This is a genomic window from Parasaccharibacter sp. TMW 2.1891 (genome assembly GCF_023337675.1).
In the GTDB taxonomy this organism is placed as follows: Bacteria; Pseudomonadota; Alphaproteobacteria; order Acetobacterales; family Acetobacteraceae; genus Bombella; species Bombella apis.
The window spans coordinates 115,109-171,238 of the sequence record NZ_QORT01000002.1 but is presented as its reverse complement, the minus strand read 5'-3'; the positions used below and the strand labels follow the sequence as shown (position 1 = coordinate 171,238).

58 protein-coding genes and 1 tRNA gene (2 of these 59 only partly in view) are annotated in these 56,130 nt (G+C 58.7%); 23 read left to right on the top strand and 36 right to left on the bottom strand.

Annotated elements, in window-relative coordinates:
* Positions 1-609: the 3' end of a flagellar hook-basal body complex protein gene (locus DTJ15_RS06275; RefSeq protein WP_043558197.1), read on the top strand. The gene continues 1,149 nt to the left of window position 1, outside the view; 609 of the gene's 1,758 nt are visible here — the last part of the coding sequence; its start codon lies off the left edge, out of view; the stop codon is at positions 607-609.
* Between the two features lie 82 nt (positions 610-691).
* Here the strand turns inward: DTJ15_RS06275 and DTJ15_RS06270 are convergent, their stop codons facing one another.
* Positions 692-1,402: a MucR family transcriptional regulator gene (locus DTJ15_RS06270; protein WP_103765243.1), complete on the bottom strand. Its 711-nt coding sequence runs from the start codon at positions 1,400-1,402 to the stop codon at positions 692-694.
* Positions 1,403-1,737: 335 nt separating this feature from the next.
* Complete coding sequence (locus tag DTJ15_RS06265) at positions 1,738-1,950, bottom strand: hypothetical protein (RefSeq protein ID WP_103807252.1); 213 nt, start codon at positions 1,948-1,950, stop codon at positions 1,738-1,740.
* A 380-nt stretch (positions 1,951-2,330) separates the two neighbouring features.
* On the opposite strand from DTJ15_RS06265, the gene DTJ15_RS06260 reads away from it, so the two are divergent.
* Both DTJ15_RS06260 and glf read left to right on the top strand, forming a co-directional pair.
* Positions 2,331-2,753, top strand: coding sequence for a hypothetical protein (locus DTJ15_RS06260; protein WP_043558192.1), 423 nt, complete (start codon positions 2,331-2,333; stop codon positions 2,751-2,753).
* A 12-nt stretch (positions 2,754-2,765) separates the two neighbouring features.
* Positions 2,766-3,920 (top strand): UDP-galactopyranose mutase, encoded by a 1,155-nt coding sequence (gene glf, locus DTJ15_RS06255; protein WP_043558188.1) that lies wholly within the window; start codon positions 2,766-2,768, stop codon positions 3,918-3,920.
* Positions 3,921-3,936: 16 nt separating this feature from the next.
* Here glf and DTJ15_RS06250 read toward each other — a convergent pair whose 3' ends face one another.
* The 9 genes from DTJ15_RS06250 to DTJ15_RS06210 form a co-directional block, all read right to left on the bottom strand.
* Positions 3,937-4,290: a flagellar biosynthesis regulator FlaF gene (locus DTJ15_RS06250; RefSeq protein WP_052348933.1), complete on the bottom strand. Its 354-nt coding sequence runs from the start codon at positions 4,288-4,290 to the stop codon at positions 3,937-3,939.
* Positions 4,291-4,392: 102 nt separating this feature from the next.
* Positions 4,393-5,118 carry a flagellar hook assembly protein FlgD gene (locus DTJ15_RS06245; protein WP_043558182.1) on the bottom strand — a complete coding sequence of 242 codons (726 nt, stop codon included), beginning with the start codon at positions 5,116-5,118 and terminating at the stop codon, positions 4,393-4,395.
* 27 nt (positions 5,119-5,145) lie between these two features.
* Positions 5,146-7,083 carry a hypothetical protein gene (locus tag DTJ15_RS06240; protein WP_249109665.1) on the bottom strand — a complete coding sequence of 646 codons (1,938 nt, stop codon included), beginning with the start codon at positions 7,081-7,083 and terminating at the stop codon, positions 5,146-5,148.
* Between the two features lie 36 nt (positions 7,084-7,119).
* Complete coding sequence (gene motA, locus DTJ15_RS06235; RefSeq protein ID WP_043558177.1) at positions 7,120-7,980, bottom strand: flagellar motor stator protein MotA; 861 nt, start codon at positions 7,978-7,980, stop codon at positions 7,120-7,122.
* Between the two features lie 60 nt (positions 7,981-8,040).
* Complete coding sequence (locus DTJ15_RS06230) at positions 8,041-9,243, bottom strand: flagellar motor protein MotB (protein ID WP_143539865.1); 1,203 nt, start codon at positions 9,241-9,243, stop codon at positions 8,041-8,043.
* 63 nt (positions 9,244-9,306) lie between these two features.
* Positions 9,307-10,089 carry a hypothetical protein gene (locus tag DTJ15_RS06225; protein WP_227449683.1) on the bottom strand — a complete coding sequence of 261 codons (783 nt, stop codon included), beginning with the start codon at positions 10,087-10,089 and terminating at the stop codon, positions 9,307-9,309.
* A 180-nt stretch (positions 10,090-10,269) separates the two neighbouring features.
* On the bottom strand, positions 10,270-10,728 hold the full coding sequence (locus DTJ15_RS06220) for a hypothetical protein (RefSeq protein WP_043558171.1): 459 nt from the start codon (positions 10,726-10,728) through the stop codon (positions 10,270-10,272).
* Between the two features lie 19 nt (positions 10,729-10,747).
* Positions 10,748-12,133, bottom strand: coding sequence for a flagellar protein export ATPase FliI (gene fliI / locus DTJ15_RS06215; RefSeq protein WP_052348932.1), 1,386 nt, complete (start codon positions 12,131-12,133; stop codon positions 10,748-10,750).
* A gap of 101 nt (positions 12,134-12,234) precedes the next feature.
* Entirely contained in the window at positions 12,235-13,047 is an 813-nt protein-coding gene (locus DTJ15_RS06210; RefSeq protein WP_227449684.1) for a DUF1217 domain-containing protein, read from the bottom strand.
* A 217-nt stretch (positions 13,048-13,264) separates the two neighbouring features.
* Between DTJ15_RS06210 and DTJ15_RS06205 the strand changes: the two genes are divergently transcribed.
* Positions 13,265-13,990, top strand: a complete 726-nt coding sequence (locus DTJ15_RS06205; protein ID WP_043558168.1) for a glycosyltransferase family 25 protein — start codon at positions 13,265-13,267, stop codon at positions 13,988-13,990.
* Positions 13,991-13,995: 5 nt separating this feature from the next.
* Entirely contained in the window at positions 13,996-14,484 is a 489-nt protein-coding gene (locus DTJ15_RS06200) for a hypothetical protein (protein ID WP_086431294.1), read from the top strand.
* Positions 14,485-14,514: 30 nt separating this feature from the next.
* On the opposite strand, the gene DTJ15_RS06195 is transcribed toward DTJ15_RS06200, so the two are convergent.
* The 3 genes from DTJ15_RS06195 to DTJ15_RS06185 are packed head-to-tail and all read right to left on the bottom strand — an operon-like array spanning position 14,515 to position 16,537.
* Positions 14,515-14,994 (bottom strand): hypothetical protein, encoded by a 480-nt coding sequence (locus DTJ15_RS06195; protein ID WP_143539866.1) that lies wholly within the window; start codon positions 14,992-14,994, stop codon positions 14,515-14,517.
* Positions 14,991-15,377 carry a rod-binding protein gene (locus DTJ15_RS06190; protein ID WP_081562786.1) on the bottom strand — a complete coding sequence of 129 codons (387 nt, stop codon included), beginning with the start codon at positions 15,375-15,377 and terminating at the stop codon, positions 14,991-14,993. The genes DTJ15_RS06195 and DTJ15_RS06190 overlap by 4 nt, the downstream gene beginning before the upstream one ends.
* Positions 15,378-15,433: 56 nt before the next feature.
* Positions 15,434-16,537, bottom strand: coding sequence for a flagellar basal body P-ring protein FlgI (locus DTJ15_RS06185; RefSeq protein WP_052348903.1), 1,104 nt, complete (start codon positions 16,535-16,537; stop codon positions 15,434-15,436).
* A 186-nt stretch (positions 16,538-16,723) separates the two neighbouring features.
* Between DTJ15_RS06185 and DTJ15_RS06180 the strand changes: the two genes are divergently transcribed.
* The gene (locus tag DTJ15_RS06180; RefSeq protein ID WP_103765246.1) at positions 16,724-17,776 is read left to right on the top strand and encodes a transglycosylase SLT domain-containing protein; all 1,053 of its coding nucleotides are present in this window, start codon (positions 16,724-16,726) and stop codon (positions 17,774-17,776) included.
* Between the two features lie 21 nt (positions 17,777-17,797).
* Here the strand turns inward: DTJ15_RS06180 and DTJ15_RS06175 are convergent, their stop codons facing one another.
* Together DTJ15_RS06175 and DTJ15_RS06170 are read right to left on the bottom strand one after the other, a co-directional pair.
* A complete protein-coding gene (locus DTJ15_RS06175) occupies positions 17,798-18,715 on the bottom strand; it encodes a glycosyltransferase family 2 protein (protein WP_249109664.1) in 918 nt (305 codons plus the stop codon).
* Between the two features lie 3 nt (positions 18,716-18,718).
* On the bottom strand, positions 18,719-20,350 hold the full coding sequence (locus tag DTJ15_RS06170) for a tetratricopeptide repeat protein (RefSeq protein ID WP_249109663.1): 1,632 nt from the start codon (positions 20,348-20,350) through the stop codon (positions 18,719-18,721).
* Between the two features lie 205 nt (positions 20,351-20,555).
* Between DTJ15_RS06170 and flhA the strand changes: the two genes are divergently transcribed.
* Both flhA and DTJ15_RS06160 read left to right on the top strand, forming a co-directional pair.
* The gene (gene flhA / locus DTJ15_RS06165) at positions 20,556-22,757 is read left to right on the top strand and encodes a flagellar biosynthesis protein FlhA (protein WP_081847639.1); all 2,202 of its coding nucleotides are present in this window, start codon (positions 20,556-20,558) and stop codon (positions 22,755-22,757) included.
* Between the two features lie 44 nt (positions 22,758-22,801).
* Positions 22,802-23,614, top strand: a complete 813-nt coding sequence (locus DTJ15_RS06160) for a hypothetical protein (protein WP_249109661.1) — start codon at positions 22,802-22,804, stop codon at positions 23,612-23,614.
* A gap of 12 nt (positions 23,615-23,626) precedes the next feature.
* Here the strand turns inward: DTJ15_RS06160 and fliP are convergent, their stop codons facing one another.
* From fliP to flgG, 12 genes are all read right to left on the bottom strand, one after another.
* On the bottom strand, positions 23,627-24,409 hold the full coding sequence (fliP, locus tag DTJ15_RS06155; RefSeq protein WP_249109726.1) for a flagellar type III secretion system pore protein FliP: 783 nt from the start codon (positions 24,407-24,409) through the stop codon (positions 23,627-23,629).
* A gap of 83 nt (positions 24,410-24,492) precedes the next feature.
* Entirely contained in the window at positions 24,493-24,891 is a 399-nt protein-coding gene (locus DTJ15_RS06150; protein WP_249109659.1) for a hypothetical protein, read from the bottom strand.
* The gene (gene fliN / locus DTJ15_RS06145) at positions 24,888-25,274 is read right to left on the bottom strand and encodes a flagellar motor switch protein FliN (RefSeq protein WP_227431519.1); all 387 of its coding nucleotides are present in this window, start codon (positions 25,272-25,274) and stop codon (positions 24,888-24,890) included. Before fliN ends, DTJ15_RS06150 begins: the two co-directional genes overlap by 4 nt.
* Positions 25,275-25,276: 2 nt before the next feature.
* Complete coding sequence (locus tag DTJ15_RS06140; protein WP_043558152.1) at positions 25,277-26,038, bottom strand: hypothetical protein; 762 nt, start codon at positions 26,036-26,038, stop codon at positions 25,277-25,279.
* A gap of 5 nt (positions 26,039-26,043) precedes the next feature.
* Positions 26,044-27,132, bottom strand: a complete 1,089-nt coding sequence (locus DTJ15_RS06135) for a flagellar motor switch protein FliG (RefSeq protein ID WP_249109658.1) — start codon at positions 27,130-27,132, stop codon at positions 26,044-26,046.
* A gap of 12 nt (positions 27,133-27,144) precedes the next feature.
* Complete coding sequence (gene fliF, locus DTJ15_RS06130; protein ID WP_227449685.1) at positions 27,145-28,779, bottom strand: flagellar basal-body MS-ring/collar protein FliF; 1,635 nt, start codon at positions 28,777-28,779, stop codon at positions 27,145-27,147.
* A 177-nt stretch (positions 28,780-28,956) separates the two neighbouring features.
* Positions 28,957-29,340 carry a hypothetical protein gene (locus DTJ15_RS06125; RefSeq protein ID WP_227449686.1) on the bottom strand — a complete coding sequence of 128 codons (384 nt, stop codon included), beginning with the start codon at positions 29,338-29,340 and terminating at the stop codon, positions 28,957-28,959.
* A gap of 10 nt (positions 29,341-29,350) precedes the next feature.
* Complete coding sequence (locus DTJ15_RS06120) at positions 29,351-29,968, bottom strand: MotE family protein (RefSeq protein WP_052348900.1); 618 nt, start codon at positions 29,966-29,968, stop codon at positions 29,351-29,353.
* Positions 29,968-30,498: a polymer-forming cytoskeletal protein gene (locus DTJ15_RS06115; protein ID WP_043558150.1), complete on the bottom strand. Its 531-nt coding sequence runs from the start codon at positions 30,496-30,498 to the stop codon at positions 29,968-29,970. Before DTJ15_RS06115 ends, DTJ15_RS06120 begins: the two co-directional genes overlap by 1 nt.
* Positions 30,499-30,624: 126 nt before the next feature.
* Entirely contained in the window at positions 30,625-31,341 is a 717-nt protein-coding gene (flgH, locus tag DTJ15_RS06110; protein ID WP_227431522.1) for a flagellar basal body L-ring protein FlgH, read from the bottom strand.
* Between the two features lie 26 nt (positions 31,342-31,367).
* A complete protein-coding gene (gene flgA, locus DTJ15_RS06105; RefSeq protein WP_052348899.1) occupies positions 31,368-32,435 on the bottom strand; it encodes a flagellar basal body P-ring formation chaperone FlgA in 1,068 nt (355 codons plus the stop codon).
* Positions 32,436-32,446: 11 nt separating this feature from the next.
* The gene (gene flgG, locus DTJ15_RS06100; protein WP_043558144.1) at positions 32,447-33,235 is read right to left on the bottom strand and encodes a flagellar basal-body rod protein FlgG; all 789 of its coding nucleotides are present in this window, start codon (positions 33,233-33,235) and stop codon (positions 32,447-32,449) included.
* A 256-nt stretch (positions 33,236-33,491) separates the two neighbouring features.
* Here flgG and flgF point away from each other — a divergent pair, with 256 nt between their 5' ends.
* From flgF to DTJ15_RS06060, 8 genes are all read left to right on the top strand, one after another.
* Positions 33,492-34,247: a flagellar basal-body rod protein FlgF gene (flgF, locus tag DTJ15_RS06095; RefSeq protein WP_043558141.1), complete on the top strand. Its 756-nt coding sequence runs from the start codon at positions 33,492-33,494 to the stop codon at positions 34,245-34,247.
* 162 nt (positions 34,248-34,409) lie between these two features.
* Complete coding sequence (flgK, locus tag DTJ15_RS06090) at positions 34,410-35,957, top strand: flagellar hook-associated protein FlgK (RefSeq protein ID WP_249109657.1); 1,548 nt, start codon at positions 34,410-34,412, stop codon at positions 35,955-35,957.
* A gap of 101 nt (positions 35,958-36,058) precedes the next feature.
* Positions 36,059-37,144, top strand: coding sequence for a hypothetical protein (locus DTJ15_RS06085; protein ID WP_043558137.1), 1,086 nt, complete (start codon positions 36,059-36,061; stop codon positions 37,142-37,144).
* A 225-nt stretch (positions 37,145-37,369) separates the two neighbouring features.
* Positions 37,370-38,344 (top strand): thiamine pyrophosphate-dependent dehydrogenase E1 component subunit alpha, encoded by a 975-nt coding sequence (locus tag DTJ15_RS06080; protein WP_154981149.1) that lies wholly within the window; start codon positions 37,370-37,372, stop codon positions 38,342-38,344.
* Positions 38,345-38,370: 26 nt separating this feature from the next.
* Positions 38,371-39,375: an alpha-ketoacid dehydrogenase subunit beta gene (locus DTJ15_RS06075; protein ID WP_043558134.1), complete on the top strand. Its 1,005-nt coding sequence runs from the start codon at positions 38,371-38,373 to the stop codon at positions 39,373-39,375.
* Positions 39,376-39,414: 39 nt separating this feature from the next.
* A complete protein-coding gene (locus DTJ15_RS06070) occupies positions 39,415-39,846 on the top strand; it encodes a heme-binding protein (RefSeq protein ID WP_249109656.1) in 432 nt (143 codons plus the stop codon).
* Positions 39,847-40,056: 210 nt separating this feature from the next.
* Positions 40,057-40,935, top strand: a complete 879-nt coding sequence (locus DTJ15_RS06065; RefSeq protein WP_249109655.1) for a glycosyltransferase — start codon at positions 40,057-40,059, stop codon at positions 40,933-40,935.
* 51 nt (positions 40,936-40,986) lie between these two features.
* Positions 40,987-41,940 carry a glycosyltransferase gene (locus DTJ15_RS06060; RefSeq protein ID WP_249080132.1) on the top strand — a complete coding sequence of 318 codons (954 nt, stop codon included), beginning with the start codon at positions 40,987-40,989 and terminating at the stop codon, positions 41,938-41,940.
* Between the two features lie 85 nt (positions 41,941-42,025).
* Here DTJ15_RS06060 and DTJ15_RS06055 read toward each other — a convergent pair whose 3' ends face one another.
* From DTJ15_RS06055 to DTJ15_RS06035, 5 genes are all read right to left on the bottom strand, one after another.
* On the bottom strand, positions 42,026-42,988 hold the full coding sequence (locus tag DTJ15_RS06055; RefSeq protein WP_043558127.1) for a flagellin: 963 nt from the start codon (positions 42,986-42,988) through the stop codon (positions 42,026-42,028).
* 130 nt (positions 42,989-43,118) lie between these two features.
* Positions 43,119-43,682 (bottom strand): hypothetical protein, encoded by a 564-nt coding sequence (locus DTJ15_RS06050; protein WP_043558125.1) that lies wholly within the window; start codon positions 43,680-43,682, stop codon positions 43,119-43,121.
* Complete coding sequence (gene fliM, locus DTJ15_RS06045; protein ID WP_103765257.1) at positions 43,666-44,898, bottom strand: flagellar motor switch protein FliM; 1,233 nt, start codon at positions 44,896-44,898, stop codon at positions 43,666-43,668. Before fliM ends, DTJ15_RS06050 begins: the two co-directional genes overlap by 17 nt.
* 16 nt (positions 44,899-44,914) lie before the next feature.
* Positions 44,915-45,439: a flagellar basal body-associated FliL family protein gene (locus tag DTJ15_RS06040; RefSeq protein WP_081562799.1), complete on the bottom strand. Its 525-nt coding sequence runs from the start codon at positions 45,437-45,439 to the stop codon at positions 44,915-44,917.
* A 17-nt stretch (positions 45,440-45,456) separates the two neighbouring features.
* Positions 45,457-46,308, bottom strand: coding sequence for a response regulator transcription factor (locus DTJ15_RS06035; protein WP_166651581.1), 852 nt, complete (start codon positions 46,306-46,308; stop codon positions 45,457-45,459).
* A gap of 257 nt (positions 46,309-46,565) precedes the next feature.
* Between DTJ15_RS06035 and DTJ15_RS06030 the strand changes: the two genes are divergently transcribed.
* From DTJ15_RS06030 to DTJ15_RS06020, 3 genes are all read left to right on the top strand, one after another.
* On the top strand, positions 46,566-47,153 hold the full coding sequence (locus DTJ15_RS06030) for an NAD(P)H-dependent oxidoreductase (protein ID WP_043558122.1): 588 nt from the start codon (positions 46,566-46,568) through the stop codon (positions 47,151-47,153).
* Between the two features lie 46 nt (positions 47,154-47,199).
* Positions 47,200-48,156, top strand: coding sequence for an AraC family transcriptional regulator (locus DTJ15_RS06025; RefSeq protein WP_086431307.1), 957 nt, complete (start codon positions 47,200-47,202; stop codon positions 48,154-48,156).
* Positions 48,157-48,258: 102 nt separating this feature from the next.
* Positions 48,259-49,215 carry an NAD(P)-dependent alcohol dehydrogenase gene (locus DTJ15_RS06020; protein ID WP_249109654.1) on the top strand — a complete coding sequence of 319 codons (957 nt, stop codon included), beginning with the start codon at positions 48,259-48,261 and terminating at the stop codon, positions 49,213-49,215.
* A 43-nt stretch (positions 49,216-49,258) separates the two neighbouring features.
* Here the strand turns inward: DTJ15_RS06020 and DTJ15_RS06015 are convergent, their stop codons facing one another.
* A complete protein-coding gene (locus tag DTJ15_RS06015; RefSeq protein WP_249109653.1) occupies positions 49,259-51,748 on the bottom strand; it encodes an excinuclease ABC subunit UvrA in 2,490 nt (829 codons plus the stop codon).
* Positions 51,749-52,002: 254 nt separating this feature from the next.
* Here DTJ15_RS06015 and DTJ15_RS06010 point away from each other — a divergent pair, with 254 nt between their 5' ends.
* Genes DTJ15_RS06010 through DTJ15_RS06000 form a run of 3 tightly spaced genes read left to right on the top strand, consistent with a single transcriptional unit; the run spans position 52,003 to position 54,933 of the window.
* Entirely contained in the window at positions 52,003-52,884 is an 882-nt protein-coding gene (locus DTJ15_RS06010; RefSeq protein ID WP_249109652.1) for a site-specific DNA-methyltransferase, read from the top strand.
* Between the two features lie 37 nt (positions 52,885-52,921).
* Positions 52,922-53,962, top strand: coding sequence for a DGQHR domain-containing protein (locus DTJ15_RS06005; protein ID WP_249109651.1), 1,041 nt, complete (start codon positions 52,922-52,924; stop codon positions 53,960-53,962).
* Complete coding sequence (locus tag DTJ15_RS06000; RefSeq protein WP_249109650.1) at positions 53,962-54,933, top strand: hypothetical protein; 972 nt, start codon at positions 53,962-53,964, stop codon at positions 54,931-54,933. The genes DTJ15_RS06005 and DTJ15_RS06000 overlap by 1 nt, the downstream gene beginning before the upstream one ends.
* 93 nt (positions 54,934-55,026) lie before the next feature.
* On the opposite strand, the gene DTJ15_RS05995 is transcribed toward DTJ15_RS06000, so the two are convergent.
* Positions 55,027-55,112, bottom strand: a tRNA-Tyr gene (locus DTJ15_RS05995).
* A 75-nt stretch (positions 55,113-55,187) separates the two neighbouring features.
* Between DTJ15_RS05995 and rlmB the strand changes: the two genes are divergently transcribed.
* Positions 55,188-55,991, top strand: a complete 804-nt coding sequence (gene rlmB / locus DTJ15_RS05990; protein WP_081562805.1) for a 23S rRNA (guanosine(2251)-2'-O)-methyltransferase RlmB — start codon at positions 55,188-55,190, stop codon at positions 55,989-55,991.
* Positions 55,992-56,063: 72 nt separating this feature from the next.
* Here the strand turns inward: rlmB and DTJ15_RS05985 are convergent, their stop codons facing one another.
* On the bottom strand, positions 56,064-56,130 hold the 3' end of the coding sequence (locus DTJ15_RS05985) for an alkene reductase (protein WP_182041017.1). It continues 1,019 nt past the right edge of the window; only the last 67 of its 1,086 coding nucleotides appear in the window; the start codon falls outside the window, past its right edge; the stop codon is at positions 56,064-56,066.

The window sequence follows — 56,130 nt, the reverse complement described above, 5'->3', positions numbered from 1 at the left end:
CAGGCTGTAAATCCCTATGACGGCTCCGCCTCCTCTGCCGTGCAGATGGACAAAGCCCATTCCGTCATCTTCAACAAGGATGGCACGATGCAGAGCTTTGATGGCCAGCCTGTCAGCAAGGGCAGCCCGGTCACGGCAAATCTGACCATCAATGGCAGCAGCTACAGCCTGGACCTTTCCAACGCTTCTCTGACAACCGGCACTTCCACCGGAGCCGATACCAGTGCCCTGAGCAACGACAGCATCACCTCCGGGACCTACAAGGGTGCGGAGATTGAAAGCGATGGTTCTGTCATGGCGCAGTTCGACAACGGTTACAGCCAGCTGATCGGCAAGGTGGCTCTGACGAATTTCAACAACGTCAACGGGCTTCAGGCCGTCGATGGTCAGGCCTATCTGGCCACGGCACGGTCTGGCACACCCAAGACCGGTTTTGTTGGCGAAAATGGAACGGGCTCACTCGCCGTCGGGTATGTGGAATCCTCCACAACAAACCTGACAGGCGATCTTTCTGCCCTCATCGTGGCGCAGGAAGCCTACAGCGCCAATACGAAAACCGTCACGACGGCAGACAATCTGCTCCAGCAGACCATCGCCATGAAGCAGTAACATCTGCAAGACTTCACACAGGAAAAGGGCGCAGAGGGTTCATCCCCCTGCGCCCTTTCTGCATGGCCCTGGCGTGGCATCCTCATGCCTTGATGCGGGAGCGGCCTTTCTTCTTGCGGTCATAATGGCCAAGACCGGTCCTGGAGGCCTCCAGCTTCTTCATGGCCGAATAGCTCTCACAGGCCATGGGATAATCCGGGGACAGCCCCCAATAGACACGATAGCCATCCGGACTCTGGCGATGCTGCCGCTCGATATGGCGCTTCAGCATGCTGAAGGCCCCACCACAATGCAGACAGATGATCTCGTCACTGAAAATGGATTCTTCCGGGGCACAGTAAGGTTCATCACGGCTTGCGATCCACTGGCCGGGCTTTTCTTTCACTTCCGGGGACATGCCCTGCACGAAATGACCGCCAAACCCGTTCACACCGTGGCCTTCATGCTGTGCAGCCAGAGCGGAAAAACCGGCAAAAGAATGGCTGCCTTCCCGCTTCTCCGACGCCAGCCCAGCCTCCATCTTGCGGGCAATGATGGCAATCTCATCTGCGGCACTGGCCATGTCATGGATGATACCGACATCTGCAAGGCCAGAAAGGACATGCAGCACGGCACCCGCCCGGTCCGGATAATGGTGGGACAGTTCCAGCAAGGTTTCTGTCATCCCACGCAGACGCTCTGCCTGCCCAACAATATCGCTTAATGTCTGGGAAGGAGAAAACTCCTGCTGAAACCGTGACAGCAGGCGCCCAATCCCTTTTTCAATAAACGTACTGGCTGGTTGTGATGTCATATCCCACTCCCTTCTCCGGCCTATTCCTTAACGCCACATTAAATGATTGTTGCAGCCTTGCCTACAAGACCTTTCATAAGGCCATCACATTAATAAGATCAATACGATCCTATTTCAAACAGACAATGCCCATCAATCGGACAGTCATGACCATACTGCCGGAAAAAGCCAAAAAAATGGCCATATGAACATTTTCCGAAAATGGCCTTTAAAAAAATAAGACCTGCCGGAACAATCCCCCGGCAGGTCTCCCCGTAACAGATTGAAAAAAGTAGCCTCCCATGACCATTCACCCCCAAACAGGGATGATGCCACTCACAAAGGCAAATACAAGGTCATCCCCCCATGCCATCCACACTGAAGGCCACCATGCCTGCCAGCCCCAGCCCAGCATCCAGAGCCCGCTCATAAAGGCCCCTGTCCTGCTCATACCCTGCAACACACATGGCCGGAGGGCCGCAGCGTCTCAGCCTTCTGCCCTGCCGGTCAGCTGAATCCACCATGCTCCCTTCAGCAAGCGCACGTATATCGGCAAGAAAATCCTTCATACGTCCCTCGGTTTCCGCAGGACAGGAAGAACCAGCTATACGAGGCATCAGGTAATCCTTCTCCAAAGTTTTGTCATGGCAGACCTTGTCCTCATATCACGTTGCCAAGAACACGGTACATAGGTCGATCATGTCACAGAAATCAGCAAAACCAGCCAGAAGTCTTTGCGTGCAAAGATAACCGGAGCGCCCATATACATTACTATCGTTAAATATATATTAAACAGCACTCACAGTAAGCATCACATAACCATCACAAAAGGCCAGAACAAAAATAACACCATGATTTCCCAGCATTTAATACTTTCTAAGCTATCATGACATGAGAAGGTCATAGACTGGCTGCCAGCAAAGTGGCCACATGATGCAGGAACCGTGAGATGACCCGTTTGCACTGTCCATCCATTGCCATCATTCTTCTTGCCCTGGCCGGCGGGGGCATCCTGCCTGCCAGAGCCCAGGGATTCTACGGCGGCAGTGAATACCTGCTCAGCCCGCCCCCTCCTCCGCCGCCGCCCACCGGGGAATTCACCCATCTGCCACCGCCCCCACCGCCGCCGCCATCCTTTTCCGGCACATGGCAGCAGGACCAGTACCGCCAGCAGGGCATACCGGCACCGTGGGCAGCGCCGCTCTGGGGAACGTACCAGACACCCCGTTACTCCCGCCAGAATGGCTGGGACGAACCCGGCTTCATGCCATGGAACACCTACATCCAGACCCAGGCCCCCTATCCCGGCCTGCCCTATCCGCCAGCCCCACCAAGCCGGAGCTGCATAGACCAGAACTGTACTGGCCCCTGAGACCAGCCTGCCATGCATTTCTGTATCGTCGGTGCCGGATTCAGCGGGGCGGTCACGGCCCGTCATCTGGCTGAGCGAGGCCACCGCATCACTGTCATTGATGAACGCCCACACAATGGTGGCAACTGCCATACAGCCCGGGACCCGCAGACGGGCATCATGCTTCACCATTATGGGCCCCATATCTTCCATACCGCACAGGAAACGGTCTGGCAGTATGTGCAGCGCTTCGGACGGTTTGCCCCCTACATCAATCGGGTCAAGGCCATCAGCCAGGGGCGGGTTTACACCCTTCCCATCACCCTGCTGACCATCAACCAGTTTTTCGGCAAGACCATGCAGCCCGCAGAAGCCCGGGAATTCATCCGGCAGCAGGCCGTGCAGGACATGGCTTCACCCCGCAATTTCGAGGAGCAGGCCCTGCACATGATCGGCCCTGCCCTCTATGAGGCCTTCTTCAAAGGTTACACGACCAAACAGTGGGGCCTGCCCCCGGCGAACCTTCCCGCCGCCATCCTGAAGAGACTGCCGGTACGCTTCAATTACGATGACAACTATTTCAGTCATCCCTATCAGGGCATTCCGGTGGAAGGCTATACCACCCTGATCGAAACGATTCTCACCCATCCCCGCATCACCGTACGGCTGAACACGTCTTTCGAAACATTCCAGTCCTGCAACAGCATGGACCATACACTCTATACTGGCCCGCTGGACCGCTATTTCAGCTTCTGCCATGGCCGTCTTGGCTATCGCACGCTGAATTTTGAACGAATCGATGCGAAAGGTGACTATCAGGGGACGGCGGTCATCAATTACTGCGACGAATCCATCCCCTATACCCGCATCAGCGAGCACAAGCACTTCGCCCCCTGGGAGGCCGCACGCTTCAGCAGGACAGTCTGCTTCCGTGAATATAGCCGCCTGGCCGGGCCGGAAGATGCCCCCTATTACCCCATAAGGCTGGCAGGCGAGACAGCCATGCTGGACCGCTATGTCCGCACGGCCATGACTGCCCGAAACGTCTCTTTCCTCGGGCGGCTGGGGACCTACCGTTATCTGGACATGGATGTCACCATTGGTGAGGCTCTTGCGGCCTGCCAGATCATGGACGACCATCTCGCCGAGGGCAGGCCACTGCCAGTCTTTTTCACCAATCCGCTCTGAAGGGCGGGAAGGCGTTTCAGCCCTCCTGAATGGCCATTTCCAGCCCGTCCAGCACGTTGCGGGCTGTCTCTATGAGGGGAGCAAGGCTGAGCGTGGGGTCCAGCATGGCCCGTATGCCATACTTCTGAGCCTGATCGGCCATCCGGGCAAAAAGAAGCCTGTCTTCCGTCTCGACCATGCCAGCTTCCACCGCATTGGCACGCTGGATGAGCGACCAGAGACGCTGATTCTTCGCGATGACCTGATTCCGCGTGATGACATCCGTCTCATGGGCCACGCTTTCCAGCATGGCAATCAGCCTGCGGAAACATTCCGCATCCGCTTCCCTGTCCGACAGAGACGAACTGGCCGCCATACGATAAGCATTCATGGCGTTGTTCTGATACATGCTCCCTCACAACCTCCCGTTCCATCCGGCAGGCAGCCAATACGTCGTGGCTGCCTGCCCTGTTCATGCATCATCAGGCGTGGTTCAGCTTGTGGCCTGCACGCTGGAGAGCGGAACCTCAGCCCCACCCATCATGACATTCATGCCCGTGCTGGTCTTCTTCATCCCCGTGACCGTGCCACGCACGGCAAAGGGCACGTCAGCCGTATTGCCCCGGCTGTCCACACTCTTCACCGCCACGCTATAGGCCCCATCACTGAGGGTCGTGCCATTGTCGTCCTTGCCATCCCAGTTCCAGGATGTCTGGCCGCCATCCGCCCGCACCACGTCGTGATAGACCACCTGCCCGGCACTGTTGGCCACGGAAATGCCAACCATCTGGCCCGCTCCTGCCTGGAAGGACAGACCAGCCGAACCGGACTGCAGGGGCAGCGTGGACCCGGAAGCACTGACCTGCCGCCCGACCAGCCCCTTGTCCTGCGTCAACTGGGCTGTCTCATTCAGAGAAATGAGGGTGTTGAGGTTGCTGTTTGTCTGGACCTGCTGCTCCACACTGGAGAACTGCGCCAGCTGGGCTGCCATGTTCTCCGTATTCATCGGGCTACTGGGGTCCTGATGCTTCAGCTGGGCTGTCAGAAGGGTCAGGAAGTTGTTTTCATTCTTTGCCATCGAGGCAAAGGCACCTTCCGTGGTCCCTGCGGATGACCCGCTCTGCCCGGCGCCGGAGAGAGACGCTGCCCCACTGCGGGCGGCGCTGTCTGTCGCCTGCTGCAAGGCCAGAAGATTGTTGGAAGACAGTGAATTCACCATGTGGTTCTCCTTCCGAGATGATGCATGTCAGACTGAAATATTGAGATGGCCCATCCGTGCGGGCCTGACCGTGGCGGGGGTGACGGCGCTCTCCTCTGCCTGAAGAGACGGTTCCTGCCGGGCTGGAGCAGACACATCATCTCCCGAGCGGGAGCGCTGTTCCTGGGAGCTGCCGCCTTCCCCTCCAGAGAAAAAGGCACCGGCCTGCTGCCCTGAAGACTGATGCCCCCCCTGCCACTGATGCTGCGGCATGTTCTGCTCCTGGCCTCCGGCCATATGGCCGGCATCGGCAGGCAGGACATCAATCTTCATCAGGCTGGCATGAAGGCCTGCCTCATCCAGCTCTCTGGCCAGAACATGATGTGTTTTCTGAAGGGCCTCGGTCGTGCCATCATCCTGCCCCTGCAAGGAAAGGGCCGACAGACCTGCTGCGGAGCGGTCCAGCTGCACATGAACCGGCGTTGAATCCGCTGTCATGACGGTCATGGTCAGCGTCCCAGCCTGCCCGGCAGTCGCCCGCCCTGCCAGCACACCAGCTGCGGAACCACCTGTCTGAAGGGCAGAAAGACCTGTTTCTGCAGCGGCCTGCCGTGCTTCATGCGATGTCACGCCCGCTGTCACGCCACGGGTTTCCGGCTGGATGATGTGCCCCTCGGAGGATGTCACAAGGCCAGCGAAGGACGACAGGCTGCCCTGCACCTCCTGCCCGCCATCCCCACCAGAGCCTCCCGTCACCCCGGCACTCTCATGCCCGGGCATGTCCTGCCCCTCACCGGAAGCGCCCTGGTCGCCATGACCAGCAGAAAACGCCTCCGATTCTCCAGACGAAGCCTTCACCATAAGGCTGAACAGACTGTCTGTTGTCTGGCCCTCAGGCCCGCTGCGCAAATCCCCCTGCCGGGAGGCAGTCACCGTGTTTCCTGCCATGGAAGACGGACCGAACAGGACACCCGCCATGCCGGACTGGAAATTCATCGCCTGCACAGCCGACAGTGCCCTGTCTTTCGGGCCCTGTGTGGCGGCATTCACCATTGTGGGAACCTGTGTGGACTGCCGGGCCAGCAGGGCTGCATCCATCATCCGTCCGGCGGCAGCATGACGGGACGACACGTCATCACGCACCCCGGTATCCTGCCCATGAGAAGACGCCGTATCACCGGACCTGCTGACGAGGCGCATCAGATCCGATGTCGAAACCATGGCAGAACTTCCAGCAGTGCCCGCCGCAGCAGAAGCCTGGGAAAGATGCTCCATGGATGAGAAAGAGGAAATGGCTGTGGCACTGGCCGTAGCATGAGCTGACGCCATGGAAGCCTCACCACCAGCCGGAACCGTACCCAGCCCCGCAAGCGCTGCCACTCCGGCATCACTCCGCCCGCCGGTCATCTGCCCAAGGCTGGAAGACGGCATGGCCGTGGCCGTCCCACCACCCGCCGGGCCAGACTGGGGCTGTCCCGCTTCCATCGTGACCATAGACACCTGAGGGGACGCCATGAACGCTGCCAGAGACAGACTCTGCGTGGCCAGCCCCTCTGGCGCTACCCCATTCTGGGACGACTGATCCCCTGTCATCTGCCGGTCAGCATGAGGCGCTGCCTTTGCGGATGTATCGGCCTTCTGCGACCCGTCCGCTCCGTCCCCCCTGTCGGCGGGAGAAGAAGCCGTCTGATCATCGTGAGCCCCGGCGGCCGGAGCAGATGACCTGCCCTGCGACCTGTCTCCACGATCTGTCCCATCCGTCCCGCCTGTATGAGAGGCGGCCGCCTTGGGCTGGTCCTGATCAGAAGACGGCACATCCGCCCCGTCATGATCGGACGGTGTCTGCCCTGCCAGAACTCCGGCAAAGCCTTTCCCGCCCGATGAAGAGCGCACGGCGCCCCTCCCAGCGGACATGGCCGCCGAAGACCGGCTGCCACCAGCAGAAGGCAGGGGAAGGCTGGAGAGTGAAGGACGGGGCATTACCATGGCGTTCTCACATTCATTCAGGCAGCATCATGTCTGTCAGGTCAGCTCACTCAACATGCTGTCGACTTCTGCAAAGCCGGGCATGAATTCTTCCGGGATGTCCTTGCGGCCAATCTCGATGCACACCTGCGGCGGCTGCCCCTGCAGGTACGCCACCAGCACGGTGCGGATCGTTTCATAATAACGGTTGTCCATCTTCACGATGGCCTGCATCCGCGAGGCCAGCGGCCCGACCACACCATAGGCCAGCAGCACCCCGAGAAAGGTTCCCACAAGGGCACCGGCAATCATTTCCCCCAGCACGGCAGGCGGCTTGCTGATGGCAGCCATGGTCTTCACCACACCCAGCACGGCCGCCACAATGCCAAGAGCAGGCAGGGCATCGGAAATGCCGGAAAGTGATTCGGCAACGTGAAGATCCTCATGCAGGTTCTTCTTCAGCTCCCTGCCCATGATCTCGTCCAGCTGGTGGCTTTCATCCAGATTCATGCTGATGAGCCGCAGGTAGTCGCAGATCATGTCACGGGTCTTCTCATCCTGCTTGATGCGTGGAGACGTGGCAAAAATGCTGCTTTCCTGCGGCTCTTCAAAATCGTTTTCCAGAGAGGCGATGCCTTTCATGTTGGCCTGCCGCAGCAGGCGGTACATGAGGGCCAGAAGGTCCATGTAGCTCTGCTGACTGTGCCGGGGGCCTTTCACGACCAGCATCAGGTAGCCGAAAACCGACTTCAGCGCTGCCATGCTGTTGCTCATGACAAACACGCCCACGGCAGCCCCCAGGATGGTCAGCAGCTCAAACGGCATGGATGCCAGAAGCGGGGCCAGTGCCCCGCCCGAAGCCGCAAAGGAACCAAACACGCAGAGCAACGCAAAAATCAGCCCACCGATATACAGCATCCTATTGTTCCCCTCTCAAAACGGCTCTGACATCATGATCCATCATCTCTTCCTGCCTGTTCATCGTGCTGCCCCCTGCGGCGGGGCCTGCTGTGTACCGGCCTGAAAGGATGCCGGCAGCGGATGCAGACGATGGATGAGCAGAACAATCCGCCGGTTCTCCGGTGCCTCCGGGTGGGCGGGGTTAGCCAGACTGCGGTCCGCACGCCCTTCCACGCTCCTGATCCGCCGGTCTGGATAACCCGCCCGGACCAGAAGCTCCCTCACACGGTCGGCCCGCATCTCGGAGAGTGTCCAGTTGGACAGGCCATGTGGATTGACCTGCCGCAGATGGTACGGAACACCATCCGTCTCCCCGATGATGGAGATATCTTCCGGCAGGCTGCCAAGCCAGGAACCGATCTGCCCGAGCAGGGCCATGCCTTCCCTGTTGGGCATGGTCTCGCCATTGTCGAACATCGGCCTGTGGGCCGTATCCTGCACCTCGATGCGGATTTCATCCGCCCCCATCCTGAAGCCGAGATTATCCTTCAGCTCATTCAGTCCGGCCTGATGGGCCAGGCTGGCCTTCAGCCCTTCCACGGTCTGACGGAGATGGGCATCCTCCTGGGCGGCCTGATGCAGACCTGCCGCCACGCCTTCCGTACCAGCTTCATGGCTGCTCTCATGGTCGGCAGAAGCCCCGGTGGACTGAGCAGCAGAGGCTGGTCCCCCGGCACTGCCATCAGCAGCGGCATTGCCCTGGCCAACCTGGCCAACATTCTCTGCCGCCCCACTCTTCGGCCCTCCGAGAGGAATGATCTCGGGACGGCCGACACTGGCTTCATCCTCATCCGGACGGTCCGCCATACCGGGCGGAAGGATGCTGACGCCACTGGCGGTCAGGATACCCTCACTTGCCCGGCCGCCTCTTGAGCCCTGATCCTCTGGATGAGTCTCCGAGGAATCCGGCTTCGGCGGCGGCTCATGATCGGAATTGTGCACCGTACGCAGGGAGGAAGGTGCCGAAAGGGGCGAGGTTTCCAGCAGCGCCTGGTCTGATGTCGCCTTGCCCGTCCTGTCCGCCATCGGATTGAAGAACAGGGCAATGCCACGCTTCTGCTCATCCGTGGTGATGTTCAGCAGCCACATGAGCAGGAAGAATGCCATCATGGCTGTCATGAAGTCGGCATAAGCGACCTTCCAGGCACCGCCATGATGCCCTGCCTCCACAACCTCTTCCCGCTTGATGATGATGGGTCGGGCATTCTTCCGGTCAGCCATGGCAGCACCACCACGCCCCCGGGCCACCCATCACCGGCAGGCCACCAACGGTCCTGGCCATCATCAACGGCCCCTGTTATGGGCGATGCCCACACGTACGGACGGCATGCCGGAGAAAGACGCCGTGCCGGTGTGGGTCAACTCAATGGACGTATCCAGCCAGACCTCTCCACCAATCTCCCGCCAGCGTTTGCAGAACGTGTAATCTTCACTGAGATAGGTACCGCTCTCGGTATCCACGCTGCCCTCGAACAGGGCAAACCGTCGGCCATCCTCACCCTCGGGGGCATCAATGCGCCTGTATTCCAGCTCGGGATAGGCCTTGATCATGCGGCTGACCGCATGACGGCTGATCATCATGAATCCCGTCCCGGCATAGGCGGTCTGCAACAGCGGGCCACGTTCATAGGTCTCATGCATGGCCGCCGTCTCGCCCACATAACGCAAAGAGGCTGTCTGCTGGCGTTCCCCGGCAAGAATGTTGTGTTTTGTTTCTTCGTCCCAGAACCGCTCACGCAGTGGGTACATCCCGGCCACCACATCTTTCCCTGTTTCAAACAGACGTGTCGGGGCATTGGCGGGGAAGCTGATGTCAGCATCGACAAAAAGGATGTGCGAACAGTCTGACCGGAAATAGAAATTGGAAAGCAGTGTATTGCGTGCCCGTGTCACGAGGGCATCATCACCGACATGCATGACCGTCATGGGGATGCTCTGACCGCTGGAGGCATAACCGATGACGGACAGCATGTAGCCTGTCGTCACCATCCCGCCAAAGCAGGGCGTCGCCAGCATGATCTTGCCTGAAGGCGTGGTCCCCATCTGCATCGTTGCGATTCCCTCCATGAAGTATGCCCATGCGAAAAGGACATGAAAAAATAAGTTTAATCATGGAAATACCGCAGCGAATTGTTGAGTCTCAAGGATTTTATAAGGAATAATATTAAATGATTGCCAAAACCACGCCCATGTAATCCTGATGGAACCAGATGGAAGCCTTTTCGTCATGGGAAGGAAATGTTCTGTTTACAGTTCCAGCTCTTCCAACATCTTCTGATGCTGCGCCCGTTCATCAAGAGCCACCTGTTCCTGCTGTCGCAGCCTGTCTGCCTGCTCCAGCCTGTCTTGCCGCAGCAGGCCATCCGTCGCCTCCTGTGCACGCACGCAGTCCATCACCCGGCCACGGGCTGCAGTACTTACCGCCCTGGCATTGTCCAGCGCCTGTTCCAGACGGTCCATCTCTTCCTGTGCGATGGGCAGCCAGTACCGGTATCCGTTCCACAGGGTCAGGTCCTGCGCTTCTTCCTCCCGGGCCTGACTGACAAGAATCCGGTTCTCCTGCATCTGGGCCTTCAGCTCGCTTATGCTGTTCTCAAGGCGTTTTTCCTCGGCCAGACAGTGGGCCAGCTCTGTACGGGCCAAAGTCGTGTTACGCTTCTGGAGGGTAAGCAGAGATGTCAGGGCCTTGAGCCGTGCCGGTTTCATGACGTTCCCTCCTCACACGTCAGGCGGGGTGCGCTTCTACACGCTCACCCTGTGAGAGAAGCTCCCGCAGACCGGCAAAAGAGTCCTCAAGGGAGACACGCTCCGTCTTTTTCTGGATGAGGAATTCTTCCAGCTGCGGGCCAAGCTGTACGGCCAGATCGGCTTCCGGATCATTCCCAGCCTTGTAGGCGCCCAGCCGGACAAGGTCCCGCACCTCATCCCACTGGGACAGAAGACGCCGTGCCCGGACTGTCAGCTCATTTTCACTCTCGCTGTTGCAACCCGGTACGGAACGGGACAATGACCGCAGAACATTGATGGCCGGATACCGGCCCGATTCAGCAATGGAGCGTTCCAGCACCACATGACCATCAAGAATCCCCCGTACCGTGTCCGTCACCGGTTCGTTCTGGTCATCCCCTTCCACGAGAACGGAGAAGAAAGCCGTCATCTGGCCTGCCTGGCCCTGTTCATCCAATGCACCGGGGCCAGCACGCTCCAGCAGGCGAGGCAGAGTTGCAAACACGCTGGGCGGATAACCACGGGTAGCAGGCACCTCTCCGGCTGAAAGACCTATCTCCCGCAGGGCCTGACAGAAGCGGGTCACACTGTCCATCAACAGCAGGACGGACTTGCCCTGATTGCGGAAATGCTCCGCCACGGCCATGGCGCTATAGGCAGCCTCCCGCCGCATGAGGGCGGAACTGTCCGAAGTAGCGACAACAAGCACGGACTTGGCCAACCCCTCCGGCCCCAGGTCATCCTCCATGAACTCCCGGACTTCCCGGCCCCGTTCCCCCACAAGAGAAATGACCGTGACATCGCAGGCCGTCTCCCGGGCCAGCATCCCCATGAGCGTGGATTTGCCCACACCGGAGCCCGCAAAAAGCCCCAGGCGCTGCCCCTGCCGACAGGTCGTGAAGAGGTTCAGGGCCTTGATTCCCAGATCAATCCTTGCCCCCAGCCGGGCCCGTCCGGCGGCTTCCGGCGGGCGGGCATGACGCTGCTGCCGGGCTGCCGATGGCAGAAGAGGCCCTCTACCGTCCAGCGGCTGCCCCATCGGGTCCACAACACGGCCAATCCATGATTCATTGACCGCCAGCCCGCCAGACAGACCCTGCCGCCCCTGGCCGTGAAGCTCATGAAAGACCGGACAGCCGGCCCCGATTCCTTCTATGGATTCGTAGGTCATCGCCAGCGCCTGACCATGGCGGAAGGCAATGATTTCCGCCAGAATGTCCCGGCCATCCAGCGTCCTGATGCGTATCTGGTCCCCTACGGCCGTAAAGGATGCCAGACCATCCACCGTCACGCACAAGCCAGAGACATCCACCACATGCCCGGTCAGCTCCCCTATGGGGGCATCCTCCGCAGCGGGGCGGATGGTCCCTGTCAGGGTCTCCATGAGATCCCTCTGCCGGGCAAGCTGGACGGAGAGCATCACATGGCGTTCCCGCACGGCCCGGCACTGGGTTTCAATATCCGGCAGGGTGAGGGCTCCGGGCATCAGAAGAGACCGGAGGACGAAGTCCCGCCATCACCGCTACCCCCAAACAGGGCGAGGATGCCGTCTCCACCATCATCCCCACCAAAAAGATCGATCATGCTGGCCGGCTTGTCATCACTGTTATAGCTGGGGTGAATCTGCAACTGCGTCAGGTACCGTTCGGCATAGCGCTGGACATTCTCCGGCTGCGAGAAGGTCTTCATGTCAACCTTGTTGCTGATGATGCGCTTCTGCTGGTCGAAATCCAGAGCCCCGAACTGGTCCGGATCATACCCGCTGACAACCTCTGCCACACGCAGCAGGGTCGGGTCCGCCATGAGGTCATCCACCGTCTTGATCTTGCCGGACTGCATCCTCCGGGTGAAATAGAGCGCATCCCCCACGCCATTCTTCTGCTGGGCATCGCTTGTCTCATACTGGCGCTGCTCGTAGGCACTCACCGTCGATGCCATCATGTCTGAAGTAAAAGGTGTTGCACTGGCCGTGCCATGCCCCGCCCCCATGCTGGCGAAGGCATCAGCAAAGGCCAGCCAGCTGGCATTCCGGGAGGTCTGGGCCAGAGAAGAGGAGGAGGTGGGGTCCTGCGTCAGCAGGGCCTTTTCCACAGCCTGCTGCCCGCTGAGGGAACTGAGATTGTAGGCCTTCAGCACCACCTGATTGGCAGAGTAGTTGCTCATGAGCTGCTTGGCCGTGGTGATGGATGGCGCCTTGTCCTGGAAGTCCGACACCATGCGTTTGGCCGTATTGTCGCCCTTCACGCTGTCAGCTGCTGTCTGGACCTCATTTTTCTGGGCCATAAGAAACTGTGCCACGGGTGAAATGCCACCAAGTCCCATAAGCCGCCTCCTCCATAAAACCATAAGGCTGGCACGACATCTGCCAGCATCTGGCCTCACATTAAAACACGAATGATTAATGCAAGGATAAAATGATCATGTTTTAACCATAACAGATATGGCATGACCTGGAAACATGCCATATCTTCGCAACACGACATGAAACAGGCCTGTCATGACAAGAAGGATATTCATGAAACATTACGTCATCAGCCTCGCCCGAACACCAGACCGGCTTGAGAGGTTCCGGCGGGTCAACCGGCATGGCCCTGACATCACTCATGCGCCCGGCATTGATGGCAAAACGCTGGACAAACAGGATGCCATACAGGCCGGCCTTCTGGCACAGGACTGCCACTTCACGGCCGGAGCCATTGGCTCGGGGCTGACCCATGTTGCCCTGTGGGGAACAGTCGCCCAGAGCGGAGAGCCTGCCAACATCTTTGAAGATGACGCTTTTCTCTGCCAGAATTTTGAACAGAAGAGCCAGCAGATCATCCAGCAGCTGCCGGAAGACTGGGAGATCATCCTGTGGGGACAGAATTCGGATGCCCCTCTCCATTATGAGGTTCTGCCGGGGCAGACAGACTGTTTCGCCTATTTCAACCAGGATGATGTTCGCTGCGGCATTGAGGAATTCCGGCACCAGACGGTCGAGACACTTCCTTTCCGCCTGAAGCAGGCCTTTGGCATCTGTGGTTACGCCCTGTCTCCCCGTGGGGCCGTCTCCCTCATGAAACGCTGCCTGCCCATGACCACACTGCCCATCAATTACCCCTCACTGGGCAACAGGACCCTGATGAGCACCAGTGTCGACCATCTCATGAACCGCCATTATGCCGACATGAAGGCCTATTGCTGTGTGCCGCCCCTGGTTCTGACGGACAATCAGACAGCCAAAAGCCTGAACCGGGAGTGACAACCATGGCCCTGACCATCCCCTCACCCTCTGCCATGGCGAGACATGCCTGCACGGCCCTGCTCGGCCTGGCTCTGGCTGGCTGCGTACGACCGGCCGCCCCCTATCTGGAGAAAGGCAGCCTGCTCAGCCATGCCGGATTTGTCGCCCACCCGGCCAACACGACCGCCCGTTTTGCCCTCATGAATAGCCTGCCACCCGGTAGCCTGACCTACCGCATGGCCCCGAGCGGGCAGCGCATCTACCTCTATGCTGACCCACTGGCCTGTGGCTGTGTGTATATGGGGGATGAAACCGCCTATGGCACCCTTCAGGCCCACATGCAGGCCATCATGCAGCGCAAACACGCCCATCATCCACCGCAGGACCCGCCCCTGCCCGCCATGACGGCTGAAAATTACCGGGATACAACCTCATGGGACTGGACCGTCTGGAGCCCGGCCGCAGACCCGGACAACAACCAGCCACGCCACATGATCGGCGGATACTGGTAAAAGAGACGCAACGGGCCTTTGGCCCGTTGCTCAGGCCCGGTCATTCAGTGAAAGTGACCCGCAGGACGTATCAGATCCCACCTCGCCCGTCCGGCCATAGCCATGACGGTTGGCCTCCACCGCACTTTCAATGAGCAGCTTCATCACGGCCTCCTGCGTGACAAGAGCCTGCTGCAACAGCTCCCCATTCTGGGCAGCAATTTCAGTAAAACGCCTCTGCACCTGCCGAAAGGCAGGAGAAAGATTCTCCACCCGTACATCATGCTTCCGTGCCCTGGCCACAAGGGCTGTCAGCTCTTCCATGGTCGCTGTCTTTTCAGGCAGAAGTGCTGCAGCAGCTGACACGTCATTATCCTGAAGAAAGCGGTTTTCCTGCGCCATGATGTCCGCGGCCCGGGCAAAACTGCCCATCAGATGGGGCAGGAAAGAGCCGTCCAGTTCATCCTCGTCCCGTCTGGAAAAATGCCCGGCAAGCCGACGTGCGGCTTTGCCAAGCCTCTGCAATGTCACGGTCTGTATCCTCCTGTCCTGTTGCTGGGATGTATGCTGCTGGCCTGGGCGGCCTGCTCCTGCATGGCCTTCATCCGGCCATAAACCTGATGGGCAATCCCTATCCCCCCGCTACGGGCAACCTCCTTGCCCAGTTCCAGCACCTGCATGGAGCGGAACTGCTTCTCGGCATTGCCTCCCCCAAAGGGCGCTGCGGAATTGTCCACCGTATCGAACATGGGCTGAAGCATTTCTCCCAGCGCCATGGCCTCAAAATCCCGGGCCGTTTTACGGACCCTGTTTTCATCCTGCGGAGACATGGGATGGCTCCGGTCTGCCTGCTTTCCGGCGGACGGGGCCGCCACATGCGCAGACGCCGCATGTGAGACTGACGAAATACTCATGAACCGGTATTTTCTCCTGTAAACGACAGACAGTCAGACTGGATTCATCCCTGCGATCAGCGCACTTCCAGCTCAGCCTGCAAGGCACCGTCCGCCTTGATGGCCTGGAGAATACTGATCATGTCTCTGGGGCCAACCCCAAGGGCATTCAGGCCCGTTACAAGATTGGCCAGGGAGGGGCCATCAGAAAGAATGCCCATCCTGTGTTCACGATCGGTCGTGGCATTGATCTGCGTCCTGGGCACGACAGCAGTCTGCCCTGCACCAAAGGCGTTGGGCTGGACAACTTCAGGGCTGTTGGTCACCTGCACGGTCAGGTTCCCCTGGGCAATGGCCACCGTGGTGATACGGACATTATCCCCGATGACGATGGTCCCAGCGGCTTCATCCACGATGACCTTGGCCATCGTGTCCGGCGTGACGGTCAGATCCCCGATCTCATACAGGGCCTCGGAGACGTTGCGCCCTGCCAGGTTGACGGCCACCGTCCTGGGATCATCCACCCGGGCTGTCCCCCGGCCCATGTGCCGGTTGATGACATCGGCAATGCGAACCGCCGTCGTGTAATTCGAATTCTTGAGAGACAGATGGATCACCCCACCAGCCCCCAGCAGAACGGGCACTTCCCGCTCCACCACGGCACCATTGGCGATGTGCCCACTGGTTGGCACATTACGGGTGGCGACGGCCCCCGGCCCTCTGGCCGTGAAGGCGTTCGTCACCAGCGACCCCTGCGCCACGGCATAAACCTCACCATCTGCAGCCTGAAGAGGCGTCACGATCAGCGTACCACCTGTCAGGCTCTGGGCATCACCCACGGCAGAAACCGTTACGTCAATCCGGCTGCCACCATGCGAGAACGGCGGCAGACTGGCTGTCACCATGACAGCGGCCGTGTTGTGTGTCTGCAGCTGGATGGCCTTGTCCCGGATATTGACACCAAGACGGTTGAGCATGCCGACCAGGGTTTCACGGGTAAAAAGCGTATTGGTCAGCCGGTCCCCGGTGCCGTTCAGACCGACAACAAGCCCATAACCGACGAGCTGGTTGTCCCGGATTCCTTCATAATCCACAATATCCTTGATACGGACCGCAGAGGCATGGGCTGAGCCACCCGAAAACATGCCAGACAGCACGCATCCGAAGATCGCCAGCATCATACAGCGACAGGCAGGCCGAATCCCATCCAGACTTCGGGACAGCCAGGCGCAACAGCTCTTCAAAAACATCAAGCATAGTCTCCTACGCTCCAACTTAACCTTATATATGGATTATACAAGGAAAATTATTTAATGGTATTCCTTGGTTACCCTGAAAGTCCGTCAAAAGAAAGCCTTGAGAGACCCATGACCTCCATCTTTCAGCATGACAAACCCGGGCGCTGGCTCCACCTCGCCCTCTGGCGGGTCCCGGGGCTTCTTCTGGGCATGTTCCTGACCCCGCCTGCCATGGCCCAGATTTCACTCCCCCCCATGGACCCCACCCAGTCCCGCCTCTGCCGCACTGCCACGGAGCAGGTAGAACGGGCCCTGCGACTGCCGGATGGTTTCCTTTCGGCCATCAGCCGGGTGGAAACAGGCCGCCCGGATGGCAATGGCACCCTCACCCCATGGCCATGGAGCATCAATGTTGCCGGGACAGGTCACTATTATGCCTCACGCCAGGAAGCGGTAGAGGCTGTAAAAGCCTTCCAGCAGCGGGGCATACAGTCCATTGATGTCGGCTGCCTTCAGGTCAATCTCCTCCACCATCCAACAGCCTTCCCCTCTCTGGATACAGCCTTCGACCCCTACAGCAATGCCCGCTATGCTGGCCTGTTTCTCCAGAAAATGAAGGACCAGACCGGCAGCTGGCCACGGGCCGCTGCTGCTTATCATTCACAGACAGGCACCCTGGGCACGACCTACCTGCAACAGGTTCTCCAGCAATGGGCCACACCGCTGGACACGCCTCTGCCACACCCCCCTCTTTCCACATCGCCACATCCCGCTGTGGCGGCTGTCATGACTGGCGATCATTCTGGCGCTGGTCAGAACCACCCGGTGCAGACGACCAGGCCGTACCGGCCCTTCGTCATCAGGCCGGCATCAGCCTCCCCATCAGGAACCGGCATAACCCACGCCACTACAGGGCCCGCCAGTTTTCTGGCCGCTCTCCGCCATCAGGAAACAACACGCCCCCTGCCCCCTGTGGCGCAGCCTGCTGCTGCGGCCACACCGGGACAGGCTCCCTCACAGGGGCATCGTCCTTTCCGTCCCTTCCGGGGTTATTTCCGCCCTGCCATGCCCCCACCACCGCACCAGCGAATGAAAAGCTCACAGAATGGCCGGAGTCTTGCCGCCTACCGGGCCATGCCCGTCCACGCTGCCAGCAATGTCCCTTACGCCACGGCCTACTGACCATTCCGACAGGAGTGGCCCTCAGCGTCTGATATGACCAAGCAGCTCCACCATCACCTGTGACAGGCTGGCAAAGCCCTCCTGAAGCTGTGCCACCTGCCGGGACAGCTGCCCAAGCTGGGAACGCCCCAGATGATTCCCCTGGATGAAACCGGCCTGCATCTGTCTCAGGCGGTCTCCCCCCTGCATGGCCTTCCGGATGATGTCGTTCTTGTAGGCCAGCACGTAATCATGGGTCACCTCATGCTGGCTGGCATCATTGGCATCACCGGTCGCAAGACGGTGATGGTATGAACAGAGGAACTCTTCCAGAATCCCGACCTCACCCGCCATCATGACACGCAGGAAGAGATCGTGGTCCTCGACGTAATCCAGCCGCGTTTCCACTCCACCCGCCACCGCCAGGGCCGCCCGGCGGAACAGGAAGGTGATCGGCATGATGACATACATGTGGGAGAGATACAGGCCGTAATCCACCAGCGAGCCACTCTTGCGGCCAAACTGGTCCGTCTTCCTGTCCGTGATGATCCGTCCATCCTCGATACGTTCATACACGTCATAATTGCTGGTCGTGACACCAGCATAGAAACCCGTCCCGTCCCGCTCCAGAAAGGCAACCGTCTCTGCCAGGAAAGAAGGCTCCAGCGTGTCATCATCATCATGGATGAGAATATAAGGCTCGTCGGACACGGCCAAGGCAAGGGCCAGTGCCTTGCTGCGTCCGACAGACCGGGGCAGGTCCACGCAGGAAAGGCGCTCCCCCCATGATGGGCCACACTCTGCAACGCAGGCCCGCAGGGCGGCCATGTCTCCCCCGTCATTGATGATATGGATACGGAAGTCCTGAAAGCTCTGCGCCCTCAGTGTTTCCAGAGCCCGACGCAGAAAAACGGGACGGTTTTTCGTGCGCAGCAGGATGGCTACCTTATAAGATGACATGGCTCAGCCCTCCGCAATCCGCCGTCTCAGGGAGACGGCCACGTCCTTCAGAACAGGGGCAAGAGACAGCTCCTGCGCCCGGAAAATACGCATGGTCGGGTACCACGGGGTGCGGTCACCTTCATCACCCCACCGCCAGCAGGCATCCCATCGACTGACCAGCCAGACTTCCCGGCCCAGTGCCCCAGCCAGATGCAGCGGGGCCGTATCAACGGAAATGACAAGGTCCAGACTTTCCATCAGGGCAGCCGTATCCGCCATGTCCTGCACGTGTCCCATCAGATCATGCACGACCGCTCCCTGCCCCTCCACTGGCTCCAGCTCTCCCCGCCGGTCGCCATACTGAAGGCTGAACAGATCAGCCTCCACCGGCCCGAGGGCCTCCGTCATCTCCGCAAAGCTGCTGGAACGCCGCCTGTCTGCAGCCACATCCTGTGCGCTGGACCGAGAATCCCCTGCCCAGACGAGCCCTACACGCAGGCGCCGCCCGGCAGGACTGCGCCCCCCTGCCCGGCCACCCTGTGCCACGGCCTGCTCCACAAGTCGGGCAAAATGCTCCCGCCGCCGCACCGGAACTTCCAGATAGGGACTGAAAGCCGGAATATCAGCCACGTGCCTGAGATGACAGAGATAGGGAAGGTCCGGTATCGGGCAGGAAAAATCATACTCTGCCACACGCTCCGGATGGTCCAGAAGCTCCGTGATAAGGCAGACCTGCACCATGGGGTAGCTTTCCCTCAGCAGCCGGGCCAACGATGGCAGAACGGCCAGCGTGACCCGCCCTGCCCGGCGGACGATCTCCGGCAGGAAGCGGATGAACTGGATCGTATCGCCAAGCCCCTGCTCCTGATAGAAAAGAAGGTGGCGCCCTTCCAGCGGAACATCGTTCGTCAGTCTGGGCAGGTCCTGATAGAACCAGCAGTTCAGGCTCGGAATACGGGGCACACGCCTTACATAGCGGGCAAAGCCCTCCTCATACTCACCGGCTTTCAACAGGGCGATGGCATAGCCGAAGGAAACAGCCTCATGCCGGGAGGACAGCTCCATTCCCCGGCGATAATAGGCCAGGGCATCCCGGGAGCGGTTCAGCCGTCCCAGAGCGCAACCCATGTTGTTGTACAGCGAGACGGAGGGCGGTCCATCCGCAAGCCAGGCCAACAGCACCTGCTCAGCCTGATCCGCCAGCCCCGCCTCCAGCAGGGCCATTGAGAGATGCTCCCCGACAAGCACCCGATGTTCTGGCAGAGTCCGGGCAACATCCATGAAGAGGGCCATGGCCTCTTCCCGTTCGCCCGCCACCATGAGCGCCCCTGCCAGAAAAATCTTCACCTCGCCCCGCATGGAGGCCATGGCGGGTTCCGCCTCCGGCATCAAAAGCAGAGCCTTGCGGAAGACGGCAATCACCACCTCATGCCGGGGGGTGAAACGGACAAGAAAAAGGCCCGCCGCAAGAATGAGCGCCACATCCTGCGTCCCCTGGGCAATCTGTATGGCCAGACCGACAGCCTGGTCTCCCTCACCACGGGCAACAAGCTGCTGGCAGCAGGCTGTCACTTCCTGCGGGGTCAGTGCAGTCTGACCAGCCTCATGACTGCCATCTTCCACCCTGCCATGCTGCTCTGCTCCTGCCATCATGCTGCCTTTCTTCATGCCTTGAACCATCAATGACCTGACAGGTCATGTTCATGGCAAAACAACATGTCCCCATAAACCTTGATGGGCAAGACTTTAATGGCTAAATTGCAAACTCATAGATAACAGGCCTTAATAAACCTTGTTGCCACCTTCCCTACCCGTCACCCAAGCCGGGGAAGGCAGCACATCATCAGTCAGGATGACAATGCCCGCTCCTTCTTCTTCCCCGCAACGGTCAGGTTCTCCCGCCCCCAAGGCGGCTCCCGGTGCAGGGGGAGCTGGCGGACTGGGCGGAAGGCTGGGCACGCTGATACGGAACCCGGCAGACCTCTTCACACCCAACGGAGCGGCCTCCCGTCTTGCCGCCCGCCTGCCCGGCACCGACATCCTGCTGGCGCTGGGCGTGATCCTGCTCATCTCCATCCTCATCGTACCGCTCCCCACGCTGATCCTGGATGTCGGGCTTTCACTGTCCATCACCTCATCCGTGCTGATCCTCATGGTGGCGCTGTTTCTGGAACGGCCTCTGGACTTCACGTCTTTCCCCACATTGCTGCTGCTGACGACCATGTTCCGTCTCTCGTTGGAAGTGGCGACAACACGGCTCATCCTCAGCCATGGCAATGAAGGTGCCTATGCAGCCGGGCATGTTGTCGCCTCCTTTGGCGGCTTTCTCATGGGCAATGATGTGGTGATCGGCGGGATCGTCTTCTGCATCCTGCTGGTGGTGAACTTCATGGTCATCACCAAGGGGTCGGGCCGCATTGCGGAGGTCTCGGCCCGCTTCTTCCTCGATGCCATGCCCGGCAAACAGATGGCCATTGATGCCGACCTCGCCTCAGGGGCCATCAATGAGCGTGGTGCCCGCTCCAAACGCAAGGAACTGGAAGAGGAAAGCTCCTTCTACGGAGCCATGGATGGTGCTGCCAAATTTGTCCGCAATGATGCCATTGCCGGAATCCTCATCACCGCCATCAACATTCTGGGCGGTCTGACCATCGGCGTGCTGCGCCATGGCATGCCCATCAGTGAGGCGGCACAGACCTTCACCACCCTGACCATCGGTGATGGTCTCGTCTCCCAGATTCCCGCCCTGCTGGTCTCGCTGGCCGCCGGTATCGTCGTCACGAAGGGCGGTACGGATGGCTCGGCGGACGTAACACTTTTCCGCCAGCTGGCGGGCAATGCCAAGCCGCTGGCCATTGCGGCCACCCTGTCAGCCCTGTTTGCCGTCATGCCCGGCCTGCCGGCTTTCCCCTTCCTCATGATTGCCGCCGTGGCCGGGATCGGGGCGTGGATCCGCTACAGGACTCCCCGGCAGGATGAAGGTGAGGAAGCCCTCACCCAGCCCGCCGCTCCCACCACGCAACCCATTTCCGACCTTCTGAAAATCGACCTCCTGCGGCTGGAAATCGGTTATGGCCTGCTCCCGCTGGCCAGCGGGGACAATGCACAGATCACCAAACAGATCAAGGCCCTGCGCCGCAAGATGGCAGCGGACATGGGCTTCATTACGCCATCCGTGCGGATTCAGGACAACATCCAGCTGCCGACGGACCGTTACGTCATCAAGCTCAAGGAAATCGACATTGCCTCGGGTGAGGTCAGGCCCAACCACCTACTGGCCATATGCCCGTCCCACAAGAATGGGCAGGCCCCCCTGCCGGGTGAGAAGACAACCGAACCCTCCTTCAACCTGCCTGCCATATGGATTGATCCCGACCTGAAGAAACAGGCCACAGACCAGGGATACACAGTGGTGGACCCGGTCACTGTCATCATCACCCACCTGACGGAATCCATCAGCCAGAATCTGGGCGATCTGCTGACCTATGCCGCCACGCAGTCCCTGCTGGATGATCTGCCGCAGGAAGAGCAGAAGCTCGTCAACGACCTCATCCCCTCACAGGTGTCCCTCAGCACGGTCCAGCGTGTTCTCCAGTCCCTGTTGCAGGAGCGCATCTCCATCCGTGACCTGCCCACCATTCTTGAAAGCATACAGGAAGGCCACGCCCTGGCCGCCAAGGGCATCAAGGCCCTGACAGCCCATGTCCGCATCCGCCTCGCCCGACAGATATGCAACAGCTATGTCGGGCCCTCTGGCTGCATTTCCATGATCACCCTCTCTGCAGACTGGGAGAGCAACATCCTCAACAACACGGTCGGACAGGGGGATGACCGCACGCTGGCCATGCCCCCAGCCATGCTGGACCGCTTCGTCACGGCCCTGCGCCGTGCCTTCGACCAGACAGCCACACTGGGGGAAATGCCCGTCATTGTCACGACCTCCGCCACACGGGATTCCGTGCGTATGATCGTGGACCGAATCCGCCCTTCGGTTGCCGTCATGGCACAGGCGGAAATCTATCCCCGGACCCGCATCCGTACCGTCGCCACAGTGAACTGACTGGCCCCGACAGACTGAAACCCCTCCAACACCGGACCTGACCCATGACCAGCTTTTCCTCCACCCAGACATCTCCCCAGCATCACACCGCCACAGGTGCTTCCGGCATGGCTGGCGGAGATGTCGCCCTGCCCGCCAATGCCCTGAGCATACCGGAGATTCTGGCGTGGCATTCCATCCCGCAGGAACTGATCAATGCCATGGCAGGCAGCAGCCTGGCGGCAGGGCTGGAACGTGTGATCAACTTTTCCCCTTTCCCGCTACGGCTGGGCGTGCCCATGGCACTGGGCGGGGCCTCTGGCTCTGGCAAGTCCCTGACACTGGCCAAACTGGCCGCCCGCTATGCCCGACAGGCCCGGCAGTCCGGCGGGAGGATCAGACGGCCGCTCGTCCTGGCCTGCGACAGCACGCCGGGCAGCTACATCAAGCTGGCCTCCATCCTGCGAGGCTGCGACATTGATCTGATGAAAGCCTATGGCGGCATCAACCCCCGCTTCATCGACAGCTACAACCGCATCATTCTGGTAGATCTGCCGGGGCTCTGCGTCTATTCCCCCAAGGCCATGAGCGAAATGAAGGATGTCGTGGCCCGTACGGAGGCCAGCCTGTCTCTCGTCATCCCCGCAGGGATGGACCCGGAGGAAAGCACGGATATTGCTGCCGCCTTCCATCAGTGTGGGGCAAAATCAATGATCGCCAGCCGCATGGAACAGTCCGGACGGATCGGCAGCATCATCACCGCCGCCGCCTGCGGCCTGCCGCTGACCTATGGCAGCTATTCCGGCAGCATCAATGAAGGATTCACCCAGCTGACCCCGACCATTCTGGCCCGCAGACTTCTGGTCCTGCCGGGGTGAAAGGTGGCGGGGCTACCCCCCGCCAAAGCTACGGACCAGCCCGCCCGACACCATCTGGAACCCGTCCACCAGCACGAAGAAAATCAGCTTGAAAGGCAGGGAAATGGTCGGGGGTGGCAGCATCATCATCCCCAGGCTCATCAGCACACTGGACGTGACAAGGTCGATCACCAGAAACGGCAGATAGAGCAGGAAGCCCATCTCGAACCCACGGCTCAGCTCACCGACCATGAAGGCCGGAACAATGACCCGCCATGGTGGAGCCGGAGCAGCTGCTCCATTGGCTGGTGCAGGCTGGGGCTTCAGCCCTGCCAGATGGTAAAAGATGGCCACGTCATTCGGACGGGCATTATGGACCATGAAATCACGGAACGGCTCAGCCGCCGCCTGGAGACCTGCCATCTCCTCCACCCGACCGTCCATCAGGGGTTCAATACCCTGCTGCCATGAGCGCTCCAGCGTCGGCTGCATGACAAACAGGGTCAGGATCAGCGCAAGGGCCACCAGAACCATGTTGGGCGGTGTCCCCTGCGCCCCGATGGCGCTCCGCAACAATGAGAGCGTGATGATGATACGGGTGAAGGCCGTCATCATCACCAGCAGGCTTGGTGCCAGGGACAGAAACGCCACAAGGGCCGTCAGCTGGATCAGACGGCTTGTTGTTCCGGCCTCACCAATTCCACCCCCCTTGCCCATATCCAGCGTGAGGGACTGGGCTGTGGCCGGATGGGAAAGTACACACAGCAGCGTTATGCCAGCAGCCAGACAGCACAGCCCCACCGCTCCCAGAACCATGGCGCGCCGCAGGCGTTTCCAGCAGGCTGACATGTCTGCCACCATTCCGGTACCCGAACGGCCTTTCATGATACGATCTGCCCTCATGTCATTTCCTGCCTCTCTTCCGCCACCTGCCCGCACTGTTTCGCCGGCCTGGAGGCAGCCCCGGCCCCCAGCCAGCCCACGCACAGGTCGGACGGCCCACCTGTCAGAATGATGGCTGTTGCCTGCCGCCCCTCTGCATCCCTGACAGCCACAGAAAAAAGGGTCCGCTTGCCACCGAGCGGTATGGCGTCCTGCACCTTCAGGGCACGATCTTTCAGACCCTCATCCCGCAACAGGGCTGGCATCCGGTGTTTCAGCCGCCGCAGGCACCAGGGCGTGACAAAGATCAGCCCCACGACCAGCAGAAGAGCCAGAAGCGGATTCATGTGCAGGCCCGTGACAGCCTGCATCATGGCATCCGGGCCGTGCCTCTCTCCCACAGAAGGTGCCATCATGTACTGGCAGAGGAGGACATGATCTCCGTCATCGTCACGGCAATGTTGTCATCCTCAATGATGGTGATCTCGCCACGGGCGATCAGCCTGTCATTGGCGTAAATATCGATGGAAGACCCAAGCTTGCGGTTCAGCGGCACAACGGCACCACGGCCAAGACGGACCAGGTCCCGCACGGGCATCTTCACATCTCCCACCACAGCGGTGATCTTGACCGGGACATCCAGAATCGCTTCCCGCTCCCGTTCCCTGTCCTGCCGACCATCATGCTGGGTGGCGCCCTCCTCCGGCACCTCCGAGGAGAAATCGGCCAGATCGACCTCCGGCGTACTGGTCTGCTGTGTTTCTGGTGCTGTCTCCGGCGTGTTCATATCCTCTGCCATCGTCACTCTCCTTCATGCTGTGCTGTCTGTTCACCCTGGGGCTGGTCGGTAGCGGGATCAGCCTCCGGGGCCGGTGGACGGGTCAGGGCCACCATGGCATCGGCCACCCGCTGGCGGACCGTTTCCGCCCATTTTCCCTGGTCCAGAACAATCCGTGTCCTGTCTGCGGCAATCGTGAGATGCCCGGCCTGCTGCGCCGCCTCCACATGCAGGGAGACGGCCGCCATCCCGGACAGGGCGTGGCGCAGAGAGGCCTCATCCGCCGCAGCGCAGGTCAGACTGACCGGACCACTACAGTGCCGGACCAAGGCCGCCGCATCCTCTGCCAGGTCCCGCCCCAGTGTTGTCCGGGACAGATCGCCCGCCACCAGCTCTTCCACCGTCTGGCACACACCCTGCACGAAGAGATCGGCCATCCGGCTCACGATGTCATGGCGCCGGTTTTCCTCCTCCTCCATGAAAGCAAGCACCTGCTTCACAGAAGCGGCCATCTGGCTGGAAAGCTGCTGCCCGGCTGACATTTCCCCCTGCTCATGGCCCTGCTGCCAGGCCTCCTGCTTCAGTCTTTCCAGCTCATCAGGATGCAGCGTGACAACTGGCTCTGGAGCGGGGCTTTCATCCGCCGCATCCTCGTCAGCCACCGGCTCCGCTCCAGCGGCCAGAGACGGGTCATGAGCGGCAAAATCTTCCAGGCTTTCACTGAAGGCCTGACTTCCAGACCGGGAAGACGCCTGCGCTGCCCTATGCTGCACATCCTGTCCCATTGGCGTCACTCAATGATCTCATCGTCAGAAGAAGAAGGTGAAATATCGATCTCGCCATCATTGGCCATGGTCTTGATGAGCGTGATCAGCTCCATCTGGGCTGCTTCGGCGTCCCGCAGACGCACGGCACCCAGCCCCCGGATTTCATCCTCCAGCAAACCCGCCGCACGTTTGGAAACACAACCGAAGAAGAGCTGCCGGATGCTCTCGTTGCTGCCCTTGAGAGCCAGGGGCAGCCTGCTCTTGGCCTCACCATCACGATTGATGGCTGCCATGACACGCATCATGTCATCCGGTGTCAGACGCTTGATGTCATCGAAGGTGAATTTCAGCTTGTTCACCTTCTCCATGTCTTCCTCGCTCCGGCGGCCAAGATGCTCTGTCAGCATGGCCTCGGTCTTGCGGTCGAAATTGTTGTAGACCTCCGCCACGAAAGCATAGCTGTCCCGCTTCGTGGAGCGGCCAAAGGCGGTGATGAACTCCTTGCGCAGGGTTCTCTCCAGGCTCTCAAGCACATCCTTGCTCACCGGGCTCATATGCAGGATGCGCATGATGACATCCGTAGCAAAATCTTCCGGGAAGAGAGACAGGACACGGGCGACATGCGCCGGTGAGATGTAACTGAGAATGACGGCCACTGTCTGTGGCTGCTCGTTGCGCAGATAGTTTGCCAGAGCGGTCTCCGGCATGTTGCCCATTTTTGCCCAGACGCTGCGCCCGGAGGGGCCCCTGATATCCTCCATGATCTTCTCGACCATTTCGGCAGGGAGGGCCTTCTTCAGATAATCTTCCGTTGTTTCGTAACTGCCGACGAAACCCTCTGCACTGGCGAATTTCTGCGAAAATTCATTGCAGACAGCCTCCACCACGGAAGCCTTGACCAACCCCAGGGAAGACATTGCCCGTGAAATGTCACGCACCTCATCCTCCTGGAGAGACCGGAAAATGCGGGCGGAATGTTCCTGCCCTATGGCGAGCATCAGGATGGCGGCCTTCCGGCTGCCACTCATCCCGGCCGTCAGGCTGGACGGAACCATGCCGGATGATGACGCTTCATTGCCTGCTGTCTCAGCGGAGATGTCCTGTTCTGCCATGATTGCGTCTCCTCAGCCTTCTGCTGTCTGCTTGGGGGGCTCCGGTTCTGCCAGCCAGTTGCGGACGACAGCGATGGCATCATCAGGATTTTCTTCAACACGCTGCGTCACACGGGCCAGAGCCTCACGGCGCATTTCCCCTTCCACACCGTCCACACTGATGCGATCACTCCGGCCTGCCTCACCACCTTCAGCAGAGCTGCCATCAGCTGCAGCTTCGGCCCCGGCAACAGCCCCTTCTGCCCCGGCCCCTTTGCGGGCACGCCGCAGGATGGGCCCAAGCAGCATGGCCGCCGCCCCCAGAAGAAGAAGAATGGGAACAATCCATTCCGCCAGATAAATGATCATCTCCCGGGTGAAGAAAGGCGTATCCTGATGAGGCATATCTGCCCCACCATCCACACGGAACGGCATGGACACCACATTGACCTCATCCCCGCGGGTCTTGTCATACCCGATGGCCGTCTGCACGAGCTGGGTCAGACGTTTGACCTCAGCTTCATCCAGCGGTTTCCACGAAGGTTTGCCAGCCTGGTCTGTCGTGACGGTCCCATCGACCATGACAGCGAGACTGATGCGAGAGACACGGGGCCGGGTCTGGTTGATGACACGGGTCCGTTTGCCGATCTCATAATTGTTTGTTTCGTCCGTCCGCTCTTCGCTGGAGCCAGTACGATTGTTCTGCCCTGCATTGGCATTGGGCAGATTGTTGCCAACGCTGGTGTTCTGGTTCGCCTCACTGTTGGCGCTCTTGTCCGTGCTTGTGCTCTGGGAACGCAGGACCTGCTGGTTGGGATCGTAGGATTCATCCGTTTCATGGATGATGTCCGTATTCATTGTCACGGCAGCACGGGCCCGCACATGACCCAGGCCCAGCGTGGGGGTCAGGATATCTTCCACCGCCTGGGCAAGGCGCTGCTCTTCGGAATGACGCTGCTTCTCCAGCGAGGATTCCTGCCCTGCCAGACTGTCTGGGTCCCCCGGACGGGCCAGAACATCGCCCCGTGTGTCGACAATGGAAATCCCATGCGTGCGCAGCCCCGGTACGGCAGCTGATACCAGATTCTGGATGGCCGCAATGGCATCCTCGGACACGGCACCAGAGCGGCCAACATCCAGAATGACACTGGCCTGCGAAGGATTCGTCTCCGTAGAGAACAGGTCCCTATGTGGCAGGACAAGGTGGACCCGCACATTCCGCACACCATGGATCAGACGGATGGAACGCTCCAGCTCACCTTCCAGCGCTCTGGTCTCATCAATGCCCTGTTCAAACTGGGTACTGGTCAGCGTGCCGCTCTTGTCGAACAGTTCATAGCCAACGGCCCCTCCCCCGGGCAGACCAGCCTTGGCCAGCAGAAGACGGGCCTGGGCCACATCATTCCCCGGAACATAAAGGCTGCGACCATCCGGCCCTGTTGTCGTGGGGATGTGAGCCTTGGCCAGATCATCCACCATCTCCGCCGCTTCATTCAGCTCCAGGTCCCCATAGAGCAGCGCCATGGGTTCTGACCGGTTGTGAAAGGCGATCACGCCGAGAGAGAGCAGCAGCAGCACGCCGACAACCCCGAGGGCCACAAGCCGCATGCGGCCCAGACTCTTCAGCCCTTCCATGATATTTGGCAAACGGAGCTTATCAAACTGCATATGAAGGGTATCTACCTGCTGCTTTCACCCCGGACGTCAGACATGCTGGTTCCGGTCATTCACCATACTCTGCCCTGCTCGGAAGAGGACAACCGACCGGCCATCAATTAACCTTGAGAAGAGCATGTGTAAAGCCAATAACAAGGTTAATAATGGCCCTATTTCATAACAATTTCATCATGGTGCATAATACTGGCTGGAGGGAGGAACTTTAGCTTCCGGCATCATGAGGCGGTTGGCATTCTGCTGGGTCGTCAGGCCACGGGGACCTTCATAGACTTCATGGGCCATGTTCGGGGTCAACTCAGGACGGGCCCAGCAATCCACGCCATTCCAGCTCTGGGTGCAGTAAGGCTGTGGAGGCAGAACACGTTCCGGTGGATTGCACCAGTCTTCCCCCTCCTCCAGATAACCGGCCTGGCAGTCCCGCCCTGTCAGCTTGCTGGCAATATAATCCGGGGCACAGGCTGACAGTCCCGCAAGAACAGGCAACAGAACCAGCATGTGCCGCCACGGGACCTGAACGGGAAAAGACCGCCTCATCATTCGTTTCTCTTTCATGCCAGCCCCATTACTGCCGCGAGGGCAACAGGGGCCCGTGCTGGGACATGGTCTCGTAGTGCAGATGTTCCACTGACGTATCAGTCGGCACATCATCCTGCCCGGTCGGAAGAACCACACCAGAGCCCCCCAGTGCCACGGGAACGGACAGAACAGCATGATGGAAATGCCGCACTCCCCCCAGATATTGCGACACCAGATTGACCCGGTCCGGCGACATGTGAGCCATGATGCCAGAGAGCTTGCGGATATTCATGGAAGCTGCGATGGCGATCAGCACGTGCGGGTCCATCACGTTGAAAACCGCTGCGGCCTCACGGGGGCGCATGGCCTCATAAATGCCCACCAGCCGGGCTGCTGCCTCCTGCGGGACAAGCCTGTGATTGTCCACATGGTCCGACAGTACAGCCATGGACTGGTTCAGCAGATGGAAGCGCATTTCCAGCGCCTTGCGGGCAGACCCCAGAATGCGCTGCTGCTCCTGCATCTGCTGGGCCATACCCTCATCAGGCATGGCCACGTCCTCCGCCACAGCCGCAGGACAGCCAACCTGCACCCCGCAAAACAGGGCAAGCGACAGAAAGACGGCGAACCAGCCGTCATGCTGATGGAAGCATCTCCTGAGCATCAGCCCCCCAGCGGAATGTCGGCATCCTGATCAGCCTCGCTGATGTCCGGCGTCTGGGCCGGCCAATGCAGGTCTGGCTCATCATCTCCAGCCGGGATATTGGCCTGTGGCGTGGCAGAACTGGTGCTGTTCGTTCTGCTGGAACCACTGCCGGAAGCAGAGCCCCCAGCCCCGCCCTTGCGGGACACGGAAATGCGTACATCCCCTTCAAAACAGGCATCTTCGTGAATGGCGCAGCCAGTCGGGCTGCCCATCTCGATCACACAGTCCGAAATACGGGCCCCGGCACCGGCAGAAAGCCGTGGCGTCGTGAAAGTCACCCCGGACACGCTGCCATCAATGACGATGGAGTCCGCCTCCACCTGACCATCTTTCATCACGCCTGTCTCCGTGACACAGAGATGCCCGGCCTGAAGCTCGACATTTTCCACCTCACCGGCGATGGTCAGCGCACCCTCCAGCGTACCGCAGAGATGGTCGATGACCAGGCCGCCAGGAATGAAGCCTTCCGGCTGTTTTGAATCAGACATTCACTACCCCCTCACTTTTACACCGCCACAATGGCCATCGTAGCACAGGCACAACAAGGCTATTTTCAAGATAAAATCTTCATAACCTGAAAACATTCAATGTTCAAACCATGCTTCCATGACAACTCAGAATGGAAGAACACTGTCCAGCACTTTCTGCCCATAACGGGGCTGCTGATACTGCGAGAGCTGCCCCCGTCCGCCATAGGAAATCCGGGCCTCCGCAATGCGGTCATGTGTGACGATGTTGTCTTCCGAAATATCCTGCGGCCGCACAACACCACTGACCATGATCTGCCTCAGCTCGCCATTCACCCTGACCTCCTGCCGTGCGACGACGACAAAATTGCCATTGGGCAGAACCTGCGTGATGACACCTGCCAGCGTCAGCGTGACCGTATCGATACGCCTGATGGTCCCGGCCCCGTTATTGGAGCTGGAACTGTTGGTCTGAAGGGCATCAGCACTGGTCAGATGGGAGATGAAGCGGCCCTTGAAGCCGAAAAAACTTGGAATCCCGAAAGCCTCGGCACCACTGCCGGAGGCTGTCGTGTTATTGGTCACGTTGGCCGTATCTGCCACCTGGATTTTCACTGTCAGAAGGTCACCCGCCTGCGCAGCCCGCTGGTCCTTGAAGAACGCCCGACTACCCGGCCGCCAGAGGCTGCCCACTTCAGTCGGCGGAGCCTGAAGGGGCGGGGTTGGCATCGTCACGGGGCGGTAATCCGGGGCCAGGGTGGGGTCGGCCGTCCGTGTCATGCGGGGTGGATGTCCCAGCTCACTGAGCGTACCAGCGCCCATGCAGCCTGCCAGCCCGGTCAGGACCACAACGAGCCCCGCCATACAGACACTCCTGTGAAGAAGATGGATCATGGATGGCTCCCGTCACCAAGCATCAGGCTGTTGATCCCCAGACGTTTCACTTCCTCCGAATCCGGCGGAATGGCTGTGGAAGAGGCATCAACCCGCACCTCGCCCGAAGCCGTGACCTTGCCGATGAGGACCATCCGGCTTCCCAGATTCAAGGCATGGACGAACTGCCCGCTTCCACCATCCTCCAGCGCCCGGCCTGTGGCTGTCAGCCGGATGCCGGTGCTGTTGTAGCTGAGCAGGACAGGGTCCCCCCGATGCACGAGCACGGCCCGCCGCAGGTCCGTACCCTGCACGGGCTGTCCGGCCCCGACAGTGCGGACAAGTGCCATGCCGATCATCCGCTCCGGCTCTGGCAGAGAACGGGCAAGCGGTGGCACCGTACCTGAAAAAGCGGGGTCGATATGCATGTCGTCCGGCTGGATGATGTGACCGGACGGCAGGGCATGGTCATACACCATCACCGGCTGCACGGGACGGATGCTGCCCCGCAGCGGGAACCTGTCCGCCCCGGCGTCTCCTGCTGCATGAGCAGGCTGTACAGTTGCCGAGAAAAGACCGGTCTTATGATCCCAGTTCAGATTCAGGAGGGTTGCCGGGTCCTGTTCATTCTCACCGGCAACGAGAGGAGTAAAGCTGGTGACATCCACCACGACACTGCCCGTCTCACCATCCTGCGAAATGGCCTTGCGGACAAGAGCGGCATATTCGTCCCGGCCCAGCACATGCCCGGCCCGGGTCAGCGACAGGCTGGTGGATGATGACTGATCATCCCAGTCGACACCGTACTGGTCCGCCAGTGCAATGAGCTGACTGCCCCCGATGGTGATGGTCTTGCCCGGCGCAGGAGCCGGGCCAAGCAGCCGGTCCTGTCCGGCATCCAGCCCATCAAAAACATCGGACAGATAGACCGATGCACCATGCACCACACCGGAAGGTCGCAAAGTCGCCGCCATGGCCGTACTGGCAGCGGGCTCTCCAGCCAACACAAACCCGACCGCCAGCCAGAAGCAGGCTGGCAGGAAGCTACGCCCGGTACCCCGGTATCCAATGCCAAGAAGTGCCATGCCGCCCGCCTTCAGCGCAGGTTGGTCAGGGTCTGGAGCATCTCATCAGAGGCGGTGATGCTTTTGCTGTTCATCTCATAGGCACGCTGCGCCGTGATGAGATCCGTGATTTCCGTCACCGCATTGACGGCTGATTCCTCGACAAACCCCTGACGGATGGTCCCGAAACCTGTTGTCTCCGGGTTGCCGATGATCGGGTCACCCGAGGACGTGGTCTCCGTAAACAGGTTCTGCCCCATGGCTGCCAGACCATTCTCGTTCTGGAAGGTCGTCAGCTGGATCTGCCCGGCCACCTGGGAGTTGGGCTGACCGGAGAGCGTGTACTGCACCTGCCCGGTCTGATCGATGGTGATGTTTTCGGCATTGTTCGGGATGGAGATGTTCGGTGTCAGCGGGTACCCGTCTGCCGTCACGATCGTACCATCCTGCGAGAGGGAGAATGTCCCGTCGCGGGTATAGGCATATTCCCCGTTGGGCAGCAGGATGCGAAAATAACCGCGGCCTTCCACGGCGAGGTCCAGCGCATTGCCGGTCTGGGACAGGGTTCCCTGCTCGTTGATGCGGTAAATGGCCGCCGTACGCACACCAAGCCCCACCTGAGCCCCGGCAGGCACACGGTACCCCGTGTCGGAACTCATCGTCCCGACACGACGCAGGTCCTGATAGATGAGGTCCTGGAATTCAGCCCGGCGGCGCTTGTACCCGGTTGTCGTCATGTTGGCGATGTTGTGGGAGATGGTCTCCACATTGGTGGACTGGGCCTGCATGCCCGTTGATGCAACATCCAATGATCTCAGCATAAATGAACATCCTCACGACTTGCCACAACCCACGCTCCCAGAAACGCAAGGCCACCCTGATGATGGCAGGCACCGAAACATTTTGACTGTGCCCTCCCATAAACCGACACGAAAAACATTATCAAGGTTAATTATCAGAATGTGATATGAATTGAGCCGTTTGTTAATGTTCAAGCCCTATATTCTCTTCCAATAACCATGAACAAATGACATTATAACAAAACCTACCATGATATAGCCTTGAGGACAGTCTCCCATGGATGTGACCGGTTATCTCGCCCTTTCACGCATTGATGCGCTGACACGGGGGCTTGAGGTTACGGCCAACAATCTGGCCAACAGCAGCACGGATGGCTTCAAGGAACAGCGGGTTCTTTTCTCCGACTATCTGTCCCGCCAGAAGGGCGATCAGCTGGCCAATGGCGAGAAGACGCTCTCCTACAACCAGGACAGATCCACCTATCTGGACACGCTACAGGGTGAGCTGCGCCAGACGGGAAATCCGCTGGACCTCGCCATAAACGGGCCGGGCTATTTCATGGTCCGCAGCCAGCAGGGAATCCGGCTGACCCGCAACGGCCAGTTCCACCGCAGTGAAGATGGCACTCTTGTCGATTCCCTGGGCAATGCCCTGCTGGACGACCAGCGCCAGCCCATTACCCTGACCCCTGATGATCAGGTGCTGCCCCTTGGCATCGGCTCTGATGGCATCATCTCGACAGAAAAAGGTGACATCACCCGCCTCGGCCTCTCGACAGTCGATAACCCCAATACACTCCATGCTGAGGGGAACCATCTTTTCAGGCCAGCCAACGAGAATGACCTCCGGGCCGTTCCTGCCCAGGAAATCCGGCAGGGAATGCTGGAATCCAGCAATGTGAACCCCGTGGAGGAAACCACGGCGATGATAAAAACCCAGCGGGAATATGATCTCAACTTCCAGCTGCTCCAGACCGAATTCACCCGCCGTCTGAACGCCATCGACAAGATTGCGACGGAAGTCACAGCCTAGCTGTTTTTGATCCAGATCAAGGACAAATCATCAAATACAGGCTTTCCATTTAACTTCCTGTAAACTCATGACCTTAGGATGGCCTTAGGGTGAGGTCGCCGGACCGTCATCCAGACCTGTCTGGCCTCGGCCAGTCCCTCATTCCGGAGAAAGACTGAAACCATGGATCTTGGCCTGTCCCTCAATATCGCCACGTCCGGCCTCAAGACGATTGAGAACGAACTCTCAACAGCCTCCAACAATGTCACGAACGCATCCACCCCGGGCTATGTGTCAGAGACTGCCAACACATCCTCAACGGTCGTCTCCGGCACTGGAGTCGGTGCGACTTCAGCGGCCAACCAGCTGAACATTTCCCAGCCTCTTCAGGATGCGCTCTACCAGCAGAATGCCCGTGTCTCCGGCCTGACGGCCACCAGCAACTCCCTTGCGGCCGTCTCTGCCGTACAGGGAACGACGACAGGCTCTGATGGAGCCAATACCATCGGCACGCTGACCAACAACCTCCAGAATGTCAGTACGGCCTTCATCAGCCTCTCCAACACACCGCAGAACAGTGCTTCGCAGCAGGGCGTGGTCTCGGCTGCGCAGACCCTTGTCAGCAACATCCATACCCTCTCTTCGGTCTATCAGGCCCAGCGCCAGGGCGCACAGGATGCCATCACCAGCACAGTCTCCGGCATCAATACGGACCTGACAACCATTGGCCAGATCTCACAGCAGATCATGCTGGCACGCAGCTCCCACGCTGACACGGCAGACCTCGCCAACAAGCGCCTGGAAGCCATGCAGAGCCTTTCCAGCAAGCTGGGTGTTACCTTTACCGAAAAACCGAATGGCGACATGCTGGTCAGCACGCAGGACGGCACACGCCTGCCAACCCGCCCGGATCAGGCCGGATTGCCCAACGGACAGTTCCAGGCGCCCACGGCAACATGGCCCCTCTCCACGAAGTCCCCTGCCACACTGACACCAAGCATGTATCACGCCACCGATGGCAGCGATCAGGGTGTTGCCGGTATCATGTTGGCCGGAAAAGACATCACCTCCCACCTGACCGATGGCACGCTGGGTGCCAACCTGACCCTGCGGGACCAGAGCTATCCACAGATGCAGGCGCAGCTCGATTCCTTCTCATACACGCTGATAAACCGCTTCAAGGCGGCCGGAGTGCCCCTCTTCACCAATGGCGGGACGCAGCCCCTCTCCAGCGATCCAACCAAAACAGCACCAGCAGGGCTGGTCGGGCTCTCCTCCAAGATTGCCGTCTCCACGGACTATCAGCAGACTCCGTCCCTGCTGACAGCCAACAGCGATGGTGGACAGACCAGCGCCCTCGCCAATGCCGTGCTGAACAAAGCCATGGGCAGCGCCAGCGCCAGCACATCCGGCTCCCTGGCGGCACCCTCCACCTCTCTCGGGCCAGATGGCACACAGGCCACGGGCTATGACGGCACGCAAGGGCTTACACAGCTGGCAACCTCCCTCACCAGCAGCCAGGCCGGGGTGATCAGCCAGAACAGCAGTGACCTCTCCACGGCAACATCCATCAAGACATCCCTCACGACAAAGGTTGCCGATGTCTCTGGTGTGGATGTCAACAGCCAGATGTCCGCCATCGTGTCCCTGAAAAACTCTTACGCAGCCAATGCCAAGGTCGTCTCCATGGTGCAGTCCATGTTCAGCACGCTGCTGGATGCCGTCCACTGACGGACTGCCCCCCACATGGCAGCCTGCCCGGCAATGAAACCGGGCAGGCCCTACCCTGACCTGCCCCCCTCACCCTACAGACCATCACAGGAGTGCCACCCATGAGCATGAATGTCAGCCAATATGGCGCCGCCGGTGCAAACCTGATCCTCAACACAGGCATCAGACAGATTGAATCCGAGCAGACAGACATTGCGTGGCAGACCTCACAGGGGACGACATCGTCCAGCATTTCCGGGTTGGGCAGTGACCGGCAGACCATCCTGTCCCTCAGCCCGAAACTGGCCGAGCTGACGGGCTATCAGAGCAACCTGTCTTCGGTACAGAACCGCCTCTCTCTCAGCTCCACAGCCCTCAAGCAGGTCACTGATCTGGCACAGTCCCTCAACTCCCAACTGCTGAGCATGCTCTCCTCTGAGGGCGGAGAAAAAGCATCCACCACAACCGCAGCTGACAGCGCCCGGACAGGGCTGGGCAGCCTGGGGACGATCCTCAACACATCCGATGGCAGCAGCTTCATCTTTGCTGGACAGAACACATCCACAGCGCCCGTCACCTCCCCCTCAACACTGAATGACAGCACGCTGGCCCATACCATCTCCCAGATCGTTTCCGGCCTGAAGGACGGCAACAGCGGGACAGTCTTCAGCCAGGCCACCGCCGCCAGTGCGGACAACAGTGCCAGCATGAGCGTCTTCTCTCAGGCTCTGTCACAACCTGCCGAACAGGCAGGGGCTCTTCAGGCTTCCGCCATCATCGGGCCGGACGGCTCCACCGTCCAGACCGGCCCGGTCGCCACACAGGGCGGGCAGGCCAGCAGCACGTCCACCGGCTCCCCCATCCGGGACCTCATGCGGGACATGATGATCATGACGTCCATGAAGGGAATGGACACGACCACACCCGGCTTCACCAATCTCGTCCGCCAGCTGCATACCTCACTGGGAACAACAGCCAACCAGCTCATCGACATGAACACCAGCGTCGGCGTGACGCAGAACACCCTGACACGCCAGCAGGGCATCTATTCCAGCCTTCAGCTGATGGTGAAAGAACAGCTCTCCAACGGCCTGAACGTCAATCTGGCCGAGGTGGCCACACGCTCCTCGGACCTCAGCCTCCAGCTGAAGGCCTCCTTCTCGCTCATCGCCGACATGAAGAACATGTCTCTGGCGGACTATCTCTGACCGTACCTTCCAGCACGATACCAGCCTGATGACGGGCCGTCTTCCACCGGGAGGCGGCCCGTTCTTTATCCCAGCCTGTACGGAACGCCCCTCCATTTATGGAAAATAAGGCAAGCTTTGCGCAGGATCCTTCTACCGCTGCGCCATGATGAAACCCTAGAAAAAGACTGTAACGCCAGACCAGACGAAGCGTTGAACCGCATCAAGGTCACTATGGAGACAGTCATGCAACATACTGGAAAAACAGACATATCCCATGACATCCTTCTGTCCGCCTACCGGCGCATGAAGACGATCCGTACGTTCGAGAACCGTCTGCATGAGGACTTCAAGGCTGGCATCGTCCCGGGCTTCACCCATCTCTATGCGGGACAGGAAGCAGTAGCCGTCGGCATTTGCAGCCATCTGACCGATCAGGACCAGATCGCCAGCACCCATCGTGGCCACGGCCACTGCATCGCCAAAGGTGTCGATGTCATGGCCATGATGAAGGAAATTCACGGGCGGCAGGGCGGCATCTGCAAGGGCAAGGGCGGCTCCATGCACATTGCCGACCTGAGCAAGGGCATGCTGGGGGCCAATGGCATCCTTGGGGCCGGAGCTCCGCTGGCCTGTGGTGCCGCCCTCGCCGACAGGCTGGAGGGCAAGGGCCATGTTGCCGTCGTCTTCGGTGGTGATGGCGGCGTGAATGAAGGCGCCGTGCTGGAGAGCATGAATCTGGCCAGCGTCTGGAAGCTGCCCCTGATGTTCGTCGTGGAGAACAACGGTTATGCCCAGTCCACACCACAGCACAGGACAACCTCCGTCAGCAGCTATGAGGACCGGGCCAGAGGCTTCGGCATGCCTGCCGTCACGGTGGACGGGCTGGATTTCTTCGCCGTCTACCGTGCTGCCGGGGAGCTTATCGCCAGAATGCGGGCCGGAGGCGGACCTGTTCTTCTGGAATGCCGGACCGTCCGTTTTTACGGCCATTTTGAGGGAGACACCCAGCGTTACCGCCCTGCCGGAGACGTGAAGAACGCCTGGGAGGAACGGGACTGCCTGCGCCGCTTCGCCCAGACATCAGGCCTCAGCCCGGCGGAACTGGAAGCAGTGGACCGGGACGTGGAGCAGCTGGTCGATGCTTCCGTTCAGGAAGCCCTCAAGGCCCCGCACCCTGCCCTGAATGAACTCCATGACGGCGTGTACGTCTCCTGCTGAACCCATCATCTGAAGGAAAATCTGTCATGACCAGACATGTCTCGCTGAAATCAGCCATCAACGAAGCTCTGGATCAGGAAATGGCCAGAGACCCGAAACTGCTCATCTTCGGGCAGGACACCGCCGGTGGTGTCGATGCTGGGGGAGAAACGGATACATGGGGTGGCGTGCTTGGTGTCACCAGGGGGCTCTATACCCGCTATGGTGACCGGGTGATTGATGCGCCCCCCACCGAGATGGCCTATGTCGGGGCTGCCGTCGGGGCCGCCCTCTCCGGCTTCCCCGTCGTGGCGGAAGTCCCGTTCATCGACTTCATGGGCGTCTGCTTCGACCAGCTGCTGAACCAGGCTGCCAAGATGCGCTACATGTTCGGCGGCACGGCCGAAATCCCGCTTGTCGTCCGCACGATGGTCGGGGCAGGCATCAATGGTGCGGCGCAGCACTCCCAGATGCTGACGGCCATGTTCACCCACATTCCGGGCCTGAAGGTCGTCTGCCCCAGCACGCCGCATGATGCCAAGGGGCTGATGATCGAGGCCATCCGGGACCGGGGCCCCGTGATCTTCTGCGAGCCGAAATATCTCTATGAGACGACCGGCCCCGTTGCCGAGGCTCCTTACGCCATTCCCTTCGGGCAGGCCCATCTCGCCAGGGAAGGACATGACGTCTCCATCGTCACCTACGGGCCCATGGTCCCCCGGGCACTGGAGGCCGCCACCCGGCTGGCGGAAACGGGAATCGAAGCCGATGTCATCGACCTGCGGACTCTCTCCCCGCTGGACATTGCCACGGTCCTGAAGTCCGTACAGAAAACAGGTCGGCTTGTAGCAGCTGATGAGGCCCATCCCCGCTGCAACATGGCCACCGACATCGTGGCGCAGGTCACCGGGCAGTGCTTCACCAGCCTGAAAGCCGCCCCGCAGATGGTCAGTGCCCCTCACACGCCCGTGCCCTTCTCGCCCGTGCTGGAGAAAGCCTACATCCCCGGTGCGGAGCAGATCATGGCCGCCGTGACCCGGATCATGGCATGAACAGGCATGGGAACAGTCAAAAGCAAGGAGTCCTCAGAAATGACTACCAGACACCATGTCTCACAGGCCACCATCACCTGTGAGGCCGCCAACAGCCTCGTGCAGGCTGTCCTCAAAGAAGGAGCTGCACAGAAGATTCCCGTTTCTGTCGCCATCATGGATGCAGGCGGGCATCTCCAGGCCTTTGCCCGCCATGATGGAACAGCCTTCCTGACGGTCGAGATCGCCATCGACAAAGCATGGACGGCCTGCTCCTTCGGTCAGCCGACCCATGTCTGGAACCAGCTCGTGCAGAACCCCCACATGGCCCCCCTCGCCAGCAGACCCCACCTTGTGGCCGTAGGCGGTGGATGCCCCATTTTTGCCGGGGGGCAGCTGATCGGCGGCATTGGCGTCTCCGGCGGTACCTACGAGCAGGACCGGGCCCTGGCCGAAAAGGCCCTGAACAGTCTGGGATTCGAGGTCACCTGAAAACCACTTCCATCCCTGCCAGACAGGCCATCTCTCCAACCGGAGGGATGGCCTGTCTGCCTGTTGCACGGCCAGGACAGCCCAAACCATCACAACGGCCTCTTTTCTCCCTCATGCATATTGGTTAATAAATAACTTACAAACTTTCTTTAAGAAAATCAGAATGTTCATGGACGTACAATCACTTTCAGCGGATCGGACGGCCCTTTCATGAAGGCCCACCTCACTGTTGCGACGGGCCTGGATGAAAACAACCTCATTCCTGCTCTGGTCACCATACAGTCCACCATCAGCAATGCGCAGGACAAGTCCCGCCTGTCTTTTGCCCTCTTCCATACGGGACTCGATGACCATGTGAAACAGCTGGTAAAAGGGCTGCTCAACTCGTATGGCGTCGCTTTCTCCCTCATCAACATGCCCGGCATCCTTTCCGGCTTCACCTACAAAGACACCATCTGCACCCACCGTCTTTATCCCCTGCTCATTCCCCAATATTTCACATCACGAAATTTCGTACTCAGCATCGGGGCAGGTTCACTCATCCGGGGGGACATTCTGTCCCTTCTGTCCGATTTCCCTACCGGAGCAAAGATCGGGGCTGTCCGCTGCATGTATCATGCCCTCATGGACCAGCCCGACTCCGGGCCTGTCAGGTCGGAGGACCATTTCAGCCGCAACCTGCTTCTCTTCAACCGGCAGGCCATCTCCCCGGAGGAAGGGCAGGCCTGCATCCAGCTGCTGGACGAAGAATGGCCGGGACGGGACGAAACCATCCTTAACTACCTCTTCCGCCACGCACTGCACCTGTTCCCGCAGTCATGGAATCTCCAGATGCCGCTCTTCCAGCAGCCGGATGAGGCCTTCATCCCTTCCATACGGACAGCCATTACCTCCGCCCGCAACAACATGAACCTCGGCCAGTTCGCCAGCCATCTCGACCCTGATGACATGACAGCAGCCCTGGAGCAGACCAACATCCACGCCCGGGATTACAGAAAGATCGCAGCCTCCCTCATGCGTCAGATACAGGACAGGATGCCACCTCTCCTCTTCGACCCCATATGGACCGCCTTGCAGAACATCACATGATCCCTGCCACTGTCCGACCCATCCCCTGACGCACGCAAGTTGTCCCACATCATGCAGACCATTCCCATCGTCATGTCGCTGAATCAGGCGTATGTCGTCCCCGCCATCGCCACGATACGGTCCGTTCTCAACTCGATATCCGACAGGAACCGCATAGAATTCGTCATCTTCCACAAGGAGCTCTCACCAGCTGCCATCAGGATCATGACCACTCTGGTGAACGATTCGGGGGGACGGATCACCTTCATCAACGTGCAGGAGCATTTTGCAGGCCATAACCTGAAAAAAGAAGAAATGTACCATGCACTGCTCATACCGGGACTGATGGCAGGGCATGATTTTGTCTTTTTCCTTGATGCCGACATGATCGTGACGGGCGATCTGCTGTCTCTCATCCACGCCATGCCCGCAGACAAGAAAATAGGGGCTGTCCGCTGCTTCTTCCGCAACACCATCCTGCCTCCCAACGTACCCCGCCCCCTGCATGATCAGACACTCAGGACTGGCCTGAAGGACACAAGCCGGTATTTCAATGCCGGTCTCATGCTCTTCAACATGAAAGCCATAAGACCAGAGGATGGCAGACGCTGCCTCCAGCTCATCTCCCGCAGGTGGAAGGGCCATGCCGAAAGCATCCTCAATGTCGTTTTCCATGATTCCGTGCAGTTTTTTTCAGTCCGCTGGAATTACGCCATGACGCACATCGCCAAGGATGTTGTCCCCTTCCAGCCGGAGATACGGAAAGATGTCGAAGAGAGCAGACTGGACATCCAGGTCCAGCATTTCCTTTTCCTCTCCAAGCCGTGGCTACCCAGGGCCGAGCACGCCCTCTTCCTGAAGGAAGGAGACTGCCCGGAATTCAGATACCATGTGCAGAATTACAAAAACGCTCTGGCTGCCGTCATGAAGGATATTTCTCATGTGGCACCCCGCCTTCTGTGCGGGGCCTCATGGGAGATGACGGAACGCCATCTGGACCCCGAGGAGAAAGCCCTTCTGGCATAAAAAAACGCCACCGTAAAAATACGGTGGCGTCTGGCACATGGTCGCCCGAAGGCTCCGGCCCAACAACAGGGCCGGATACTTCCCCTTACTGGAACAGGGACAGAATGTTCTGGGACTGACCGTTGGCGATGGAGAGGGACTTGATGCCCAGGGACTGCTTGGTCTGCAGGGATGTCAGCTTGGCAGACTCGGCAGACATGTCAGCATCCGTCAGAGCGCCGGAAGCAGCTGTCAGGGAGTCGGAAGACTTCTGACCATAGGAGCTCATGGAGTCGATGGTCTGCTGGTTGGAACCGAGATCAGACGTGACGTTCGTCATGGCAACGATGGCCTTCTGAACACGCCCGATCATGTCGGCAACAGCCTTCTTCGGATCGCTGGAGCTGTCAGCCAGGGAAGCACCCGTGGCGCTGGCGTTCAGGAAGACGTTGGAGGTCGGGTCAGAACCGGCCACACCATTCGTTGTCAGGCCCAGAACGTCGGTCAGGGTCGCACCCTTGGCACCTGTCGTGGCGGAAACGAGGGCGCCATAGCCGGTCAGTGTCTGTGTATCACCCTGGAGACCCGTAACGAAGGTCAGGCTGCTGGCCGTGATGCCCAGACCATCGGCTGTACCACCTGTCGTACCACCGGCCAGCAGGTTGATCCCCTTGGTCGTGGCGTTACGGGCGATGGTGTCAATGCTCTTCATGTAACCTGTCAGCTCCTTGTCGAGCTGGCCGAGGGAAGAAGAGTTGCCCAGGTTGTTACCGACAGTGGTCACAGCGTTCTGGACGTTCTGAAGGATGTTGATGATGCTGTTGGCAGCAGAGTTTGTGGAGCTGACAATCTGGGAAGCGTAGCTCAGGCCATCATTGACAGCGCTCTGGCCGGCAATGTCACCACCGATCTGGGAGGAAATGCCAAAAGCAGCCGGATTGTCGGAAGCATTGGCGACCTTCTTGCCGGTGGAGACGGCATTTTCCGTCTTGGCCAGATCGCCCTGTGTGGTGTTCAGTGTTTCCAGAGCAACCATGGAAGACTGGTTGGTATTGATGGAAAGACTCATGGTCTTCTCTCCTTGCACATCTGTATAGAAACCAACGAACTCATCGTTGACAGATGGATAGAAACACAGAACCCTTACATGTTTCTTACAGAGGACATTTCAAAATGACAGGCATGGGAAAATGCCTGCCTTAACCATCGGCCTCATTCTGCCTCATATAAGGCCTTGGGCTACGCAGGCGGCCCGGAACCGGCATGACAATCTCATCGGAGAAATGCGGGGCAGAATCGCCCTCAGCCGGGGCAGGCCCGGCGGCGGCCCTGCTCTGTTCCAGCGCCTTCTTCTGCATTTCCAGCTGTTCTTCCAGCTGTTGCAGCATGGCCTGTGCCGACTCCACGGCCTGGTTCAACCCGGCCTCCTGCTTTTCCGACCGCTCCAGAACACCAGAAAGCGAATCGGCAGTCTCCTGCGTCATCTTCTGCTGGTCCATCAGGTCCTCTTCAGCATTGCGGGCACGCTCCAGCAGGACAGACAGGCGCCTGTCCCCCTGGGTGACCTCATGCCGGACCCGCTCGAACATATGGTTCATCTGTTCTGTCGAAGCATCAAGCGTGGCCACCATCTCATTCAGTGCCGTATAGGAATCCCGGATGACCCCAAGCCGCCGGACAATGAGACGGGAGCTGACAATCCCGGCTATCAGGACGACCATCAGAAGAATCTCGATGATGAGCTGGCTATTTTTCAGAAGCATGATGTCCCCTCTGCTCTGCTGACTGCTGATCCACCGAAGCAGAACCAAGAGACGCCAGCAGTTCCGGCGTCAGATCTTCCTCCAGCGGGATGAGGCGCTGGTCTATCCGAACAGCCTGCATCCGATGCAGCCGCCCCAGCGTGCCCTCAAAAATTGGCGTTCCGTCACATTCCATCCGCACACGATGCGGCGCTTCGCCCTTGCTGGGCAGATGGAGGACACTACCTTCCTTCAGCTCCAGAATCTGGGAAAGCGGGAAAGACGCCGTCTCAAACACGGTGGAAACGGTCACGCTCGTTTCCATGATTTCGGAAATGAGATGATTCTCCCATATGGAGTCATTGCCGAAATTGTCCCCCATGAACTGCTGGGAGAGTTTCTCTCTTACCGGTTCCAGCGTGGCATAGGGAATGACGATATCCATGTCCCCGCTCCTGTCGCCCATATCAATATGGAAACGGGCCGCAATGGCCGCATTGGAGGGCCGGGCAATCACCGCCAGGCTGGAGCTGATCTCCAGCCGCTCGAAAGAGAGATCCACCTTGCCCACTGGCGCAAAAGCCTCGGAGAGATCCGCCAGCGTAATGACAATCAACTTCTCTATGAGGGCTCTCTCCAGAGCAGTGTGGGGCCGATTCTCTATGATCTTGGGTCCACCACCGCGCTCTCCGCCCATCAGGATGTCCACAATGGAATAGGACAGCGACGAATCCACAACAACCAGACCATAATTGCGCCACTGCTCTGCCCGGAAGACGGAAAACAGGGAGGAAGACGGCACTTCTCCCATATAGTCCCCAAAACGCAGGGACCGCATGTTCTCCATGGTGATGTCGACATTGTCGTTGGTAAAACCACGCAGGGTCGAAGAAAGGAAACGCACCAGCCGGTCAAACACGTTCTCCAGCATGGGCATACGCTCATAGGCCACAAAACCGGCCTTGATGATGCGCTCCATCCCGCTCTCTTCCCGCATGGCAGAACCGGAAAATGCATTGCCGAGCATGGCATCAATGGCAGACTGGTCCAGCGCATGGCCATCCGCCTCACCATTATCCCCCCCATGCGCAGCGACCCCGGAGGAGGATGTTCCTTCCTCTTCCGGGGCTTCAGTCCGTGCAGCATTGTCTTCTGTATCCGGGCCGGGCTGTTCCGCTCCCTGCCCTTCTGTCAGGTCAGGCTGGTCAGCCTGTGCCTGCTCCTCTTCATCCGCCATTGGGTCCAAATCCACCTTACTGGGTTAGAAGTTCCGTAATGTAAATGTTCGTGACATTCAGCGGGGCAAACGCCACACGCAGGCGCCTCAGCAGGGCCTCACGCAGGCGATAGAAGCCACTGCCATGCAGGTCCTGCGGGCGGCTTTCGTGCAGATAGGTCTGGAAAATGTCCTGCACCTCGGGAATACGCCCCTGAAGAGCTGCCAGTGTCTCAGCTCCCTCCACCTCGACACTGGCTGTCATCTTTACATAGACCGTCCGCCCGGCCCCGTTATCCAGATTGGCCGTGGCAGAGGGAACCGACAGAAGGAGGCGATGTGAGCCCGCCTCCCCGCCTTCCGCTGCGGCAACCTTGGGGGCAGGCTTCCCGCCACCGCCGAATGGTGGAAGGTGGGCCTGCCAGGCACCCACGCCCCCACCTATCAGCAGCAGAGGCACGGCAGCCATGATGGCCATTTTCTTCCTGGACATGCCCTTCCTGCCATCAGCCGAAGCGGCTGTACCATCACCTCCGGCGTCTGGACTGGTCTCATCACTCATGACGCTGCGCTCCGTTATCAGTCCTGATGAACCGGCTGTCTGGCGGCTTTCTCCACAGTGCGACGGCTTTCCGCCTCGCCTGCCATGGCTGTCACACCCAGACCCGCCGATACGGGCATGCTGGCCTCACGGATGGCCTGCTGGACAGGGTTGCACTCATCCTCGGCACGGGCACCCAGCGGCAGGAAGGCTTCCTCATTCAGCCGATACCCCATGCCCCAGCTCGTGATGAAGGGCTTCTGGATACCTCTTGCCCGCAGCTTCTGACGGATGCGGCAGACCATGACATCGATGGTCTTGCTGATGGGCTTCTCCCGCCCGGCATACAGGGTGGACAGGATGGCGGCCTTGTTCAGCAGGCTACCCCGACGACGCACCATGAGGGACATGATGTCATATTCACCCTGTGTCAGCGGCAGGAGGTCATCATCCACCAGCACCTCACGGGTGTCTTCCTTCACCGTCAGACGGCCGACCGTGATGATCTGGCTGGTCACGCCATGATCCATGACACGCCGGACAATCGCCTTCAGCCGGGCCAGCAGTTCTACCGGCCCTACCGTGATGGGCACGCAGTCATCAGCACCAGCGGCAAGGGCCTCGGCCACGTTGTGGGCTGTCAGATTCCGGGCAATGACCAGAATCGGCAGGCTGAAGCGGTTGTTGCGAATCGTTCTGATCAGAAGCGGATCCGGGTTGGTCTGCTGGATGACGGCCACATCGGACTGATCATTGCGCAGGGCGCTCAGCACGCCTTCCCTGCCAGAAATGCGCAGAAAGATTCCTCCTTCAGAAACCGCTTCAGAAAGAGTGGAGCAAGGCCGTCCGTCCATATTCTTTGGACTATCACCAACGCAGATCAACCTCATGGAAGTTTTCCTTTTCTTCATCGTTTCGTACTCCTCATTATCAAGACATAATGCTAACGCGACATTAAAATATCCTTCCATCTTTTAAATGCAATCAAAATATTCCTTTAAATTCGTTAAAATGCTGCCACAAAGCCCATGAGATTATGGCAATTCCATGGCCTTTTACAAAGCGCTAAAGGCCATTTTCTCCCCTTGACACCAGCGGTTCCGATTAATGAACTGGACATCTTCACAACCCTCATGAAAGTCCCCCAATGACCCACATCCACCTCATCAACGGGGCGAAACCTTTTGCCCACTCTGCCGGAAAACTGAACCAGACCCTCCAGAATCTTGCCGCAACCTGCCTTCAGGAACACGGTTTGTCCGTCAGCCAGACCGTCATTGATGAAGGCTATGATGTCGAAAGCGAGATCCGGGCGATCCAGAAAGCGGACATCGTCATCTACCAGTTTCCGGGATGGTGGATGGGCACGCCGTGGCCTCTGAAAAAATATATGGATGAGGTTTTCACACAGGCACATGGCCTTTTTTACAGCAATGATGGCCGCAGCCGGCACGATCCCTCAAAGCGTTATGGCTCTGGCGGCCTGCTACAGGGCAAACGCTTCATGGTATCCACCACGTGGAATGCCCCACTTGAAGCCTTCGAAGACAGGGACCAGTTCTTCGGCGGCGGTGGCATTGATGCCGTGCTTTTCCCGTTCTATCGGGCCCATGCCTTTCTCGGCATGGACCGCCTGCCCACCTTTCTGGCAACGGATGTCATGAAGAACCCGGATGTCCCAGCCATGGAGGCTGCCTACCGGCGGCATATCGAGCAGGTCATCATCATGGCCTGACCGGCTCCACGGATCAGGAACAACCGGCACAGAGAAAGACTGCACCATGCCACAGGACCGACTCGCCGCCCTCCAGGCGGCTGTCAGCCGCCACTGCCCGGAAAAAGTCACCCATACGGCTTTCGACTTCCTGACCCTCTATCGCACCGGGACCGTGACCGATCCCGTTCTGGTCGTTTACGAACCCCGCATCTACATCGTCGTGCAGGGGCAGAAAATCCTTCACCTCCATGACCAGCCCCTGCCCTATGGAGAAGGCGAGTATCTGATCTCCACACTGGACCTGCCCGTTTCCGGGCAGATCACCAGGGCCTCGGCGGAAAGACCCTATCTGGCCCTGTGCATCAGCTTCTCCTCCACGGAGATGGAGCAGCTCCTCCGGGAGAGCCAGTCCGCCCTCAGCCGTCAGGCCCGGAAACTGGCCCTCCGAAAAGAGAACAGCTCTCCCATATCCGCCATGGGAGTGAGCCGGATCACCGACGACCTGCTGGATGCCCTGCTGCGCCTGGTCGGGCTGCTCGCCCGGAATAGCGACCAGAAATTTCTGGCGCAGCTCTACAAGAAGGAGCTCCTCTATCTCTTTCTTCATGGCCAACAAGGCCATGTCCTTCAGGAAACGGCTCACCTCCAGAGTGACCTCTCCCGCATCAACAGGGCCATCATCCATCTGCGCCACCATTTTCAGGAACGGTTCGAGATCGGCACGCTGGTGAAGATCGCCGGGATGGGCCAGTCCAGCTTCTACAAACGCTTCGGAGAGCTGACAGGCATGACGCCCGTCCAGTACCGCACGAAGCTGCGCCTGCAGGAAGCACGCCGCCTCATGGTGCATGAAGAGATGAGCGCTGCCAGCGCAGGCTTTCAGGTAGGATATGACAGTCCCTCCCAGTTCAGCCGTGAGTACAGGAAAACCTTCGGCCGCCCACCCCAGGCCGACCTCCAGCACATCCGCCGCATGGGCGTGGATGCCTATACGGCCCAGCATGAAGATGTGTGGTTCTAAAGCAGACCTGCCATCCCTCCTGAAATATTAAACAGAAGGTTAACGTTCCATAGGCTCGCAGCTGGCCCGTTCAATCGCCGCTCTTCAGGGAAGGATGATCCCATGCGCACCATTGGCTTTGCCTGCACCTCTGCCGAGGCCCCTCTCGCCCCCCTCCATTTTGACCGCCGCAATCCCCGCCCCAATGACGTGGTGATGGAGGTCGGCCCGGAGGTGACCCGCCACAAGGCCGGGGACATCGTTGCCGTCGGCTGCATGGTGGACAGCTGCATGACATGTGACCAGTGCCGCAAAGGTGAGGAACAGTATTGCCGGGAGGGCAGGAAATATCCCATCGGCATGAATGGGGTCTATGGTGGCATTGATGCCGTGGACGGAACTCCCAACATGGGCGGCTATTCCAAGCACCTCGTCGCCCGGCAGGAATTCGTCCTGAAAGTGCCAGCAGGGCTGGATGCCTCCAGGGCGGCACCGCTGCTCTGTGCTGGCATCACCACATGGTCCCCCCTGCGGACATGGCGTACCGGGCCCGGATCACGGGTTGCCGTCATCGGCCTTGGCGGGCTGGGCCAGATGGCCGTGAAGCTGGCTTCCGCACTCGGGGCGGAAGTCACCGTCCTTTCACGCAGCGGGAAGAAAAAACAGGAAGCCCTCGCCCTGGGGGCAGACAGCTTCCTCGCCTCTGGCGATGAAAAGGCCATGCAGGAAGCGGCCAGCCGTTTTGACCTCATCATCGACACCATACCGGTGGAGCATGACATCAACCCTTACCTGTCCCTGCTGGATGTGGACGGCACGATCTCCCTTGTCGGGCAGGTCGGCCCCATACCGGCACTCTCAACCCTGCCGCTGGTCTATGGCCGCCGCAACATCACCAGCTCGCTCGCCGGAGGCATCCGTGAAACGCAGGAGCTTCTGGACTTCTGTGCCCGCAAAAACATCCTGCCCGACACGAAGACCATCGCCATGCAGGACATCAACGAGGCCTTCCGCCAGCTGGAACAGGGCGACACGCACTACCGCTTCGTGATCGACATGACCACACTGAAGACCGACTGACCGACCACCCCCGCCGGGACCGAACCCCGGCGGGGCCACCCCGTCACGCTCCGGCCAGCACCTCCCGCAAATATGGCCCTGTCCGGCTTTCAGGGTTCCTGGCCACCTCCTCCGGCGGGCCGGAGGCAATGATCCTGCCGCCCTTCTCCCCACTACCGGGGCCAATATCGATCACCCAGTCACTCGCCGCCGCCACACGCATGTTATGTTCGGTCACAACCACGCTGTGCCCCTGCTCCACCAATGTCTGGAGCTGGCCCAGCAGCCTGTCCGTATCAGAGGGATGCAGGCCGGTCGTGGGTTCATCCAGAACATACAGCATGGGGGCGGGCCGCCGCTTCTGCAGTTCCGTTGCCAGCTTGAGCCGCTGCGCCTCACCGCCGGACAGTTCCGGTGCAGGCTGGCCAAGACGGAGATAGCCAAGGCCGGACTGCTCCAGCGTTTCCAGCCCGCGGGCCAGTGCCCCTTCTCCAGCAAAGAAGGTGCAGGCCTCCTCCACGGTCATGGCCAGCACGTCGGCAATGTTCTTCTCCCGCAGCGTGATGGCCAGCACCTCATCCCTGTAGCGTGCCCCGTGACAGACCGGACAGGGAGCCTCCACACCGGGCATGAAGAGCAGACCGACCGAGACCGTCCCCAACCCCTCGCAATGCGGGCACCGCCCCTTGGCCACATTGAAGCTGAAACAGCTTTCATCCAGCTTCGCCCTGCGGGCGGCTTCCGTTGCGGCGAAGAGCCTGCGTATCTGGTCAAAAATGCCCGTATAGGTCGCCAGATTGGAGCGTGACGTCCGCCCGATGGGCTTCTGCGTGATGATGGCCAGACGCCGGACATGCTCCAGCCCTGCCACGATACGCCCTTCTGGCTGGGCCTCCACGGCCTCGTCCGCCAGTGGCGTGGTGTCGTCACCATCCTGCGGTTCGTCCGCTTCCTCGACCTTCTGGCCCAGCGCACGCCCCAGAAGACTCACCAGAGCCTGACTGACCAGACTGGACTTGCCAGAACCGGAAACACCCGTCACGCTCACCAGAACACCCAGTGGCAGCTTCAGGGACAGGTCCTTCATGTTCCGCCATGTGATGCCCTCAAGCTGGAGCCACCGCTCCACCTGTCGGCCGGGACCACGCTCCAGAGGCGGCGGGGCAAAGAGATAAGGCCTTGTGCGGGAGGCCTCCACCTGCCGCAGGCCATCCGGCGGGCCACTGTAAAGAACCTGCCCGCCATGGCTGCCCGCACCGGGGCCGATATCCACCAGCCAGTCCGCCCGCCGCATGACGACAGGATCATGCTCCACGACCAGCAGGGAGTTTCCGGCCCGAGGCAAACGGGCCAGCACGTTCAGCAGGGCCTCGATATCCGCCGGATGCAGTCCGGCGGCGGGTTCATCCAGCACGTAGGCCACGCCAAACAGGGCGGAATGGACCTGCGTCCCCAGCCGCAGACGCTGATATTCGCCGGGGGAAAGACTGTCCACGGTCCGGTCCGTCTGAAGATAGCCCAACCCCAGCTCCAGCAGTATCTCCAGCCGCCGGAGCAGGGCCGTGCCGATTTCCTCAATCACACGCCCCTGTGCATCATCCCGCCGCTCTCCTGCCAGCTGGTCTTTCAGCACGGCATGAAGCCGTTCCAGCGGCAGGTGGAACAGGGCCGCAATATCCTGCCCCGCAAACGTCACGGCCAAGGCTTCAGGCTTCAGACGGGCACCGTGACAGACCGGGCAGCGTGTCGCCTGCATGAAGGTCGCCGCACGGGCACGCATCTTCGCACTCTTGGAGCCGTGAAAACTCTGCATCACATGGCGGCGTGCGCTGGCAAAGGTGCCCTGATAGGTCGCCGGTTCCCCCCGCTTCATGGCCGCCTGACTCTCGGCGTAATTCAGGCCCCGGTAGATCGGTTCTGTCGGGGTTTCATCCGTGTACAGAATCCAGTCCCGTGTTTCCCTGGGCAGGTCCTGCCACGGCGTGTCCAGATCGACCCCACGCATCATGAGGATGTCCCGCAGGTTCTGCCCCTGCCACGCACCGGGCCATGCGGCCACGGCCTTTTCCCGCAGGGTCAGCGTCGGGTCGGGCACCATCTTTTCTTCCACGACATCATAGAGCCATCCCGTGCCCTGACAGCGTGAACAGGCCCCCTGCGGCGTATTGGCGGAGAAATCGTCACTCTCCAGCATGGGCGCACCAGCCGGATACGTCCCTGCCCGGGAATAGAGCATACGCAGCAGATTGGAGAGGGTCGTCACGCTGCCCACGGATGACCGGCTGCTCGTGCCCGCCTGCTGCTGAAGGGCGATGACGGGCGGCAGCCCTTCGATGCTGCGGATTTTCGGTGGAGGCAGCTGATGGAACAGCCGCCGTGCATAGGGAGCGACCGTCTCCAGATACCGCCGCTGCGCCTCGGCATAGAGCGTCCCGAACGCCAGGGACGACTTGCCCGACCCGGACACTCCGGTAAAAACCACCAGACAGCCCCGTGGAACCTCCAGCGAGACATCCTTCAGGTTATGCTCCTGTGCGCCTTCTAGGCGGATCATATCTGTTGCTCTGGCTTACGGCTTTTTAAAAGACTGACATGATGATCTGATTCTGCCATAATTTACCCCCTTAATTATGTCTGCTCTCCGAAATTATCAGCACGTCAAACTACCAACCCATCGTAAGGATGATACCCAGTTCAGCAAAAAATAATCACATCCCAAACGACACATCTGGATCCACAACAAGAAATAAGGATAAAAACGCATGATATTGTGGATCTAACATTAATGACAGGCTATAAAGACACCTTATGATCACTCAACCCGAATTCACCCTTTTTAATGAAGACTCCACAAAACGCCTCAAAAAATTTGAGGATAATTCCATAGACCTTACCCTAACGTCACCCCCCTATTGTATAGGGAAAGCGTACGATATTTATACATCAATTGATGGTTTTCGAGAAGTAAACCAGTCCATCATGGAAGAAGTATATAAAAAAACAAAAAATGGAGGCTCAATATGCTGGCAAGTAGGACACCACATTAAAAATGGAGAAATAATACCACTTGACTTTATTGTCTACGATATGTTTAGTCGTATGGACCATAATATAAAACTAAGAAACAGAATTGTATGGACTTTTGGACATGGTGCAAATTGCAAAAAAAGATTTAGTGGTCGCCATGAAACCATTTTGTGGTTCACAAAAGGTGATAATTATTTCTTTGATCTTGATTCTGTTAGAATAAAACAAAAATATCCTGGAAAAAAATACTACAAAGGAAAGAAAAAAGGGGAGTATAGCTGCAACCCCCTTGGAAAAAACCCTGGAGACGTATGGGAAATACCTAATGTTAAAGCAAATCATATTGAGAAAACCCTGCACCCATGCCAATTTCCGATCGCTCTAGCTCAGCGCATTATTAGAGCGTTATGTCCCCCACGGGGAATAGTTTTAGATCCGTTTATGGGAGTAGGCAGCACAGGTGCTGCCTCCATGATCGAGAAACGCAACTTTAGAGGAATAGAGATCGATAAGAAATATCATGATGTTGCAAAGAAACGAATTGAACGGGCCCAGCAAGGAGTACTCCAATACCGGGATATGAGTACCCCAATTTTTGATCCTAAAAAAGCTGGAGCTGTTGGGAGGGACCCTTTGGTTGACCTCAATCCAAAAGCATCCTAGCGTCCGACAGAGTTTGATAGATAATACGAGTGCCGTGATGACAGAAAAGATTCGTATACCAGCCATAAAATTAACACAGAGAAATAAAAATCTCTACGTATTCTGCATGCGAGCAAAAACGCTGTGGAATATTTCTCAAATAAACCAGAGAATGGACAATAAAGAAGAAGGATATCAAAGATCTCTGTCAGAGCCGAGAGCAGCTGATATTAAAAAATACATAAACGGCGGCCATGAGATTGCACCTGCAATTGTGATTACGTTCAACGACGGAATGGCCGAATACGACGATAATACCAAAGAATTAATAATAGAGAATGCCCCGAGGGCAGCATGGATTATTGACGGTCAACACAGACTGAGAGGCTCGCAATTAGCTGATACCGGTGAAAATAGCCCTCCAATAGAAATGGCAGTTGTTGCTTTTATTGGGCTCAGCACTGATGAGCAAATAAGGCAGTTTGTGACGATTAACAAAGAAGCTAAAGGCGTTCCGACATCTCTATATTATGATTTAATTAAATCACTCCCTAAAAAATCTGCGGCAGATGTAGCTAAAGAAAAAGCTTCAGAAATAGCCAAGTCTCTTAATGGTAACCAAGATTCTCTGTTCTTTGAGTCAATAATCTCCATACGATCTCCTGCAAAGAGAGAAATATCTCTAACCAACTTTGTAAGAAAGATATATCCATTACTATCAGAAAACAAAGGGGTCTTCGCAACATACACGCAGAAAGAAATGGAAGCCATCATAGATAATTACTATAAGGCCATGAAGATAGTTTTCCCAAATGAGTTTTCAGGGCCAAAATATCGCTTTTTCCAGACACTTGGTTTCGGAGCTTTAATAAATGTATTGCCATATATATTCTCATTGACCTTAAATAAAAAAGGTGGATTCAGAGTGAGTGACATTGAAGAAATTTTAGGAGAAATTAGTCACTTTAAATTTGGAAACTGGGATGAAAAAGGAACAGGAACACAGGCTGAAAGAGATGCAGGAACAGAATTAAAATTCGCAATTAAAAATGCGTGGACCGACCGACATACAGCCGATACCTCTGTTAGGCTTTTCTAATGATTTTAGAAGACGTTAATATCGACGGATGCGAGTGCGAGACCACACCAATTTTAGAAGGCTTTAATAGAGGCAGATGCGATACCACAACAGAGGATCTTGATAATATCCTCTCTCTCCAAAGAAACTGGAGGCATCTAAGGAGCGAGTGGCGTCTGGCTTTTCAAGACTATGATGATATTGGTCAATGTCCACCTACATCATTTGATACAATCGCAAAATCCGAAATAACTGGTACGCCATCAACACAACCTCTCAAGGCCCGAGAAATAGAATATCCTGGATTAAAAAATATTGCTCTTCGTGAAGCCATTTTTCTAACCCATAAAGCGGGTGCTCTCCTCCGCAGCCTACACAGAGATATAATAGACAATGATATTTCCTACCCCGAAGTTACGGGCTATATGGCCTCCTTTTTCTTGGTCGACGCTCTCTTAATCCTATTGGGAGTAAGACTTTTTAAGCAAAAATATCTTTTTGATTTTTCAAAGACCCTAAACCATCCATCGAGAGCCAAACTGTACGAATGGAGCAAACGAGTTGGCCACAAACAAAAATGGTCCCTTCTAAAAAAAATATTATCTGTTACTGAAGAATCTCCTCTTGATACAGGAATGTTAAGTTTTTTTAATGACCTACCAGCGAGTGAATTTGCCAATAGTAGGAACAAAATACAATATCGTCCCTGCGTCTGGCCACATGAAGATCTTCACCATCGAAGAACGGGAAGCGAAACACTGGCGGCATTCGACACAAACATATACTTCAACAACTTCGACAGCAGCTCCCCACTTTTTGGTATCTACCTTTTCTTTATCATGATCCGAGCAACTACTTCGCTGCTTCATGACATCAGCTACGAGGCAGATACTCACAATCATGGAGCCATACAAAAGGAATTAGATCTAATTAAACGTAACGCCCGCCGCTGCCAAAAGAAAACTCAAATCCTCTCGTGGCTCTCCTTTTAGAAACCCACTTCCTCTGAGGCACCCAAGCCCCCACCTAGGAGGCGCCCCATACGCTAACAAGGGTCTGAGGAACATCGATTCTTAGAAATATCTTGGTGGAGGGGGTTGGATTCGAACCAACGTAGGCGTACGCCAGCGGATTTACAGTCCGCCCCCTTTAGCCACTCGGGCACCCCTCCGAACTCAGGATGTGCGTGTGATAATATGCATTTACTGCTATGTCAATGCGAGCCAGAAAGATTATACAAAGAGTTATGGCTAGAAAATCATCCTCCCGCCGTGTGGCCCTGCCCGAGGCGCAGAATCTCTCCCGCAACCGCTCCCGCCGCAGCACGACCCGGCACGGTGCCCCCGCCACGGGCAAGGGCTACTGGATCTACGGCCAGCACGCCGTGGAGGCCGCCCTGCTCAACCCTGCACGGGTCATCTACAGCCTTCTGGCGACAAAGGAAGCCGCCGACTCCCTGCCCGAGACGGCCCATCAGCCCCGCATCGTCAGCCGGGAAGAGCTGGATGCCCTCTGCGGGAAAGACGCCGTACATCAGGGCGTCTGCCTGAATGTCGAACCACTGGAAAATCCCGCCATCGTGGATGTCATCGACCGCCCCGGCCCCATTCTGGTGCTGGACCAGGTCACGGACCCCCGCAACATCGGGGCCATCCTGCGCTCGGCTGCCGCCTTCGGGGCCGCTGCCCTTCTGGTGCAGGACCGCCATACACCTGATGAAACCGGCACCATGGCCAAAGCGGCCTCCGGCGGGCTGGATGTCGTGCCCATCATCCGGGAGACCAACATTTCCCGTGCCCTACAGGGCCTTCAGAAAGCCGGGTTCTGGGTCGTGGGGCTGGATGCAGGCGGCACAAGGCTGGACCGCAACCAGCTCGGCGACCGTCGTGTGGCTCTGGTTCTGGGGGCCGAAGGGGCCGGTCTGCGCCGCCTGACACGGGAAACCTGCGATGAAATCGCCTCCATCCACATGTCCGGCCCGATGGAGAGCCTGAACGTCTCCAACGCCTCCGCCGTTGCCCTGTACGAGCTGACCCGCCCGCTGGACTGATCCCAGACACAAAAACGGGGTGGGACCGGATAACCCGGTCACCACCCCGCTCTCAAGCGATACTATCGGCCATCACTTGGCGAACGGATAGTCCGTATAGCCCTTGGCTCCAATCGGGCCATACCATGTCGCCATGTCA

Excerpts from the sequence above, each read along its gene's own strand:
- DTJ15_RS06270 (WP_103765243.1), bottom strand. The coding sequence starts at position 1,402 with ATGACATCACAACCAGCCAGTACGTTTATTGAAAAAGGGATTGGGCGC.
- DTJ15_RS06265 (WP_103807252.1), bottom strand. The coding sequence starts at position 1,950 with ATGAAGGATTTTCTTGCCGATATACGTGCGCTTGCTGAAGGGAGCATG.
- DTJ15_RS06260 (WP_043558192.1), top strand. The coding sequence starts at position 2,331 with ATGACCCGTTTGCACTGTCCATCCATTGCCATCATTCTTCTTGCCCTG.
- glf (WP_043558188.1), top strand. The coding sequence starts at position 2,766 with ATGCATTTCTGTATCGTCGGTGCCGGATTCAGCGGGGCGGTCACGGCC.
- DTJ15_RS06250 (WP_052348933.1), bottom strand. The coding sequence starts at position 4,290 with ATGAATGCTTATCGTATGGCGGCCAGTTCGTCTCTGTCGGACAGGGAA.
- DTJ15_RS06245 (WP_043558182.1), bottom strand. The coding sequence starts at position 5,118 with ATGGTGAATTCACTGTCTTCCAACAATCTTCTGGCCTTGCAGCAGGCG.
- DTJ15_RS06240 (WP_249109665.1), bottom strand. The coding sequence starts at position 7,083 with ATGGTAATGCCCCGTCCTTCACTCTCCAGCCTTCCCCTGCCTTCTGCT.
- motA (WP_043558177.1), bottom strand. The coding sequence starts at position 7,980 with ATGCTGTATATCGGTGGGCTGATTTTTGCGTTGCTCTGCGTGTTTGGT.
- DTJ15_RS06230 (WP_143539865.1), bottom strand. The coding sequence starts at position 9,243 with ATGGCTGACCGGAAGAATGCCCGACCCATCATCATCAAGCGGGAAGAG.
- DTJ15_RS06225 (WP_227449683.1), bottom strand. The coding sequence starts at position 10,089 with ATGGAGGGAATCGCAACGATGCAGATGGGGACCACGCCTTCAGGCAAG.
- DTJ15_RS06220 (WP_043558171.1), bottom strand. The coding sequence starts at position 10,728 with ATGAAACCGGCACGGCTCAAGGCCCTGACATCTCTGCTTACCCTCCAG.
- fliI (WP_052348932.1), bottom strand. The coding sequence starts at position 12,133 with ATGGAGACCCTGACAGGGACCATCCGCCCCGCTGCGGAGGATGCCCCC.
- DTJ15_RS06205 (WP_043558168.1), top strand. The coding sequence starts at position 13,265 with ATGAAACATTACGTCATCAGCCTCGCCCGAACACCAGACCGGCTTGAG.
- DTJ15_RS06200 (WP_086431294.1), top strand. The coding sequence starts at position 13,996 with ATGGCCCTGACCATCCCCTCACCCTCTGCCATGGCGAGACATGCCTGC.
- DTJ15_RS06190 (WP_081562786.1), bottom strand. The coding sequence starts at position 15,377 with ATGAGTATTTCGTCAGTCTCACATGCGGCGTCTGCGCATGTGGCGGCC.
- DTJ15_RS06185 (WP_052348903.1), bottom strand. The coding sequence starts at position 16,537 with ATGATGCTGGCGATCTTCGGATGCGTGCTGTCTGGCATGTTTTCGGGT.
- DTJ15_RS06180 (WP_103765246.1), top strand. The coding sequence starts at position 16,724 with ATGACCTCCATCTTTCAGCATGACAAACCCGGGCGCTGGCTCCACCTC.
- DTJ15_RS06175 (WP_249109664.1), bottom strand. The coding sequence starts at position 18,715 with ATGTCATCTTATAAGGTAGCCATCCTGCTGCGCACGAAAAACCGTCCC.
- DTJ15_RS06170 (WP_249109663.1), bottom strand. The coding sequence starts at position 20,350 with ATGATGGCAGGAGCAGAGCAGCATGGCAGGGTGGAAGATGGCAGTCAT.
- flhA (WP_081847639.1), top strand. The coding sequence starts at position 20,556 with ATGCCCGCTCCTTCTTCTTCCCCGCAACGGTCAGGTTCTCCCGCCCCC.
- DTJ15_RS06160 (WP_249109661.1), top strand. The coding sequence starts at position 22,802 with ATGACCAGCTTTTCCTCCACCCAGACATCTCCCCAGCATCACACCGCC.
- fliP (WP_249109726.1), bottom strand. The coding sequence starts at position 24,409 with ATGGTTCTGGGAGCGGTGGGGCTGTGCTGTCTGGCTGCTGGCATAACG.
- DTJ15_RS06150 (WP_249109659.1), bottom strand. The coding sequence starts at position 24,891 with ATGATGGCACCTTCTGTGGGAGAGAGGCACGGCCCGGATGCCATGATG.
- fliN (WP_227431519.1), bottom strand. The coding sequence starts at position 25,274 with ATGGCAGAGGATATGAACACGCCGGAGACAGCACCAGAAACACAGCAG.
- DTJ15_RS06140 (WP_043558152.1), bottom strand. The coding sequence starts at position 26,038 with ATGGGACAGGATGTGCAGCATAGGGCAGCGCAGGCGTCTTCCCGGTCT.
- DTJ15_RS06135 (WP_249109658.1), bottom strand. The coding sequence starts at position 27,132 with ATGGCAGAACAGGACATCTCCGCTGAGACAGCAGGCAATGAAGCGTCA.
- fliF (WP_227449685.1), bottom strand. The coding sequence starts at position 28,779 with ATGCAGTTTGATAAGCTCCGTTTGCCAAATATCATGGAAGGGCTGAAG.
- DTJ15_RS06125 (WP_227449686.1), bottom strand. The coding sequence starts at position 29,340 with ATGAAAGAGAAACGAATGATGAGGCGGTCTTTTCCCGTTCAGGTCCCG.
- DTJ15_RS06120 (WP_052348900.1), bottom strand. The coding sequence starts at position 29,968 with ATGCTCAGGAGATGCTTCCATCAGCATGACGGCTGGTTCGCCGTCTTT.
- DTJ15_RS06115 (WP_043558150.1), bottom strand. The coding sequence starts at position 30,498 with ATGTCTGATTCAAAACAGCCGGAAGGCTTCATTCCTGGCGGCCTGGTC.
- flgH (WP_227431522.1), bottom strand. The coding sequence starts at position 31,341 with ATGGCGGGGCTCGTTGTGGTCCTGACCGGGCTGGCAGGCTGCATGGGC.
- flgA (WP_052348899.1), bottom strand. The coding sequence starts at position 32,435 with ATGGCACTTCTTGGCATTGGATACCGGGGTACCGGGCGTAGCTTCCTG.
- flgG (WP_043558144.1), bottom strand. The coding sequence starts at position 33,235 with ATGCTGAGATCATTGGATGTTGCATCAACGGGCATGCAGGCCCAGTCC.
- flgF (WP_043558141.1), top strand. The coding sequence starts at position 33,492 with ATGGATGTGACCGGTTATCTCGCCCTTTCACGCATTGATGCGCTGACA.
- flgK (WP_249109657.1), top strand. The coding sequence starts at position 34,410 with ATGGATCTTGGCCTGTCCCTCAATATCGCCACGTCCGGCCTCAAGACG.
- DTJ15_RS06085 (WP_043558137.1), top strand. The coding sequence starts at position 36,059 with ATGAGCATGAATGTCAGCCAATATGGCGCCGCCGGTGCAAACCTGATC.
- DTJ15_RS06080 (WP_154981149.1), top strand. The coding sequence starts at position 37,370 with ATGCAACATACTGGAAAAACAGACATATCCCATGACATCCTTCTGTCC.
- DTJ15_RS06075 (WP_043558134.1), top strand. The coding sequence starts at position 38,371 with ATGACCAGACATGTCTCGCTGAAATCAGCCATCAACGAAGCTCTGGAT.
- DTJ15_RS06070 (WP_249109656.1), top strand. The coding sequence starts at position 39,415 with ATGACTACCAGACACCATGTCTCACAGGCCACCATCACCTGTGAGGCC.
- DTJ15_RS06065 (WP_249109655.1), top strand. The coding sequence starts at position 40,057 with ATGAAGGCCCACCTCACTGTTGCGACGGGCCTGGATGAAAACAACCTC.
- DTJ15_RS06060 (WP_249080132.1), top strand. The coding sequence starts at position 40,987 with ATGCAGACCATTCCCATCGTCATGTCGCTGAATCAGGCGTATGTCGTC.
- DTJ15_RS06055 (WP_043558127.1), bottom strand. The coding sequence starts at position 42,988 with ATGAGTCTTTCCATCAATACCAACCAGTCTTCCATGGTTGCTCTGGAA.
- DTJ15_RS06050 (WP_043558125.1), bottom strand. The coding sequence starts at position 43,682 with ATGCTTCTGAAAAATAGCCAGCTCATCATCGAGATTCTTCTGATGGTC.
- fliM (WP_103765257.1), bottom strand. The coding sequence starts at position 44,898 with ATGGCGGATGAAGAGGAGCAGGCACAGGCTGACCAGCCTGACCTGACA.
- DTJ15_RS06040 (WP_081562799.1), bottom strand. The coding sequence starts at position 45,439 with ATGAGTGATGAGACCAGTCCAGACGCCGGAGGTGATGGTACAGCCGCT.
- DTJ15_RS06035 (WP_166651581.1), bottom strand. The coding sequence starts at position 46,308 with ATGAGGTTGATCTGCGTTGGTGATAGTCCAAAGAATATGGACGGACGG.
- DTJ15_RS06030 (WP_043558122.1), top strand. The coding sequence starts at position 46,566 with ATGACCCACATCCACCTCATCAACGGGGCGAAACCTTTTGCCCACTCT.
- DTJ15_RS06025 (WP_086431307.1), top strand. The coding sequence starts at position 47,200 with ATGCCACAGGACCGACTCGCCGCCCTCCAGGCGGCTGTCAGCCGCCAC.
- DTJ15_RS06020 (WP_249109654.1), top strand. The coding sequence starts at position 48,259 with ATGCGCACCATTGGCTTTGCCTGCACCTCTGCCGAGGCCCCTCTCGCC.
- DTJ15_RS06015 (WP_249109653.1), bottom strand. The coding sequence starts at position 51,748 with ATGATCCGCCTAGAAGGCGCACAGGAGCATAACCTGAAGGATGTCTCG.
- DTJ15_RS06010 (WP_249109652.1), top strand. The coding sequence starts at position 52,003 with ATGATCACTCAACCCGAATTCACCCTTTTTAATGAAGACTCCACAAAA.
- DTJ15_RS06005 (WP_249109651.1), top strand. The coding sequence starts at position 52,922 with ATGACAGAAAAGATTCGTATACCAGCCATAAAATTAACACAGAGAAAT.
- DTJ15_RS06000 (WP_249109650.1), top strand. The coding sequence starts at position 53,962 with ATGATTTTAGAAGACGTTAATATCGACGGATGCGAGTGCGAGACCACA.
- rlmB (WP_081562805.1), top strand. The coding sequence starts at position 55,188 with ATGGCTAGAAAATCATCCTCCCGCCGTGTGGCCCTGCCCGAGGCGCAG.